The following is a 56,051-nucleotide window of genomic DNA, read 5'->3' on the forward strand; positions in this document are numbered from 1 at the left end:
CCGGCCAGCAGCGCGGCGTCCAGCTCGGGCACCTCCCCGGGGACGACCGGCCGCAGCTCGTCCCACTCGAACAGCACGTGGAAGGTCAGCAGCTGCCAGCGCCCGTCGCGGCGCACGGCACGGGAGAAGAAGCGGCAGTAGGCGTGGACGTCGGCCTGGACGCCGCCGACCTCCTCGCGCAGGAAGATCGTCGCCGGGCTCTCCACGGTGGCGCGGTCGCCGCCCACCTGAGCGAAGGCGGGGAACACCCAGTGCTTGCCGGAGAACGGCCCCGCCGGGGCGTCGCCCAGCAACGAGCGCGTCGCCTCGACGTACGCCTGACCGCCGACGCCGTCGTACCAGGTGGTGCGCACCCACGCACCGGGATGGAAGCACTCCGCCATCACGTCGAACCGCCGCTGATCTCGCGCGAACCGCTCCCGCCGGACCAGGTCGAACAGCTCGTCCTGGTCAGCCGACGGCACGGGGCACGCCTCCCCCGAGCTCGGCGCTGAGCGCATCGGCTGCGGCCAGCAACTGCTCCAGCGTCGACTCCAGGTCCAGCTCCCCCGCGCCCAGCAGCGCGACCGTGGCGGCCAGGCCCTTGGCGTCGAACACCGGGGCGGCCACCGCCACGGTGCTGTCGTTCCAGACGACGCTGTAGCCCTGCCGGCGCGCGGAGTAGACGTCGGTCTCCAGCCGGGCCCGCTGCGCCGCCGGCATCCCGGCGGTCGCGGCCTCCATCTCCCCGGCGTCCCCGTAGGCCAGCATCAGCTGGGACTGCGCCGCCGTCGGGTCGAGCTTCGTGCCCGGGTGCACCGTCATCACGACCACCCGGCTGGTGTCCTCCTCGGCCAGCGCCACCACCGGGCCGCTGGCCCCCTTGACGCTGAGGACCGCCGTCATGCGGACGGCGGTCCTCAGCCGCTTCAGGTGCGGGCCGGCGATCTCCACGATCCGCCGGCGACCCAGTGCCTGGATCCCCAGCTCGAGCATCAGGCCGCCGAGGGCGAACGTGCCCCGCCGCTCGCCGCGCTCGAGGATGCCGGCCGCCGCCATCGACGCGCAGTACCGGTAGGCCGTCGTCCGGTTGAGGCCGGTGGCGTCCGCGATGTCCGCCGCCGACAGCTCGACGACCTGCGGGCCGAACAGCGCGCAGATCTGCCCGACGCGGGCGACCGCCCGGATGTCGGCGGTGGACGTCGCATCCTCGGAGTTCGCCATGCGCGAAGAATAGTTCACCAGGGACACTTTCCGCCGCCCGCACACCCGGAGTGACGACCCGGTCAGCCGGCCAGCCAGTTGGTCAGCTGGGCGGTGACGTCGTTGAAGTTCTCCGCGTACCAGTCGACGTCCTGCATGACGGTCTCGCCCTCGTTGACCGGCCCGTAGACCTCCAGCTTCTGCTGGTTCTCCGACAGCTGGGGCTCGGCCGTGGTGTTCACCGGCGCGGTGCCGAGGTCCTCGGAGATCGCGGCGGACGCCGTGGGAGAGGTCAGCGAGGAGGCGAACGCCCCGGCGGCCGCCGCGTTCGGCGCACCCTTCGGGACGGCGAAGGCGCTCAGCGTGGTGACCGTGGTGTCCCAGACGACGGTGATGTCGACGCCCTGGTCCAGCAGCGGCACCAGCCGGGAGTCCGACAGGAAGAACATGTCGACCTGCCCGGAGCCGACCGCCTGCTGCAGTGCGCCGACGTTGGGGGCGAAGGTCGTGTCGTCGCGGATCGTGTCCAGCTTCTCCAGCGCCCGGTCGACGTCCAGCGGGTACAGCTCGTCGGGGGCGACCCCGTCGGCCAGCAGCGGGTACTCGAGGATGCCGTTCTGCAGGTTGGTCAGGATGCCGCGCTGACCGGGGAACTCCTCGGTGTCGAAGAAGTCCTCAACGGTCGTCGGCGCCGTGCTGGGGTCGGGGAACGCGTCGGTCCGGTACGCCAGCGGGGTGGAGTTGACGAAGCCGCCGACGTAGCAGTCACCGACCGCGTCGTCGACCAGCTCGGCCTCATCGGTACCGCTGTACTCGATCTCCTCGAACAGCGTGCCGCAGTTCTGCGTCGCGGCGGCAGGCGCCACGGCCACGACGTCCCAGGAGACGGCGCCGGCCTCGACCTGCGCCTTGACCTGGGCGACGTCCGGCGGGGAGGTGTTGACGAAGGTGACCCCGGGGTTCTCCGCCGTGTAGGGCTCCTGCCAGTCCGCGATCATCGCGTCCTGCCCGTCGCCGCCGTAGCCGACGAAGGTCAGCTGCGCGTCGTCCGTCGCGGAGCCGCCGGCGGGGCCCGCCGCGGCGTCGTCCTCACCGCCGCCGCAGGCGGCCAGCGAGGTGGTCAGGAGGATCGCGCCGAGCGTCCCCAGAGCACGCGTGGATCGTGGCACCGTTGTCACTTCCCTTGGACTGACGGGCTCGTGAGGCCCGGTGGTTTTGTTCAGCATGTGATGTACGACATCGCCATGTGAACGCTAGGACGGTCAACCGGTCGGGGCAAGCATGTCGGCCCCTGCATCTGGAAAAGATCGCGAACGTGAGACGGGCCGGTCCGCATGGTGAACGCCCAGGTGAGAGCGCCGTCCGACGGGCCGGCTGCGGACATGCCGGAGCGCCGCGCGACAGGTGGCCGCGCGGCGCCGGGCATGGTCAGCGAGAGCTCAGCGGGACACCACCCGCTGGCGCTCGACCCGCCACCAGGCCTGCACCGACTGGCCGACGGCCAGCTGGGTCTCCGCGGCGTCCAGCCGGGCCTGGCCGAGCACGGCGCCGTCCCCCGTCCCGAGGGCGAGGGCGACGGAGCGGTAGGAGCCCAGGTAGTGGACGTCGGTGACCGTGGCCGGCACGACGTTCACACCCGGCGGCACGGCGTCGTCCCGCTGGGCGATGTGCACGTCCTCCGGCCGCACCACCAGCGCCGTGGCCTCGGCCGCGCGGGCCCGCTCGGACACCGTGTGCGGCGCCACCGCCCAGCGCCGGTCGCCCCAGGTGATCTCGCTGCCCGGCGCCTGGGCCAGCTCGAAGACGGTCGAGTCACCCAGGAAGCCGGCGGTGAAGAGCGTCTCCGGCGCCTTGTACAGCGTCTCCGGGGTGCCGACCTGCTCGATCCGCCCGTTGTTGAACAGCGCGATCCGGTCGGAGAGGCTCATCGCCTCCTCCTGATCGTGGGTGACGAAGACGAACGTGGAGCCGACCTCGCGGTGGATCCGCTGGATCTCCGCCTGCAGCGCGCCGCGCAGGTTGCGGTCCAGGGCACCCAGCGGCTCGTCGAGCAGCAGCGCCTTGGGGCCGAAGACGATCGCCCGGGCCAGCGCCACCCGCTGCTGCTGACCACCGGACAGCTGGGAGGGCACGTCGTCGTCGCGGCCGGGGAGCTGCACCAGCTCGAGCACCTCGGCCACCCGGCGCCTGATCTCCGCCTTGGGCACCTTCCGCTCCCGCAGCGGGTAGGCGACGTTCTGCGCCACCGTCATGTGCGGGAACAGCGCGTAGTTCTGGAACAGCATCCCGAGGTCCCGCTTGTGCGGCGGCAGGGTGCTGACGTCGTCCCCGTCGAGGGAGATGCGCCCGGAGGTGAGCGTCTCGAAGCCGGCGATCAGGTTGAGCGTCGTCGTCTTGCCCGAGCCCGAGGGCCCGAGCAGGGTCATGAACTCCCCCGGCTCGATGGTGAGGGAGACCCCGTCGACGGCCGGCACGGCCAGGCCGTAGTCCTTGACGACGTCGGACAGCCGGATCTGCGTGCCGGCGCGCGAGGCGACGGGTGCCACCGGCGGCACGGCGGTGGAGGTGGAGGTGGCGGACATCAGGGCTCCTGTCGTTTCTTGCCCCGGCTGCCCAGCAGCAGGGGGAGGAGGCAGACCACGGTCACGACGGTGACCACCAGGCTGGACGTGGCGGCGATGGTGGGGTCGACCTCGAAGGTGACGCTGTTGAACATCTGCACGGGCAGCGTCTGGAAGGTCGGGGAGCGCAGGAACAGCGCGATGACCACCTCGTCGAAGGAGGTCACGAACGCGAAGACGGCGCCGGTGACGATGCCCCGGCTGATCAGCGGCATGGTCACCCGGGCGAAGGTGCGCAGCGGGGACGCGCCCAGGGACGCCGAGGCCCGCAGCAGCTTCGGGTCGAAGCCGCTGAGCGCGCTGGTCACCGACACCAGCACGAACGGCGTGCCGAGCGCGGCGTGCGCGAGCACGTAACCGGCGAAGCTGCCGACCAGGTGCCACTTCAGGAAGGAGATGTAGACGACGACCGCCACCACGATGCCCGGCGTGACGAGCGAGATCATCAGCACCGTGCGGGCCAGCCCGGCCAGCCGGCCCGTGAGGTGGTGCAGCCCGACCGCCGCCGCCGTGCCGACCACGGTGGCCAGCGTCGCGGCCACCGCGGCCACGAAGACCGAGTTGCGCAACGAGGTCAGCCAGACCGGGTCGGTGAAGAAGTTGCGGTACAGGTCGAGGGAGAAGCCCTCCGGCGGGAAGCTGAACGTCGTCGAGGAGCTGAAGCTCATCGGGATGACGAACAGGGTCGGCAGCACGAAGTAGAGCGCCACCACCGCCACCACCAGGCGCAGCCACCACGGGACGGCGTCCACCCCGCGGTCGCGGCGCCGGCGCCGTGGTGCGGCGGGCCGCGCCTCCGGGTCGAGCCGGTCGAGCTCGGCCGCGCGGGTCGTGGTGGTCATCGCTGCTCCTTGGTGCCGGTGGTGGCGACGACGCCGATCGCGGAGACGGTGCCGCCGATGCGGTTCGCCCAGACCACCAGCGCCAGGGTGACCGCCAGCACGAGCACCCCGAGCGCGCCGGCGCCCTGGAAGTCCAGGAGCTGGGTGGTGCGCTGGGCCAGCAGCTGCGCGATCAGCGACTCCTGCGGCGTGCCGAGCAGGGCCGGGGTGACGTAGAAGCCCAGGCTGAGGGTGAAGACGAGGATCAACCCCGCGGTGACGCCGGCCCGGGACAGCGGCCAGTAGATCTTCCAGAACGCCACCACCGGGGACGAGCCGAGGCCGCGGGCGGCCAGCAGCAGCCGGCGGTCGATCCCGGACAGCGCGCTGAACAGCGGCAGCACCATGAACGGCAGGAGCACCTGGCTCATCGCGATCGCGACGCCGGTGACGGTGCCGTAGAGGACGACGTCCAGGCCGAACAGGCCGAAGAACTGGTCGACCGGCCCACCGCGCTGCAGGATCAGGATCCAGGCGAAGTTGCGGGCCATCACCGAGGTCCAGAACGGCACCAGCACGATCACCAGCAGGACGGCGCGCATCCGCGGCCCGACCCGGGTCATCACGTAGGCGTAGGGGTAGCCGAGCGCGAAGGCGATCACCGTCACCAGGAGTGCGGTCTTCGCGGTGCGCAGCAGCACCCGCATCGTCACGCCGTCGGTGAACAGCGACCGGTAGTGCTCGTCGGTCAGGTCGGGGGCGCCGACGCTGCGCAGGAAGCTCTGCGCCAGCGGGAGCAGCAGCACCACGCCGATGAGCGCGAGGGCCGGGAGGAGCAGCAGCCAGTGCGGGCGCGGCGGCCGGCGACCGGCCGCACCGGTCCGCCCGGAGGCCGCTCCGCCCGGGTCGGTCCGGGCGGGCCCGGACCGTGCGAGGTCTGTCATGAGGAGCCTTCCTGCCGGTTCACCCGGCGACCAGGGAGCCGAGCGTGTGCGCCGCCTCCTGGAGTGCGTGGACCCGCTCCGTGGCGCCGGCGGGGTGGAGCATCGTGCTGGTGCCGATCAGCGCCATGGCGGCCTGCACGTCGTAGGTGGCGAGCACCGGCACGGCAACCGAGGCCAGGCCCACGCGGTCGAGGTCGGCCCAGGCCAGCCGCTGCCGGCGGACGTCGTGCAGCGCGGTGCGCTCGACCGCGGCCTGGGCGTCGGTGAGCGTGGCGTGCGCCCGGGCCACCGCCCTCGGGTCGGACTGGAAGGCCAGCAGCACCCGGGTCTGCGCGGCCTTGACCTCGAGCACCGTGCCCACCCGGACGGTGAGCAGGATCGTGGTCTGCTGCGGCTCCTCGACCAGCGTGACGACGGCGCCGGTGCGGCCCAGGAAGCTGAGCACCGCGGTCAGCCCGGTGCTGTCGGCCAGCTGGCGCATCAGTGCCGGGGCCAGCGTGATGACCTGCTGGCGCACCGAGACCAGCGCGGAGAGCTGGTCGAGCAGCGGGCCGGGGCCGGAGGTGGCGCTGAGGAAACCGGCCCGCTGGAGCGACTGCAGGTAGCGGTGCGCGGTGGTGCGGTTCAGGCCCAGCCGCTCGGCGACCAGTGGCGCGGTCAGCCGGGGGGTGTCCTGGTCGAGCAGCGCCAGCACGTTCGCGGCCCGGTCGATCGCCTGGATCAGGGTCCGTTCGGACTCGGCCGGCACGGGCGCCCGGTTGCCGGGCCGGCCCGCCGGGGCTCGCTCGTCGCGGACGGCGACCGCCATCTCCCACCCCCTCGTCGGAGCGTGGCGCAGCCCACGGCTGCGCTCTGCGTCACAGAGTGAAGCAGCCGCTCGTTCAGGATGCAATCACCGATTTCACATGATGAACATGGCACCGCCCCGGTGCTGGACACTCGCGGAAGCTTGTGCGTAGCTTGAACACAAGCAACGCATTCTGAACACAAGGAGGTCTTTCGGATGGTCACGGTGGAAGCGGGCGTCGACCCGTCGCCGGCATTGCTCACGGTCCTCGACGGCGTCGTCGACCTGCACTGCCACTCCGGCCCGAGCCCGTTCCCGCGGCGCCTGGACCACGTCGAGGCCTCCTACGAGGGCGCGCGGATCGGCATGCGGGCGGCGCTGGTGAAGTCCCATCACCACAACACCGTGATGGACCTGCTGGCCATGGGCCCGCGGCTGGCGGAGGCCCCGACGCCGATGTTCGGCGGGGTGGCGCTGAACTCCGAGGTCGGTGGGATGAACCCCTCGGCCGTCGCAGTGGCGATCAACATGGGTGGCAAGTGCGTCTGGGGGCCGACCGTGTCGGCCGCCCAGCACATCGAGGCGCACCGGCACGACGACGGGTTCCCGCACAACACCGGCAACCTCTACGAGCAGGAGGTGTCGGTCTTCGACGCCTCCGGTGAGGTCTCCGAGGCCACCGACCTGGTCACCCGGCTGGTCGGTGACGCCGACGTCCTGCTCACCGGCGGCCACCTGGACGGCGACTCGATGGTCGCCTTCTTCGAGACGGCGCACCGCAACGGCGTCCGGCGGATGCTCATCCACCACCCGGACTACATCATCAACGCCTCCGAGACCGCGATCGAGAAGATGATCGGCCTCGGCGCCTTCGTGGAGCACGAGCTGTCGATGTACGACCCGCGGGTGAAGGCCCCGGACTGGCCGATCGAGCAGCTCGTCGAGTGGATCCGCCGGATCGGCCCCGAGCACACGGTCATCGACTCCGACCTCGGCCAGGTGGGCAACCCGCTCCCGGTCGACGCCTACCTGCTGGTCACCCAGCAGCTGCTCGACCACGGCATCCCGGCCGACGACATCCGGCAGATGATGTGCCGCAACACCGCCTTCCTGCTGGGCCTCGAGGAGACGAACCGGTGAGGAAGGCCGAGAAGGTCGTCATCACGACCGCGGTCACCGGGTCGGTCAACGTCCCCTCGCAGAGCCCGTACCTGCCGCTGACCGCCGACCAGGTGGTCGAGGCCGCGCTCGGCGCGATCGGCGCCGGGTCCGCCGTCGTCCACCTGCACGCCCGGCACCCGGACGGCCGGCCGGCGTGGGAGCCGGAGGTGTTCGCCCAGATCGTCCCGCGGATCACCGAGGCCACCGACGCGGTCATCAACATCACCACCGGCGGCTCGTCGGCGATGACGATGGAGCAGCGGCTGGCCGGCGCGACGGCGTTCGAGCCCGAGCTCGCCTCGATGAACATGGGCTCGATGAACTTCGTGTACTCGGGGATCGCCGACCGGGTCACGCACTGGGAGCACGACTGGGAGCGCCCGTACGTGCTCAACACCTGGTCGCAGCCCTTCGTCAACACCTTCGACCGGATCGAGCACACTCTGCGCACGCTGGGCGCGACCGGCACGAGGTTCGAGTTCGAGTGCTACGACATCGGCCACCTGTACTCCCTGGCCCACTTCGTGGACAAGGGCCTGGTGCAGGCACCGCTGCTCATCCAGGGGGTGTTCGGCATCCTCGGCGGCATCGGGGCCGACCACGAGAACCTCGAGCACATGGTCCGGATCGCCGACAAGCTCTTCGGCGACGACTACTCCTTCTCCGCCTTCGCCGCCGGCCGCGACCAGATGCAGTTCGCCACCCACAGCGCCTGGCTCGGCGGGCACGTCCGGGTCGGCCTGGAGGACAGCCTCTGGCTCGGCAAGGGCCGGCTCGCGGAGAGCAACGCCCAGCAGGTCACCAAGATCCGCGCCGTCGTCGAGGACCTCGGCAAGCAGATCGCCACCCCGGACGACGCCCGTGCCCTCCTCGGGCTGCGCGGCCGCACCACCTCATCGAAGGGCAGTGCTCTCGCATGACCACCTACGCCGCCGACGACATCCGGTCGAACCTGGCCACCGCCGCACCGACCCGGACGGTCGACCCCAGCACGCCGATCCGGCCCTCGCAGTGGATCGAGTTCCTGTCCCTCCCGCCGGCCGAGACCACACCGAACGGCAGCCGCACCTGGATCGCCCGGGCGGCGAACCTGGTGATCGCCTACACCGAGGCCAGGGCCGGCGACGTCTTCCCCCGCACCGGCCAGCCCGACGAGTACGCCGTCCTGCTGTACTCCGACAGCGCACCGGTGACGGTGACCGCCGACGGCGCCACCGAGTCGGTCGCCGAGGAGGCGCTCGTCGTCGTCCCGCCCGGGGACAGCGAGGTCCGGGTCGACGCCGACGGTGTGCTGATCCGGCTGTTCTCCACGGTCGCCGACGACCTGACCGCGAGCTCGGTGAACGCTGCGGTGTACACCGAGCCCGACCCGCGGGCCGCGCCGATGGTGCCCGGGCCCGACCCGGTCGGCGGCTTCCGGCTCCGGGTCTACCGGCTCGCCGAGACGCCGATCGCCGAGGGGCGGTTCGGGCGGATCTTCCGCACCACCAACCTGATGGTGAACTTCCTCGCCGAGGAGCCCGCCCCGCGGAACGCGCAGAAGCTGTCGCCGCACACCCACGAGGACTTCGAGCAGATCTCGCTGGCCGTCAAGGGCCGGTTCGTGCACCACATCCGCTACCCGTGGGGCCCGGACTCGGCCCAGTGGCGCCCGGACGAGAACCGCGAGATCGCCACGCCGTCGATCTGCGTCATCCCGCCGCCCACGGTGCACACCACCCAGGGCGTCGGGCCGCACCAGCAGCTGATCGACCTCTTCTCCCCGCCGCGTGCGGACTTCGCGGCCTCCGGGTGGGTGCTGAACGCCGACGACTACCCGGCCCGGTGAGGACCAGCCTCTTCCGCGCCGCCCTCGCCGACGAGCGGGGACCCGCGCTCGGCACCTGGGTGAAGATCCCGGCGACGGAGACCATGGAGCTGATCGCCCTCGCCGGCCTGGACTTCGTCGTCATCGACCTGGAGCACTCCCCGCTCGACCTGGAGTCCGCCTTCCGGCTGATCGGGACGGCGCTGCACACCGGCGTCTCCCCCGTCGTCCGGGTGCCCGACCTGCACCCCGGACTCGTGCAGCGGGTGCTCGACGCCGGGGCCGAGGGCGTGATGGTGCCGCACGTCGACACCGTCGAACAGGCCCGGGCGGCGGCCGCCGCGGTCCGCTTCCCGCCGCTGGGCACCCGGGGCGTGGGGTCCACCAGCCGGGCCGGCGCCTGGGGCGCGACCCCGCTCGCGGAGTACCTGCGCTACGGCCAGCAGGAGGTGGTGCTCATCGCGCAGATCGAGAGCGCGCTGGGCGTCCGGAACGCCGGGGCCATCGCGGCCGTCGAGGGCGTGGACGCGCTGCTGGTCGGTGCGGTCGACCTCGCGGTGAGCGAGGGGAAGACGCCGGCGGACCCGGACGTCGTCGCGCTGATCGCCTCCGTGGTCGAGCAGGGCCGGACGGCGGGGGTGCCGGTCGGCAACGCCGGCGGCGCCACTGCTGCGTCGGTGCGCGCCTCTGTCGACGCCGGCTTCACCTTCACGCTGCTCAGCAACGACGCCACCCTCTTCGGCACCGCGGTGCAGGCGGCCGTCGACGCGGGCCGCACCGTGACCTTCGAACGACCTCGACAGGAGACACCATGAGTGAGCCCCGACCACCGCTGGCGGGCACGGTCGTGCTCGTCGTCGGCGCGAGCGCCGGGATCGGCGCGGACACCGCACGGGTGCTGGCCGCCGACGGCGCCAGCCTGATGCTCGTCGCCCGCAACGCGGGCCCGCTGGAGCTGCTGACCAAGGAGCTCGTGGCCGACGGGCACGACGTCGCCTGCACCACCGGTGACGTCTCCTCGGCCGGGGACGTCGCCCGGTTCGTCGACGCGACGGTCGAGCGGTTCGGCCGGCTCGACGGGGCCTTCAACAACGCCGCGATGACCCAGGCCGGCCGGCTGGACCAGGTCGCCGAGGCCGACTTCGACCAGCTCATGGCGGTGAACGTGAAAGGCACCTGGCTGTGCCTCCGCGAGGAGATCCGGGTGATGGAGCCGCAGGGATCGGGCTCGATCGTCAACGTGAGCAGCATCGGCGGTCTGCGCGGCAGCTCCGGGATGGGCGCCTACCAGGCCAGCAAGCACGCCGTCATCGGCCTCACCCGCACCGCGGCGCACGACGTCGGGCCACTCGGCATCCGGGTGAACGTGATCGCGCCCGGCCCCACCGAGACGCCGATGCTGGCCCAGACCCGGGAGGCGATCCCGGGCGGTGTCGAGGCCCGGATCGCCGCCACCCCGCTGCGCAAGGTCGGCACCGGCCCCGAGGTCGGCAACGTGGTGTCCTTCCTGGTCAGCGACCGGGCCAGCCACCTCTCCGGGGTCGTCCTGCCGGTGGACGGTGGGTTCATTGCCTGACCGCAGCGCAGGGCAGAAGGACCCCGTCCTCCTCGACCCTCGCGAGCTCGGGGCGAGCCTCGGGACGGGGCCGGAACAGATCGGGACGCTGCGGCTGCCTGCGCGGGTGCACGTCGGCTGGGGGGCGCGTGCCCAGCTGCCGGAGGTCGTCGGTCTGCACGGCCGGCGGGTGCTCGCCGTCGTCGACCCGTTCCTGGTCGGCACCGAGGTGCTCACCGGGATCGTCGACCAGCTGGCCCGTACCGGGATGGAGGTGCAGGTCTACGCCGACATCACCCCCGAGCTGCCGGTCGACACCCTGACCGCGGCCGCCGAGGTGGCCCGGGACTTCGGCGCGGACGTCGTCCTCGCGATCGGTGGCGGCAGCGCGCTGGACGCGGCCAAGGTGGTGGCGCTGCTGTCCCGCTACGGCGGGCCGCTGTCCCGCTACTACGGCGAGAACCTGGTGCCCGGCCCGGTGGTGCCGATCGTGGCGGTGCCGACGACGGCCGGCACCGGCTCCGAGGTCACCCCGGTCGCGGTCGTCTCCGACCCGGACCGGGAGCTCAAGGTGGGCATCTCCAGCCCGTTCCTGGTGCCGGCCGCCGCCGTCGTCGACCCCGAGCTGACCCTCGGCGCCCCCGCGTCGGTGACCGCCTTCTCCGGGATCGACGCCCTGGTGCACGCGGTGGAGTCCTACACCGCCCGGGAGTTGGACGTCGACTGGAGCGCTCCACAGCCGGTGTTCACCGGGCGCAACGCCCTGATCGAGCCGATCGCGCTGCAGGCCGCCGGGCACCTGGGGCCGTGGCTGCCGGTCGCCGTCCGGGAGCCCGGCAACCGGCGCGCCCGCTCCGAGGTCGCCCGCGGGGCGCTGCTCGGCGGGATCGCGTTCGGGTCGACCGGCACCCACCTGTGCCACGCGCTGCAGTACCCGATCGGCGCGCTGACCAAGACCCCGCACGGCCTGGGCACCGGGCTGATGCTGCCGTACGTCCTCGACGTGCTGCGGCGGGACGCCGACGTCGCCGCGCGGATCGCCACCCTCGGTGCGGCGCTGGAGGGCATCCCCGCCGCCGACGCCTCGGCCGAGCGCACCGTCGCCCGGGTCGTGGCGCTGAACGCGGAGATCGGGGTCCCCGCCGACCTGGCCGCCATCGGCCTGGACCGCGACCAGCTGCCGCACATCGCCGACCTCGCGCTGCGGTCCGCGCGGCTGCTGGCGATCGCGCCGATCGACCCCACCCGGGATCTGCTGCTGGAGGTCCTGGAGCACGCCCTCACCGGAACCCGCACCGATCGGAGCGACGCATGAACCTGCAGACCGACCTCTTCATCGACGGGCAGTGGCGGCCCGGTTCCGACGGCCGCCGGTTCGACGTCGTCGACCCCGCCGACTCCACGGTCATCGCGGGCTTCGCGGTCGCCACCGAGGCCGACTGCATGGCCGCCGTGGACGCCGCGGCCGCCGCGCAGGAGGGGTGGGCGGCGACCGCCCCGCGCCGGCGCAGCGAGCTGCTGCGGGCGGCCTACGACGTGCTGACCGAGGAGGTCGAGCACTTCGCCGAGCTGATGGTGCGGGAGAACGGCAAGAGCTGGTCCGACGCCATGGGCGAGGCCGGCTACGCCAAGGAGTTCTTCCGCTGGTTCGCCGAGGAGGCCGTGCGGGTGCCGGGTGACTACCGGCTCTCCCCCGCCGGTGACAAGCGGATCGTGGTCGACCGTCAGCCGATCGGCGTCTCGCTGATGATCACCCCGTGGAACTTCCCGGCCGCGATGGCGACCCGCAAGCTCGCCCCGGCACTCGCGGCCGGCTGTACGACCATCCTCAAGCCCGCCCGCGAGACCCCGCTGACCGCCGCCTACGTCGTCGACGTGCTGCACCGCGTCGGGGTCCCGCGCGGCGTGGTCAACCTGGTGACGCCGATGCCCACCGGCCCGCTGGTGAAGGCGATGCTCGACCGCCCGGAGGTGCGGAAGCTGTCGTTCACCGGGTCGACCGAGGTCGGCCGCGAGCTGCTGCACGCCTGCGCCGACCGGGTGGTCAGCGCCTCGATGGAGCTGGGCGGCAACGCGCCGCTGATCGTGCTGCCCGGCGCCGACCTCGACGTGACCGTGGAGGGCGCGCTGTTGGCGAAGATGCGCAACGGCGGCTCGGCCTGCACCGCGGCCAACCGCTTCTACGTGCACAGCTCGCTGCACGACGAGTTCGTCGCCCGGATGGACACCGCGCTGGGGAAGGTCGCCGTCGGGCCGGGGCTGGACCGGGCCAACGACCTCGGCGCCCTGGTCTCGGTGCACGAGCGGGACAAGGTGGCGAGCCTGGTCGACGGCGCCGTGGCCGACGGGGCGACCGTCGTCCGCGGGGGCACGTCCTCCGCCGAGGGCGCGTTCTACGACGCGACGCTGCTCACCGACGTGGTGCACGGCTCGGCGATCACGACGACGGAGATCTTCGGCCCGGTGACCGCGGTGGTCCGCTTCGACGACGTGGACGACGCCGTCCGGATGGCCAACGACACGATCTACGGACTGATGGCCTACGTGTTCGGCGAGGAGCGGGAGGCGATGGCCGTGGCCCGTCGGCTGGAGGCCGGGATGGTCGCGGTGAACCGCGGCGTGGTCAGCGACCCGGCGGCCCCGTTCGGCGGCGTCAAGCAGAGCGGACTGGGCCGCGAGGGAAGCTCCGAGGGCATCCTGGAGTTCCTCGAGGAGAAGTACATCGCCCTGACGGCCTGAGCTCCCCGCCGTGGTGCGGTGATGTGCACGGAGGGCGGGTTCCCGACCGGGAACCCGCCCTCTCCGCACATCACCACCCGGACACCCCTCGCCTGGGTGGGCTCCCCGACAGGTGCCGAGCCACGGGGACGGCGTCGGTTATCGTCGGTGCAGACTTTGAAATCCGTGTGTAACAACCTGCGGCCGGCGTTCCCGGTGTGAGCAAGGCGGCACGCCCTACCCGCAGCAGAGGTCATGTTCCACACGCGCTCTCCCCGCACCGAGCTCATCCGGCACGCCGGGTTCTCCTACTTCCCGCTCGCCTTCATCGCACGGCTCCCGTTCGCGATGATGGTGGTCGGCGTCCTGACCCTCGTCGTCGCCGAGCGCGGCTCGGTGACCCTCGGTGGGCTCAACTCCGCCGCCGCCGGCATCGGCACCGCCCTCGCCGGCCCGCTGCTCGGCGCGGCCGCCGACCGGCTCGGCCAGCGTCGGGTGCTCGTCCCGGTCGGGCTGGTCAACGCCACCCTGCTCGGCGCCTTCCCGTTCGTCGTCGCCAGCAGCACCCCGGCCCTCGCCCTGCTCGCGATGTCGGTGCTGATCGGCGCCTCGGCGCCGCAGATCGCCCCGATGTCGCGGACCCGGCTGGTCGCCATCATCAAGCGGTCGGTCCAGCGCAACCAGCGTGCGCGGGTGCTGAACGGGACGATGGCCTACGAGTCCGCCGCCGACGAGACCGTCTTCATCGTCGGCCCCTTCCTCGTCGGTCTGCTCGCCACCGCCGTCGCCCCCTGGCTGGCGATCGCCGGGGCGTCGGCGCTGACGTTCGTCTTCGTCACCTGGTTCGCGCTGCACCCCACCGGGCGGCTGCACCCCGGGGCGCAGGACGCCCGCCACGAGCAGGCGCCGGCCCGGGAGCTCGCCCGCTTCCCGCTGGTCACCGTGGTGACCGGCACGCTCGGCATCGGCCTCTTCTTCGGCGCCACGCTCACCTCGCTCACCGGCTACCTCGCCGCCGACGGCAGCGGCGACCGGGCCGGACTGCTCTACGGCGTCATGGGCATCGGGTCGGCTGCGCTGGCGCTGGGGTCGGCGGCCTTCCCGGAGCGGTTCAGCCTGCGGGCGCGGTGGCTGGTGTTCGGGTCGCTGATGCTCGCCGCCGCGATCCTCTACGCCACCGCCCGGTCGGAGCTCACGCTGGTCGTGGCCCTCGCCGTCCTCGGCTGTGGCATCGGGCCGACGCTGGTCAGCCAGTACAGCCTCGCCGCGAAGTTCAGCCCGCTCGGCCGTTCGGCGACCACGATGACGCTGCTCGGGTCCGCCGTCGTCGTCGGCCAGGCGGTCTCCTCGGCCGTCACCGGCGTCGTCGTCGACCAGCTCGGCGCCGACACCGCGCTCGTGCTCCCCGCCGTCGCCGCCGCGATCGTGGTCGCCGCCGGCCTCGCCCACACCACCTCGACCCCGGACGTCGTCCACCAGCCGGAGCGTGAGCTCGTCCCCGCCTGATCCCCGCTCGTTCCACCAAAATGGCCATTTTGGTGGTTGGGGAACGGAGCGCCGATGCCCGCCTGAGGGGCCAAGACCGCGATCTTGGCCCCTGGGAGACTGCCGGGCGTGGACCTCGAGGCCTTCTACCTGCCGCTCGGTGACAACCGCTTCTCCCCCACCCGGGCCACCGAGAGCCCCTGGGAGACCAGCGCCCAGCACGGCGGGCCGCCGTCTGCGCTGCTGGCGCACCTGGCGACCGCCGCCGCGGGTGAGCACCTGCGCGCCGCGCGGGTCAGCGTCGACTTCTTCGGCGCCATCCCCCGCCGGGAGCTGACCGTCGAGGTCTCCCCCGTCCGCCCGGGCCGGCGGATCGACCTCACGGAGGCCGCGATGACCGTCGAGGGTCGCACCGTCGCCGTCGCCCGGGTCTGGTCGATCGCCACCGGGCCGACGCCGCCGGTGGTCACCGAGCTGACCCCGCCGCCCGCCGTCCCCGAGGTCTCCAGCCACTTCCTGCCGCACCTGCCCGACTGGGGCTTCGGACAGGCCCTCGACTGGCGCTACACCGCCGGCTCACCGGACGAGGCAGGCCCGGCCGACGTCTGGACCCGGGTCCTGGTCCCGCTCATCGCCGGCCAGCAGCTCACCGGGCTGGACCGCATGCTGGTCGCCGCCGATGCCGCCAACGGCATCTCCGCCGAGCTGCCGATCAGCAGCTGGCTGTCCATCCCGCCGGGCATGACCACCCACCTGACCCGCGAGCCGGACGGCGAGTGGGTACACCTCTCCGCCCGCAGCTCGATCGCGGCCGACGGCATCGGGCTGTGCCTCGGCACGCTGTCCGACGCCGCCGGCGAGATCGGCCAGGTCGCCCAGCCACTGCTCGTACGCGAACGCTGACCTGAGGAGTGCGCGCCGCCTTATTCTCACTTCGCCCCAGAAGTGAGAACAAGGAACTAGACGCCGAGGTGCGCCAGGGCCTGCAGCAGCAGGTGGCTCTGCCCGTTCGCCAGCTCGGCCAGCAGCGTGGGCTCCCGGACCTCGGCAGGGGTGAACCAGGTCAGCTCCAGCGCGTCTTGCTGCGGCGCGCAGTCACCCTCGACCGGGACGACGTAGGCCAGCGACACCGCGTGCTGCCGCGGGTCGTGGAACGGCGTCACCCCCGGCGTCGGGAAGTACTCGGCGATGGTGAACGGCTGCGGCGCGGGCGGCACCCGGGGCAGCGCCAGCGGGCCGAGGTCCTTCTCCAGGTGCCGGAGCAGCGCCGACCGCACCCGCTCGTGGTAGAGCACCCGACCCGACACCAACGCCCGCTTGACCAGCCCGTCGCTGCCGGCCCGCAGCAGCAGACCGACCGAGGTCACCACTCCCTGGTCGTCGACCCGCACCGGCACCGCATCGACGTAGAGGATGGGCAGCCGCTCGCGCGCGGCGTCCATCTCCTCCCCGGAGAGCCAGCCAGCGTCGTTCCTCGTCGTCGCCTCCGTCATGGGTCACTGTCTAACCGATGCGGGTCCGGCAGCGTCGCGGCGGGTTCCCGTGGCGCGTCGCACGGTCACGGCCGGAGCCCGGACTGCCGAGTACCGATTGCATGAGCACCCGGACCGACGCGCTCGACAGCTGGCTCGCCGACCTGACCGGCGGCGAGACGTCGATGCGCCGGCTGCGCAAGCGGCTGACCGAGGAGGGCACCCTGACCACCGAGCCGTGCCCCACCTGCCAGCACCCGGCCACCGCAGACGTCCCGCACACCGGCCATGAGGTCGCCGAGCCCGTCAGCTGAGCCAGCTCAGCGCCCCCGGCTGACGACCTCCTCGAACTGGGCCGGCGTCAGCGGCGGCCCGGGCAGCTCGCCGTCGGTCGGGCGCAGGCCGTCCAGCGCCATCGTCACCACCCGCCGCCAGATCCCCGGGGCGACGTCCCGCGACCGCGCGGTGACCTCGCCGACCATCACCGGGATCAGCGCGACGTCCAGCGCGGTCACCTCCGGCCGCACCTGCCCGCGCTCCTTCGCCCGGTCGAGCAGCGCCCCGACCACCGGTGCGATCCGGGACGTCGCCGCCCCGGCCCGGGCCCGCGCCTGCGGCCCCAGCATGAACTCCTGCAGCCCCCGGTCGGCGGCCTGCATCTCGACCACCTGCACCAGGAACCGCCGCAGCCCCTGCTCCGGGTCCTCGGCCGCGAGCGCCTCGTCGGCGAGCCGGCCGACGAGGGCGAGCTGGTCCTCGAACAGGGCCAGCATCAGGTCCTCGCGGGTCGGGAAGCGCCGGTAGACCGTGCCCACCCCGACGTCGGCAGCGCGGGCCACCTCGTTGTGCGTGACGGCCCGGCCGGTCTCGGCGAACAGCCGCCGCGCCGCGGCGAGGACGCGCTCGCGGTTGCGCGCGGCGTCCCGGCGCAGCGGCGTCGACCCGGTCATCGCGCGGCGAGCACCTCCCGTGCCGTCGTCCAGTCCCGCGGACCGTAGCGGTCGTTGTCCAGCGGGCCCAGCTCGGCGTCCCCGCTGAACATGCTGTGCAGGTACTGCATCCCCTGCCACACCGGGAACGGCGCCTCGTCGTCCCGGGAGACCGCGCGACCCACCTTGGCCATCCCGGCCACCAGGGCGGGCGGGCCGGCCCAGGTCGGCCGGAACCGCCGGCCGGTCAGCTCGGTCATCGTCGTGGCCAGCTGCCGGGCGGTGACGGTGTCGCCGGCGATCTCCAGGTACCGCGGGGAGGCGTCGTCCAGGGCGGCGTCGGCGGTGAACGCGGCGGTGTCGTCCTTGGTGGTGAAGTCCAGCGGCTGGTCGGCGTCGCCCCAGTACAGGACCCGATCCCGGCCGGACAGCACGATCGGCGCCTGGCCGGTGAGCAGGTCGGCGAAGGCGCCGTTGAGCACCGACGTCGCCCGGATCGGTGCGCGGTCGAGCACCCGGGCGAAGTCGCGGCGGAGCTCGAAGTTCCGGTTGGACCCGGGCGCCACCCGCCGGTAGTCGGCGGAGAAGTCCGAGGGGACGAACCGGGGGACGCCGGCGGCCACCGCGGCCTCCAGCAGCCGGGTCTGCAGCCCGACCATCACGTCCCGCAGCCCGTTGAGGGTGGAGACGACGACGTCGGCCCCCTCGCTGGCCCGCTGCAGGTCGGCCGGGTCGTCGTGGTCGGCCTCGACGACGGTGGCGCCGAGCCCGGCCAGCCGGGCGGTCTTCTCCGGACCGGCGCCGGCCCGGACGAGTGCCCGGACGTCGGCTCCTCTCGCGACCAGGGCCCGGATCGTGCGGGCACCGAGGTCACCACTGGCGCCGGCGAGCAGGACTGTGGTCATGCGGGTCTCCTCGAACCAAGGAAACGGATCAGGTTGTCCGTTTCGTGGTCGACAGTAGACTCCGCCTCTCCCAGCCCGTCAGGCCGCGACCGGGCGCAGCGCCGCGATCAGCTCCGCCACCGGCTGCGGCCGGCCGAACAGCCAGCCCTGGGCCAGCGGGCAGCCCAGCTCGGTGAGGGTCTGGGCCTGCTCGGCCGTCTCGACGCCCTCGGCGATCAGCAGCAGCTCCAACGCGTCGGCCAGCGCCATCACGCTGCGCAGCAGCCGGCCCCGCCGGCTGGACGTGGTGATCGTGGAGACGAAGGAGTTGTCCAGCTTGAGGTAGTCGGTGGGCAGCGTGTCCAGCCGGGACAGCGCCGACCAGCCGGTGCCGAAGTCGTCGATCGCCACCTGCAGCCCGTGCTCCCGGAGCACGTGCAGCGCGCGCACCGAGCGGGTCGACTCCGCCTCGACCAGGCTCTCGGTCACCTCCACCACGGTCTGCTCGGCCGGCCAACCCGTCTCGGCAAGCGTGGCGAGCACCCGTGCCGGGAACGCCTCGTCGTCCAGCTCCAGACCGGACACGTTGACCGTCAGGAACAGCCGGCGGCCGGTCGCCGCGCACAGTGCCTGCGCGTCGCGGCACGCCGCCGCCCAGACGACCGCACCCAGCTCCCCGATCAGCCCCTCCCGCTCGGCGACCGGGACGAACTCCGCCGGCGTCACCGGCCCCCGCTCGGCGTGGTCCCAGCGCACCAGCGCCTCGACTCCCGCCATCTCCCCGTCGGCCAGGGACACGATCGGCTGGAAGTGCACGTGCAGCGCACCGGAGGCGCGGTCGGCCAGCGCGGCCGCCAGGTCGCGGCCCAGCGGGCTCCGGCCGCCGGCGTCCAACTCGCTGCGCCCGCGGCCCAGCGACTTGACCCGGTACAGCGCCGAGTCCGCCCGCCGCATCAGCGCGGCCGGCGAGTCCTCCGGCTCCATCCCCGCCACCCCGACGGACGTGCCGATCCGGGGCAGCGCGGCACGCAGCCGCTCCGCGACCCCCAGCGCCGCCTCGCCGTCCAGCCCGGGCAGCAGCAGCGAGAACTCATCGCCGCCGTGCCGGGCGAGGACGGCGCCCGACGGCAGCATCGGCGTCCAGGTGGCCGCCACCGTGCGGAGCAGCTCGTCGCCGGCCGCGTGCCCGCGCGAGTCGTTGACCGCCTTGAAGTGGTCCAGGTCGAACAGCGCCGCCGACAGCGGCTCGCCGCTGCGCAGCGCCCCGCGCACGGCGACCTCAAGGGCCTCGTCGAAGCCCCGCCGGTTCACCAGCCCGGTCAGTGCGTCCTCGTGCGCGCTGGCGGCCCGGCGCGCCAGGACGGCGATCGCCCCGGCCGAGCCGAGCACGAGCAGGCCGAGGACGGCGGCCGCACCGGCCGGCACGTCACCCCGCAGCACGACGACGACCGTGCCGATGACCAGCAGCTCGCCCAGGAAACCGACGGCCCAGGCCAGCGCGAAGAAGAGGAAGGCGTTCATCGACGCGAACGCCATCAGCGCAAGCACGGCCACCGCACCGGTCGCCGAAGGCGAGGCCAGCGCGAACACCCCGATGCCGACGGAGCCCACGGCGAGCAGCCACCGGTAGGCGGCCATCGGCACCCGGCTGCCCCAGCGCATGACCACCAGGCCCAGCACCGCGGTGGCCGGCCCAAGGGTGATGGCCGCGGGATGGAAACCGGTCAACCCACCCGGCGTGCCCAGCACCAGGGCGACCGCCGCCAGTCCGCCGACCGCGGTCAGCAGCCCGGCGATCCGGGCAACCACGCGTGGCGTGGCCAGCTCCGGCGCCATTCCGCTGATCTGCATGACGCACCATCGAACACCTGGTTCCGGAACTGGACGGTCAGCCGGTCGAGAACGGCCCGGATTCCCTCCCGGGGGTGACCGGCGACCAGCCCAGCGCCGGGCCGAGGTGCTGGGCCATGTCGGTGAGGATCTGCACGTAGTCGTCGTGCTCGAAGCTGAACGGCAGCGCGATGACCACCTCGGTCACCTCGCGGAACCCGGCGTGGGCGTAGAGCTGCTCGGCGATCTGCTCCGACGTCCCGACCAGGTCCGGGGCGAACATCAGCCGGGCCGGGCCCTGCGGGGTCGCCGTCCGCGGCAGCCGGGCCTCGACGTAGGCGGCGTACCTCTCCCGCTGCTCCGCCGACGCCGAGTCGGTCGGGATGACCACCAGCCCCTGCGACGCCCGCCCGGCCGGGTTGGCGGCCCGGAACGCCTGCAGCTGGGCGGCCTGCTCGGTGGCGAAGTCCTCGGACGACTCCGCCTTCACCACCGACGAGCTCAGGAAGTGCAGCCCGTTCTCCCCGGCCCAGACCGCCGACCGCAGCGACGCGCCGCCGTACCAGAGCCGCGACCGCAGCCCCGGCGAGTGCGGCTGCACCCGGTCCGACCACTCCTCCACCACGCCCTCCCGACCGGCGAACGTCGACGCCGGCGCACCCTCGACGAAGCGCAGCAGCCGGGCCACCCGCTCGTAGGAGAAGTCCTCGACGTCGGCGGTGTCCGGGTAGAGCGCGGCACGGACGTCGTCCCAGTGCATCGGCGGGCCGACGGAGAACCCGGGGTTCAGCCGGCCACCGCTGAGCACGTCGACCGTGGCGAGGTCCTCGGCCAGCCGGAGCGGGTTCTCCCACGCCAGCGGGATCACCGCCGTCCCCAGCTCGATCCGGGACGTGCGCTGGGTGGCCGCCGCCAGCACCGCGACCGGGGAGGAGATGCCGTACTGCAGGTGCCGGTTGCGCAACCAGGCGCTGTCGAACCCCAGCTGCTCCCCCAGCTCGATCACCCGCAGCGTCGACTCGTGCCCGCCGCGCGGATCGGCCTCGTCGAACAGGCCGATGGTCAGGAAACCCAGCTTCTCCAACGGCACCCCGGGCGATGGCATGCACCGATCAGATCAGACCCGGGAACGCAGACCGCCGACCCGGGCGGACCCGGATCGGCGGTCAGGTGGAGCAGCGGGTCAGCGGTCCTCGGCCAGTGGCTGGAGCAGCTCGGCGGCCGGCCGGGGCGCCGGCACCGACGACGTCCCGTAGAGGCTGACGCCGGACGGCGCAGCCATCATCGCCTCGAGCTCGCCGGTGTCCAGCGTCGGCTCGATCGTCTCCAGCGTCGGCTCGATGAGCTCCGGCTCCGCCACGGCGGGACGGCGACCGGCGATCCGCCGGGCCAGGCCGCGCAGCGAGCGGGCCTCCTTGCGCCGGGCCTTGCGCTCGGCCGCCCGGGCGGCCTCCTCGCGGGCGGCGAGCTCGCGGTCCAGGATCTCCCGCGCCATCCGGTCGGTCTCCGCGGCCACGATCAGGTCGGCCCGCGCCTGCTGGGCCCGCTGCCGGCCGTCGCGGCGGATCTCCTCGGCCCCGACCTCCTCGTCGTCGCGCACCTTCACCAGCCGGTCGTAGGCGGTCGGCGGGGCGAAGTTGAGCAGCGCCTTCATCAGCACCGGCAGGATCTCCACGCTCAGGAAGAGCAGGAACAGCATCACGTGGGCGATGTGGGCCATCGGCCGCTCCTCCGACAGCCGGTCGATCGCCTCCAGCCGGGCCAGGATGCCGTCGCTCTGGCTGTTCTCCGCGTCGAACGCCGCCTGCTCGGCCAGCCGCGCGTCGCTCAGCCGGTTCAGTTCGGCCTGGTCGGTCACCAGCGCGGCCTTGGCCAGCGCCACGCCGCGGGCGGCGGCACCGACGGCGTCCTTCTCGGCGGTGGTGCGGGTCTGCTGCAGCGCCGCCTCGGCGGCGTCGAGCTCGGCCTTCGCCGTCTCCCGCACCGCCGCCTGCTGACCGGCCGCCGCCGCGGCGGCGAAGTACGCCGCGCCCTGGCCCTCGTCGCCGGAGCCACAGGTGCCGTCGAGCTCGCACTGCGCCTTGGCCTGGAGTTCGTCGAACCGGCCCGACGCCGCGTCGTACACGGTCTTCTTGCTGTCCCGCTCCGCCTCCGCCGCCGCCACCCGCGGGTCGGCGTTCGGATCGGTCGCGCCGCCACTGGCGACGACGGCCTGGTCCTCGGCGATCGACTGGGTGAGCACCGGGATCTGCGCGTAGCGGGCGTCGGCGTCCAGCTCGTCGGTGAACTCCTCGGCCGCCTCCGCCTGCAATGTCACGATCGTGGCGTCGACCTCCTTGCTGAACACCTGCAGCGTCAGCGGCGTGGAGATCACCGTGCCGAGGACGACGGCCAGCGCCAGCCGCGGCAGGGCCAGCCCGAGGTTGCGGCGCCAGGAGGAGTCGTGCGCCATCCCGACCAGCAGCATCCGGTCCAGGTTGAGGATCACCAGCCCCCAGCCGAGGCCGATCAGGACGGCGATCCCCCACCAGGCGCCCAGCGCCATGTGCACGGCGAACGCCATCGACAGCGCGGCCAGTGCACCGGTGCTGACCAGCACGCCACCGAGGGCGACGTACTTGCTGCGCGCGCCGGGGGCGACCCGGAGCAGATCGAGCCGGGCGCCGGCCAGCACGGCCAACCGATCGCCGGCAGAACGGGGGCGGGACCTCATCCGTGGATTCCTCTCGCAGAACGACCAAGAGAGGTATCGGTCGCCCACGACCGAGCCGGTACCGGTCAGCGACTGTGAGTCATCTCCGGCAGCCGGGACACCACGTAACGGCACCGTCACGTCTCGGACACCGCTGCCGCACACGCAGAGGGTGAGGTCTCCCTCGAGGACGCACAGCGCGCTCTCCGTCCGCCCGCCGCCCCGCGGCCGGCCACGTCGGCCTCGAAGGAGATCCATGAGCCCCCAGCTCGTCCGGCGCGCGATCGCCGGCACCGTCGCAGCCACCACCCTGATGGGCCTGGCTGCCTGTTCGTCCGACTCCGCCGGGGCCGGCGGCAGCGACGACGGGGGCACCGAGACCGTCACGATCGGGACGCTGCGCGGCCAGCCGCACTTCTACGCCCCGTTCCTCTACGAGGAGTACGCGCCCGAGGGGGTGGAGTTCGAGGTCGTCGTCCTGGACACCGCCCCGTCACTGACCGACGCCGTCATCTCCGGCGCCGTGGACTTCGCGATCACCGGTGTCGTCGCGACGGTCGCCTCGGTCGCGCAGGACCGCGACATCACCGTGGTCGCCTCCGCGGCCGACGGCGGTTTCGGCTTCATCGGCGGCGAGGGCATCGATACCGTGGCCGACCTGACCGGCACGACGGTCGGCTACATCCAGGGCAGCGCCCCGGAGATCGCGATGCGGCTGATCCTGGAGGAGAACGGCATCGACCCGAGCAGCCTGGAGCTGATCGCCGTCCCGCCGCCGGAGATGGCCTCGGCCCTGGGCAGCGGCTCGATCGACGCCTTCTTCGGCACCGAGATCGCCGTCTCGCTCGCCACCGCCGCCGGCGCCAACGAGCTCACCGACCCCTACGCCACCCCGATCGGCCGGGTGAACCTCGGCCTCACCACCACCGGTGCGCTGATCGAGGAGAACCCGGAACTGGTGCAGCAGGTCGTCGACACCCACGCGGAGACCACCGAGTACATGGCCGACAACGTCGACGAGTGGCTGCCGGAGATGGTCGCCGAGTTCGGTGGCGACCAGGGCGTCTTCGAGTCGGCGCTGGACAACTTCTGGCTGCGCGCCGACCTGAGCGAGGAGTACCAGACCCAGGTCGAGGCGCTGGCCGAGGCGATGGTCGGGCTCGGGGTCATCGACACCGCCCCGACCGCCGCCGACCTCGTCGACACCTCCTTCGCCCCGTCCGCCTGAGCACCCGGGGCGCCGGCGCACCCGCGCCGGCGCCCCTCCCGCCCTGCGGGAGGAGAGGACACCCATGACCACCACCGACGCCGGCACCGTCCCCGTCGCGGCCGCCGCCCCCACGGTGCCCGACGCCCCGCCCCGGCGCGGGCGGTTGCGCACCGTGCTGCTCGGCCTGCCCGTGCCGCTGCTGTTCCTGGTGCTCTGGCACCTCGGCCGGGCGCAGGAGTGGGAGCTGCCGCTGGGCATCCGGATGGGCTTCCTGCCCTACCCCGCCGACGTCGCCGCCGGGCTGGTGAACTACGTCGCCGGCACCCGGGACGACGCGTTCAGCAGCCTGCTGTGGGAGGACCTGCCGGCCAGCGCGCTGCGCGTCGTCTCCGGCTTCGTCCTGGCCACGCTGATCGCCGTGCCGCTCGGCGTGCTGATGGGCCGGTTCTCGACGGCCAACTCGCTGTTCGACCCGATGATCAACCTGTTCCGGCCGATCCCGGCGACCGCCTGGGTGCCGCTGGTCGCGCTGCTCATCGGCTACGGCGACCAGGCCTCGATCTTCCTGATCACGCTGTCCGCCTTCTTCCCGATCGTGCTGGGCACCATCAGCGGCGCCCGGCAGGTGCCCGAACGGCTGCTGGAGGCCGCCCGGATGCTGGGCACCTCCGGCGTCGGCACGTTGCTGCGGGTGGTGCTGCCGGCCGCCGCGCCCGCGATCGTCAACGGCATGCGGGTCGGTCTCGGGCTGGCCTGGGTGATCCTCGTGCTCAGCGAGACCACCGGCGTCCCGACCGGTCTGGGTTCGACGATCTTCCTGGCCCGCGACGTGGTGCAGACCGACCAGATCGTCGTCGGGATGATCTGCATCGCCGTCGCCGGCTTCCTCTCCGACCGGTTGCTGACGCTCTTCTTCCGCGTCCTGTTCCGCGACCGCCCGCTGATCAAGTAGGAGCCGACCATGGACCTCGAAGACGTGGAGCACCTGACCGCCGGCCGCACCGCCGACGTCCGGATCGCGGGGCTGAGCAAGGTCTACGCCGGCGGGGTCGCCGCGATGGCGGACGTCGACCTGACCATCGCCTCCGGTGAGTTCGTCGCCGTCGTCGGCGCCAGCGGCTGCGGCAAGAGCACGCTGCTGCGCATCCTGGCCGGCTTCGAGCGGCCCAGCGCCGGCGTCGTCGAGGTCGGCGGGACGGCGGTCACCGGCCCCGGCCCCGACCGCGGCGTCGTCTTCCAGGACTACGGCCTGTTCCCGTGGCTGTCGGTGCGGGAGAACGTCGCCTACGGCCCGTCCCGCAAGAAGCTGCCCAAGGCCGAGGTCGCCGCCGTCACCGACCGGTTCATCGCCGCCGTCGGGCTCACCCGGTTCGCCGGGAGGTACCCGGCGCAGCTGTCCGGCGGCATGCAGCAGCGGGTGGCGATCGCCCGGGTGCTCGCCAACGACCCGTCGCTGCTGCTGATGGACGAGCCGTTCGGCGCGCTGGACGCGCTCACCCGCGCCGACCTGCAGGCCGAGCTCAAGCGCATCCACGTCGACACGAGGACGACGGTGGTCTTCGTGACCCACTCGATCGAGGAGGCTGTCTACCTCGCCGACCGGGTCGTGGTGATGACCGGCGGCGCCTCGCACGGCGTGCCCGGCTCCATCCGGCGGATCGTCCCGGTCGACCTCGCCGACCGCGACGTCACCAGCCCGGCCTTCAACGCGGTGAAGCGCGAGATCGCCGAACTGGTGCACACCGCCCCCGCCCCCGTCTGAGGCGCCGGTGGGGCCGAAGTCGCGACTTCGGCCCCACCGGCGGCGACCGACCCGTTGGGGTGAGGTCTGCTGGGACGGCTGCGGCTCCTGCCTCGGGAAGCCGATCTCACCCGCACGAGCAGTGCACCTGCGCTGCCGGATCGGCGAACAGAGGGAAGACACACGTGGCCAAGGTGCTGGTGGTGGAGGACGAGGACGTCACTCGTCTGATGCTGGAATCACGTCTGCACCTGGCCGGCCACCGCGTCCGCGGCGCCGGCTCGATGGACGAGGCCCGGGCCCTGCTCGAGCACGTCTTCACCCCCGACGTCGTCATCACCGACATGTTCATGCCCGGCGGCAGCGGGCTGTCCCTGGCCTCGGCCCTGCGCCAGGACCCCATGTGGGCCGACCTCCCGCTGATCTTCCTCAGCGGCCGGGCGCTGCCCGGGGACGTCGCAGCCGGGGCCGCACTGAACGCCGCCTACCTCGCCAAGCCGGTGTCGATGACCGCCCTCACCACGGCCATCGACACCGCCCTGGTGGACACCGCCGCCGCGCGCGACGAGGCCGTGCGCGACCAGGTCGAGGGCCTCTGGGACCTGGACGACGAGGCCGAGCGCCAGCTGCACGCGAGGCTGCTCGGCACCTTCGTCGACACCGCGCCCGAGGGGCTGTCCGCCGTCGAGGACGCCCTCCACGCCGGAGATGCCGTCGCCGTCGAGGAGACCGCCCACAAGCTGCGCGGCAGTGCCTCGACCCTCGGCGCCGGCCCGCTGGCCGAGCTCTGCGCCACCCTGGAGGAGGCCGCCCGCGCCGGCCGGCTCCCCACCCCCGGCCCGGTGATCGGCGCGCTGCGCCGCGAGCTGGAGGTCACCTGCCGGGTCTTCACCGAACTCGCCGCCGAGCTGGCGGAACCGCTCAGCCCCGCCGCCTGAGAGGCCGAGTCCTGAGGGCCAGAGTCGCGATCTCGGCCCTCAGCAGGGACGAAGGCGCGACGGCGGCCCCTCAGGCGAGGCGCTGCCGGACCCAGTCGTGGAAGGTGCCCAGGTGGTGCTCGGCCGGCACCAGCACCCCTCCGGCCGCGTACGCCCGGGACGCCATCCCCGGCTGCGTCCGCTCGCAGGCGTCGAAGTCCTGCAGGTTCACCCGGTGGAACAGCTCCACCGACCGGGACACGTCCTCCCCCGACTCGACCACCTCGGGCGCGTAGAGCCAGTCGCACTCCACCGTGGTGCGGTCGACGGCCAGCGGGGTCATCCGCAGCACGATCACGTGGTCGGGCACCAGGTTCAGGAAGACGGTCGGCTTGATCGTGGCGGCGTAGTAGCGCCGGTCCTGCTCGGCGTCGATGCCCGGCAGCGCGGCGAACCCGGCGCTGCCGTCGACGGTGAAGCCCTCGGCCCCGGCGGCGAACTCCGCCCCGTGCCCGACGAAGCTCTGCGCGGCGTAGCCGCGGGCGAACTCCGGCAGCACGTCGGTGAGCTCGGGGTGGATCGTCGCGCAGTGGTAGCACTCCATGAAGTTCTCGACGATGAGCTTCCAGTTGGCCGCGACGTCGTAGCGGATCCGCCGGCCCAGCCGCAGCCCGCCGACGTCGTAGCCCTCGATCGCGGCCGGGTCGCCGAGCCGCTCGGTGACGGCGCCGCGCACGTCCTCGGCGAAGGACGGCGGGTCGTCGGCCAGGCACACCCACGCGTAGCCCAGCCACTCCTGCAGGTGCACCGGGACCAGCCCGTTGGCGACCCGGTCGACGTCGGGCATCCGGGCCAGGTTCGGGGCGGCGACCAGCGCACCGTCCAGCCCGAAGGACCAGGCGTGGTACGGGCAGCGCAGCGTCGTCCGCACCTGCCCCGACTCCTCGGTGCACAGCTGCGCACCCCGGTGGCGGCAGACGTTGAGGAACGCCCGCAGCGCGCCGTCCCGGCCGCGCACCACCAGCACGCTCTCCCTCCCCACCTGCACCCGGCGGAAGCTCCCGGGCGTGGGCAGCTCGTCACTGCGGACGGCGCAGGTCCACATCGCCTCGAACACCCGTTCCTGCTCCCGGGCGAACACCGCCGGGTCGGTGTACCAGTGCCCGCCCAGCGTCGAGATCAGGCTGCTGCCGGTGGACTGCTCGAGGATCGTCATCGGGTGCCCTCCAGGGCGGGCCGGCGGGGGTCGAACAGGGCGATCGGGTGCTCCGTCGCGCCCGTGGTGGCGAGGTCGGCGAGGATCTCGCCGACCACCGGGACGAACTTGAAGCCGTGCCCGGAGAAGCCGCAGGCGACGGTCACCTGCGGGTGCTGCGGATGGGGTGCGATCACGAAGTGCTCGTCGGGCGTCGTGGTGTACATGCAGGTCGCCGCGGTGAGCAGCCGGCCGGGCAGCGTGGGCAACGGGCCGGCCAGGTGCTCGGCGATCGTCGCGACCTCGGCCGGGTGCACCTCGCGGTCGATGGTCTCCGGGGTGCAGAGCGAGCCGCGCCGGAAGAACGCCACCTTCGCCCCGCCGTCGGGGCCGTCGATCGCCGGGAAGCCGTAGACCTGGGTGCCGTCGGTGGCCTCGTGGATGTAGATGGGGTGCCGGTCCGGCGTCCAGCCGGCCACCCCGCCCTCGGGCTGGAACCAGTACATGACCTGCCGCTCCACCCGGAACGGGATCTCCAGCTCGGCGAGCAGCTGCGGCGCCCAGGCCCCGGGGCAGATCACCAGCGCCCCGGCGGTGTGCTCGCCCGCCGCCGTCCGCACCCGGACGCCGCCGTCCGCGGTGGCCGACCACTCCAGCGCCGGCTCGTCGAAGTGCAGTTCGGCGCCGCGCTTCTCCGCCAGCGCCAGCTGCGCGGCGACGGTGGCCTCGGGCCGGGCGAAGCCGGCGGCGGCCTCGAACAGCCCCACCTCGTCCTCGGCCGGGCTCAGCATCGGGAACCGACTCCGGACCTCCGCCGCGTCCAGCAGCTCGTGCGCCAGCCCCCACTCCTGCGCCGCGCGCAGGCTGCCGGCCACCGTCCGGCTGTCCGGCCGGCCGAGGAACACCCCGCCGGTGCGCACCAGCACGTCGGAGCCGGAGTCGGCGCAGAGCTCGTCCCACAGCTCGTAGGCGCGCAGCAGCAGCGGCACGTAGGCGGGGTCCTCGAAGTAGGCCTGCCGGGTGATCCGGGAACCACCGTGGCTGGAGCCCTGGTCGTGCGCGGGGCCGAACCGCTCCAGCCCGAGCACCCGCTGCCCGCGGGCGGCCAGCTGTGCGGCCGCGGCGCTGCCCATGCCGCCCAGGCCGAGGACGATCACGTCGTGGGTCATGTCAGCACCGCACCGTCGCGCCGGCCGGGTCGACCAGCGGCTCCACGCTGACCGTCGCCGCCACCGGCCGCCCGAACCAGTCGATGGTCACCGCGGTGCCCGGCTCGGCGTGCTCCGCGGGCAGCCAGGCGTAGGCGATCGACCGGCCGATCGTGTACCCGAACGCGGCGCTGGTGACGTACCCGACCGGCACCCCGTCGACCCGGACCGGCTCCTTGCCGAGCACCGTCGTCGCCGGGTCGTCCAGGGTGAGGCAGGCGAGCCGCCGGGGGTGCGGACGGCGGTCGAGCGCCTCCCGGCCGATGAAGTCGGCCTTGCCCGGCCGGACGGCGAACTCCAGGCCGGCCTCGACCGGGTCGTGCTCGGTGGTCATGTCCACGCCCCACGCGCGGTACCCCTTCTCCAGTCGCAGGCTGGTGAAGGCGCTGCGCCCGGCGGCCAGCACGCCGTGCTCCTGCCCGGCGGCCCAGAGCACGTCCCACAGCCGCAGTCCGGTGGCGGCGTCGGTGTAGAGCTCCCAGCCCAGCTCCCCGACGTAGGAGACCCGCAGCGCGGTGACCGGCACTCCCCCGACGAACAGCTCCCGGGCGGTGAAGTAGCGGAAGGCGGCGTTGGAGACGTCGGTGCGGGTGAGGGGCTGCAGGACGTCGCGGGCCCGCGGGCCCCACAGCCCGATGCCACACGTGCCGGTCGTGGTGTCGCGCAGCTGCACCGATCCGTCCTCCGGCGCGTGCTGGCGGAACCAGTCGAGGTCCAGCGGCCCGTTGGCGCCGACCTGGAAGCGCTGCTCCCCCAGCCGGGCCACGGTGAGGTCGCTGCGGATCCCGCCGTCGGCGGCGAGCAGCAGCGTGTAGACCACCCGGCCCACCGGCCGGTCGACGTCGTTGCTGGTCAGCCGCTGAAGGAACGCGCACGCACCCGGCCCGGTGACCTCGATCCGGGTCAGCGGGGTCATGTCGTACATCGCCACCCGCTCCCGGGTGGCGGCCGCCTCCGCCGCTGCGGTCGGCGACCACCACTGCGACGACCAGGCGTCCCGTTCGGGCAGGTCGATGCCCGCGGCGAGGGCGGCGTTGGCCTCGAACCACAGCGGCCGCTCCCAGCCGCCGGCCTCGCCGGACACGGCGCCGAGCTCGGTGTGCCGGGGGTGGAACGGGCTCACCTGCAGCGGCCGGAGCACCTGCGGCGGGGCGAGCGGGTGGACGACGTCGTAGACCTCGACGAACTGCTGGGCCCCCCGCTCGGCGACGTACTCCGGCGAGAGCTGCACCGCGGTGAACCGGTGCAGGTCGCACTCGTGGACGTCGGTGCGCGGCTGCCCCTCGACCAGCCATTCCGCCAGCGCCTTCGCCACCCCCGCCGAGTGGGTCACCCAGACCGCCTCGGCGACCCAGAAGCCGGGCAGGTCACGGTGCTCGCCCAGCAGCGGCATGCCGTCGGGGGTGAAGGAGAAGACGCCGTTGATCCCCACCTCGACCTCGGTCTCGGCCAGCCCGGGCAGCAGCGCCAGGCTCTGCTTCCAGGCGTCGCTGAAGTCGTCGGGGGTGAAGGGCAGGCAGCTGTTCTCGTGCCGCTCGGTCTCCGCGGCGGTGACCGGCATCGGGCGGTGGCCGTAGGAGCCGATCCCGATCCGGTCGCCGTGCTCGCGGTAGTAGAGGTCGGCGTCCTGGTGGCGCAGGATCGGCGCGCTGATCTCCGCGACCGCGCCGGCCAGCGCCGGCACCGGGGCGGTGGTGGCGTACTGGTGGGCCAGCGGCTGCAGCGGCACGGTCAGGCCGGCCAGCGCGCCGACGTCCGGGCCCCAGAAGCCGGCCGCGCAGACGACGACGTCGGCCGGCACGAACCCCTGGTCGGTGTGCACGCCGGAGACGCGCCCGGCGGCCGAGGCCACCCCGGTGACCCGGTGCCGGGCGAGGAACCGGGCACCCCGGTCGATCGCCCGCCGGGCCTGCGCCTCGCCGGCCGGCACCGCGTGCACCAGGCCGTCGGTGGGCACGTGCAGCCCACCCAGGACGGCGCCGGGGTCCAGCAGCGGGTGCAGCCGCGCGCACTCGGCCGGGTCGACCAGCCGGGCCTCGATGCCCCAGGAGGTGGCCAGCCCGTGCCGGCGGGCGAGCTCGGCCAGGCGTGCCGGCGTGGTGGCGACCTCCAGGCCGCCGACCGGCCGGAAGCACGGCCGCCCGTCGACGGTCAGGTCCCGGAGCTTGTCGACGGTGTAGCTCGCGAACTCGGCCAGCGTCTTGGACGGGTTGGTCTGGAAGACCAGCCCGGGAGCGTGCGAACTCGACCCGCCGGCGGCGAACAGCGGCCCCTGGTCCAGCACGGTGACGTCGGTCCAGCCCCGCGCGGTGAGCTCCTCGGCCAGCGAGCAGCCGACGATGCCGGCCCCGATGACGACGACCCGGGGAGCGCCCCGGTGGACACGCTGAGATCCGACGCCCATGGGCGGTCCTCTCGACTTGTTGCGTAGGCCGCAACTGCTCGCGGTATGCGCAACAGCCTCAGCTCCCGGGAGAGGTGTCGTCAATGCCCTTCGGGCGTGTCGTCGGCGCGTCCGCCGAGATGTTCACAGCGCTGGAACAAGCGACCGCGGAGCGTGCACGCGAATGGAACGTGCGCCCCTCAGCCGAGCCGGGAGGCGATCTCCGCCGCCGCACCGCACACCTGCTCGGCGACCGCGGCGAACCGTGCGGGCGGCAGCCGGTAGGCCGGGCCGGAGACGCTGAGCGCGGCCACGAGCTGCCCGTCGGCACCGCAGACCGGCGCGGCGACCGCGTTGAGCCCGGCCTCCAGCTCCCCCTCGGTGGCCGCCCAGCCCCGCTCGTGCACCTCGGCCAGCGCGGCGGCGAGCGCCTCGGCGTCGGTGATCGTCGCCTCGGTGAACCGGTCCATCGGCCCGGTGAGGACCGTGCGGGACAGCCCCGAGGGCCCGAAGGCGAGCAGCACCTTGCCGCTGGAGGTGGCGTGCAGCGGCGTCCGCCGGCCCACCCAGTTCAGCACCCCGACCGAGGCACTGCCGCGCACCTGGCTGACGTTCACCACGCTCTCCCCGTCGCGCACCGCGAGGTTGACCGCCTCGCCGAGCTCGGCGGACAGCCGCTCGCAGATCTCCCGCCCGAGCTGGGTCAGCTCCAGCTGCGCCGCGCTCGCCCCCGCCAGCCGGACGAGCGCGAAGCCCAGCCGGTAGACGCCGCGCTCACCGTCCTGCGCCACGAAGCCACGGCTCTCCAGGGTGCCGAGCAGGCGGGACGCCGTGGACTTGTGCACCCCGAGCTCCCCGGCCACCTCGGTCACGCCGGCCGTCCCCCGGCGGGCGAGCACGTCCAGGATCTCCAGCGCCCGGTCGACCGACTGGACCGGTCCGGCGGCGGTCGACTCGTTGCGCATGAGGCGACCCTAGGGGCGGGGTCACCCCCGCCCCGGACCGCGTGAGCGGTGCCCGGGATCGCCACCACGGGCCTGGCCTGGTGGGATGGGGCGTCCCGGACCCGCCGGGCAGGGCACCAGGAGGAGACGCATGCACCCGGACGGTCAGCTCCTGGGCGGGCGCTACGAGCTCACCTCGCTGATCGCCACCGGCGGCATGGGCCAGGTCTGGCAGGCCCGCGACACGGTCCTCGAGCGGGACGTCGCGGTGAAGGTGCTGCGCAGCGAGTACACCGGCGACCCGACGTTCCTGGCCCGCTTCCGGGCCGAGGCCCAGCTCGCCGCCCGCCTGGTGCACCCGAACATCGCCACCCTGTTCGACTACGGCGAGATCCCACCCGCCGGCCCGCGCGACGAGCACCTCGCCTACCTGGTGATGGAGCTGGTGCGCGGCGAGTCGCTGCCGACCCTGCTGCGCCGCGACGGCCGACTCAGCCCCGAACGGACCCTGGACGTGCTGCGGCAGAGCGCCGCCGGCCTGGCCGCCGCGCACGCCACCGGCGTCGTGCACCGCGACGTCAAGCCCGGCAACGTGCTCATCGGCGCCGACGGCACCGTCAAGATCACCGACTTCGGGGTCGCCGTCTCCGGCTCCACCGTGCCGCTCACCCAGACCGGCCAGGTCATCGGCACCCCGCACTACCTCTCTCCCGAGCAGGCCCAGGGCGAGCGGGCCACCGCGGCCAGCGACGTCTACGCCCTCGGCATCGTCGGCTACGAGTGCCTGGCCGGCCATCACGCGTTCGACGCCGAGAGCTCGCTGCAGGTCGCGCTCATGCAGATCCGGGACGACGCAGCTCCCCTGCCGGACGACGTCCCGGCGCCGGTGCGCCAGCTCGTTGCCGCGGCGATGGTCAAGGACCCGGCCCAGCGCTTCCCCGACGCCGCCGCCTTCGGCGCCGCGATCGACGACGTGCGCGCCGGCCGACCGCTGCAGCCGACCGACCGCACGACCGTGCTCCCCGCAGCCGGTGGCGGAGCACCGTCGCCGAGCACGCGGGTCATGCCCGCGGTCGGCGGGGCCGCGACGGCCGTCGGGGTGGGTGCTGCCGGCGTCGGTGCCGGCGCAGCCGGACCGGGTCCCGAACGGGCGCGGGAGGGCAGGCGCCGACGACTGCTGTTGCCACTGCTCGGTGCGCTCATCGCGGCCGCCCTCGTCGTCGCCGGGTTCCAGCTGCTCGGCGACGACGCGACGGACACCTCCACCACGACACCGACGACGAGCGCCGAGCAGACCGCCCCGACCACGTCCACCGCCGAGGAGACCACCGCCCCCAGTGCGGTGCTGGTCGAGGTGGACCCCGACGACTACCTGGGCCGGCGGATCGGCGACGTCGAGGCCGACCTGATCGGGCTCGGCCTGTCCGTCCGCGCCGTCCCGCAGCAGACGGCCGACGCCGACGAGGGCGCGGTGCTCGCCGTCTCCCCGGCCGGCGAGCTGGCCGAGGGGGCCGTCGTCACCGTCACCTACGCCACCGCGCCGCCCACCCCGACCCCCACCTCCAGCCCCACCGACGACGGCGACGAGGACGAGCCCGACGAGGGCGGTGGGAACGGCACCGGAGGTGGCGGGAGCGGAACCGAGGGCGGCGGGAACGGCGACCAGGGGAACCAGGGCAACGGCGACCAGGGCAACGGTGACCAGGGCAACGGGAACGACGACGGGCAGGGCGACGGCGACGGCTGAGCCGCAGACCACTGCACCAGCACCCAGTTCTGCCAGCACCCGGTTCTGCAGAGCGCGCACTCCCGCCCCAGGAGTCCCACACCGCAGCGGGCGAACGGGCAGGATGTGCCGGTGCACCCGAACGGTCAGCTCCTCGGCGGGCGCTACGAGTTGCAGACGCTGATCGCCTCCGGCGGCATGGGCCAGGTGTGGCAGGCCCGCGACACGGTGCTCGGCCGGGACGTCGCGGTGAAGGTGCTGCGCAGCGAGTACACCGCCAACGCCACCTTCCTCGCCCGGTTCCGCGCCGAGGCCCAGCACTCCGCCGGGCTGGTGCACCCGCACATCGCCACGCTGTTCGACTACGGCGAGGTGCTGCCCGACGCCTCCCCCCGCGGCGAGCACCTCGCCTACCTGGTGATGGAGCTGGTCCGTGGCGAGTCGCTGGCGACGCTGCTGCGCCGTGAGCGGCGACTGTCCCCGGACCGCACGCTGCGGGTGCTCCGGCAGTGCGCCGCCGGGCTGGCCGCCGCGCACGCCGCCGCCGTCGTCCACCGGGACGTGAAGCCGGGCAACGTCCTGCTCGCCGACGACGGCGGGGTCAAGCTCACCGACTTCGGGGTGGCCGTCTCCGCCACCAGTGTGCCGCTGACCGTCACCGGCGAGGTCGTCGGCACGGCCCACTACCTCTCCCCCGAGCAGGCCAGCGGCACCCGCGCCACCCCGGCCAGCGACGTCTACGCCCTCGGGCTGGTGGGCTACGAGTGCTTGGCCGGGTACCGAGGCTTCGACGGTGGGGACGCGGTGGAGGTCGCGCTCCGACGGATCCGCGAGGTTCCGCCGCCGCTGCCCGACGACGTCCCGGCGCCGGTGCGCGCGCTGATCGACCGGGCCATCGCCAAGGACCCCGCCGACCGGTTCGCCGACGGCGCCGCCCTCCGCGCCGCCATCGACGACGTCCTGGCCGGCCGGCCGGTCGGCGGGCCGGACCCCGAGCCGCGCACGGCGGTGATGCCCGCGATCCGGACGGCGGAGTTCCCGGCGGTGCGGACGCCGGCCCCGCTGCCGCCCTTCCCGGCGACCCAGGGCTACGCGCTCCCCCCGGCCGAGGACGAGGACGACCTCGACGCCGAGCCCGGACGCCGCCGTCGCTGGCCGTTCCTGGTCGCCACCCTGCTCGCCTTCCTGGTCGCGATGGGGAGCACCTTCGGCCTGCTCCAGCTCGCCACCGACCGCGCGGACCCGCAGCCCGTCGCCCAGCCGGCCCCCACCGCCGCACCGGCGCCCCCGAGCGAGCCGGTGGTGCAGCTGGTCTCGCTGTCGACGGTGGACTACGTGGGCCGACCCGTGGCCGAGGTGCAGGCCGAGCTGGTCGAGCGGGGGCTCGTCCCGACGCTGCGACCCCTGCAGACCGGCGACGTCGCCGACGGGTCGGTGATCGCGCTGGACCCGGTCGGCCAGGTGCTGCCGGGGGCCGCGGTGACCCTCACCCACGCGGTCGCCCCGCCACCGCCACCGCCACCACCACCACCACCCGCCCCCGAGCCGGCACCCGCCCCGGCACCCGCGCCGACGCCGGCGGCCGAGCCCGCGCCGACCGAGGACGCCGAGCTGGACCGGGAGGCCATCGAGGAGGCCGTCGAGCGCTGGCGGGAGCGGCGCCGGGACCGGGACGACTGACCACCCGACCCGACGTGTGTGGTGCGCGGTCGGATCGGGCACGCCGGATGCCATGGCCGACCAGTTCACGTTCACCGACCCGACCACCCGGTACCGCACCGACGGGTTCCCCGAGCAGTCCCAGGACGCCCCGGGCCTGACCACGGACCTGCAGCCCGGTGCCGACCACGGCGAGCAGAGCTACCGCGGCACCGGCCGGCTGACCGGCCGCAAGGCACTGGTCACCGGCGCCGACTCCGGGATCGGCCGCGCCGCCGCGATCGCCTTCGCGCGGGAGGGCGCCGACGTCGTCCTCAACTACCTGCCCAGCGAGCAGACCGACGCCGAGCAGGTCGCCGAGCTGATCGAGGAGGCCGGCCAGAAGGCCGTGCTCGCCCCTGCCGACGTCTCCGACGAGGACGCCGCGCGAGCGCTGGTGCACACCGCGCTCGACCAGCTCGGCGGGCTGGACCTCATCGCCAACATCGCCGGCAAGCAGACCTACGTCGACGACCTCGCCGACGTCACCACCGAGCAGTTCGACCGGACGTTCAAGACCAACGTCTACGCGCTGTTCTGGATCGTGCAGGAGGCGCTGCCGCACCTCCCCGCAGGTTCGACGATCATCAACACCAGCTCCATCCAGGCGTACCAGCCCTCCCCCGGCCTGGTGGACTACGCCACCACCAAGGCCGCGATCAACACGATGAGCAAGGCGCTGGCCCAGCAGCTGGCGCCGAAGGGGATCCGGGTCAACGTGGTGGCCCCGGGCCCGTTCTGGACGCCGCTGCAGGCCTCCGGCGGCCAGCCGCCGTCGGCGTTGCCGGAGTTCGGTCAGGAGACTCCGATCGGGCGCGCCGGGCAGCCGGCCGAGCTCGGCCCGGTCTACGTCTTCCTCGCCTCCCCCGAGTCCAGCTACGTCTCCGGCGAGACCCTCAACGTCAACGGCGGGATGCCGACGCCCTGATCCGGCACCCGACGTCTCCGACCCCGACCTCAGCAGCGCGGCGTGCCGGGCGGGGTGCGGAGGGTGCGCACGCGCCGGGCCCGCCCGCCGAGGGGTCGCCCCACCAGCGGTCGGGCCGGCGCGGGGGGACCCTGGTCCTCGCGGCGGTGCCGCCCGGGCGTCGCCAGGGAGGAGCACGGAGATGCACGCCAGGACCACCACGGTGCGCGGTGACCCGCAGGCCGTCGACGACGGGATCGACTACGTCCGCGAGGCGGTCTGGCCGATGCTGCGCGGGATGAGCGGCTGCGTGGGCATGTCGATGCTGGCCGACCGGGACGCCGGCCGCTGCATCGTCACCGCCGCCTGGGCCACGGACGAGGCCATGCGCGCCAGCGCGGTCGCCGTCGGCGAGCTCCGCGACCACGCCGCCGGGGTCATGCGGGCGGAGTCCATGCAGGTCGCCGAGTGGGAGATCGCCGTCCTGCACCGGGAACACCCCACCGGCGACGGCGCCTGCACCCGGGTCGTCTGGGCGGAGGGAGACCCGGCAGACCTCGACAGCATGGTCGATGCCTTCCGGATGAGCCTGATCCCGTGGATGACGGAGCTCCCCGGCTTCTGCAGCACGAGCCTGCTGGTCGACCGGGGCACCGGTCACGCCGCAGCGGCCGTCACCTACGCCGACCGGGACGCGCTGGAGCGGTCCCGGAAGACGGGGTCGGCGATGCGCCGTGAGTTCGTCGCGGCCACGCGCGTGCAGGTCACCGAGGTCGCCGAGTTCGACCTGGCGGTGGCGCACCTGCGGGTGCCGGAGATGGCCTGACCGGCGGAGCCGCCCCTCACCGACGGCGAGGTCTCCTCGGCGCTCCTTGACAAAGACCCTTGCCACACCAGCAAACTGGGCGGCATGAGCGACGACGTCGATGCGGTGGTCCAGGCCGTGGGGCCGCGGCTGCGCGCCCTGCGCCAGCAGCGCGACACCACACTGACCCAGCTGTCGGAGACCACCGGCATCTCGGTCAGCACCCTCTCCCGTCTGGAGTCCGGGCAGCGGCGGGCGACGCTGGAACTGCTGCTCCCGCTCACCCGCGCCCTGCAGGTCCCGCTGGACCAGCTGCTCGACGAACCGCCCTCGCGGGACCCCCGGGTCCAGCTGCGCCCGGTCGAGCGCCACGGCATGACCATGCTGCCGCTCACCCGCCGGCCCGGCGGGCTGCAGGCCTACAAGATGATCATGCCGCCGGGCCACCCCGCCGGCGAGGTGGAGCTCAAGACGCACGAGGGCTACGAGTGGCTGTACGTGCTCAACGGCCGGTTCGTGCTCTTCCTCGGTGACCAGCGGCTGGAGCTCACCCCGGGCGAGGTCGTGGAGTTCGACACCCACGTGCCGCACGCACTGACCAACCCCGGCCCGGCCCCGGTCGAGCTGCTGGCCCTGTTCGGTCCACAGGGCGAACGGATGCACGTGCGGGCCCGACCGCGCGGGAGCAGCGCGTAGCCGGTCGCTGCCGGGATCACCGCTCACCGAGCGAGACGCCGCGGTGTCCGAGAGGCTGGTGCCCCCGGGCCTGAGACAACGGGCCGCCCCGTTCACCCTGGAGGTACGCCTTGCCCGCACGCGCACCCAAGGAGATCGCCCAGGTCGCCGCCGCGACCGGGGCGAAGAAGACCCGCCGCACCTGGGACAAGGTCCTGGTCAGCGCCTTCCTGGCCGGTGCCTACATCGCCTTCGGTGGGCTCGTCGCCATCGTCGTCTCCTCCGGCCTGGACCCGGAGACCTGGGGGACGCTGCCGACGCTGTTCACCGGCGCGACCTTCACCCTCGGCCTGGTGCTCGTGCTCGTCGCCGGCTCCGACCTGGCCACCGGCAACATGTCCCTGGTCCCGCTGGGCGCGATGCGCGGCAAGATCGACTTCGGGGACGTCGCCAAGAACCTGACCCTGGTGCTGATCGGCAACCTGGTCGGGGCGATGTTCGTCGCCTTCTTCCTGGCCGTGGAGACCGGGGTGATCGGCGACTCGGGCGCCACCGGCACCGGCGCGCTCACCTACGAGCGGCTGGCCTCCATCGCGGAGGGCAAGGCGCTGGACGAGACGGCCTGGCAGACGTTCCTCCGCGCGGTGGGGTGCAACTGGCTGGTCTGCCTGGCGGTGTGGATGTCGCTGGCGGCCACGACCGTCTCGGGCAAGATCCTGGCGATCTTCTTCCCGATCATGGCCTTCGTGGCGATGGGCTTCGACCACGTCATCGCCAACATGTTCTTCCTGCCGGCGGCGATCTTCGCGGGCGTCGACATCGGCTGGGACGACGCGGGGCTCAACTGGCTGCTGGCCGGGGCGGGCAACCTCGTCGGCGCAGTCGTCTTCGTGTCGACGTCCTACTGGTACCTGTTCCTGAAGGACCAGCCGGAGGACGACGAGGAGCAGACCGAGCAGCCGGTCGAGCCCGCGGAACGGGGCTGACCCCTCCACCGAACGCCGACGGCGGCGCCCCACCTCGGTGGGACGCCGCCGTCGTTCCGTTCCGGAGCCGATCAGCCTGGGATCAGGACTCGGCGCCCTCCTGCTCCGCTCGCCCCTTGCCCTTGCCCTGGTCGAGGACGTCGGTGCCCGGGCCGCCGATCAGCGTGTCGCTGCCGTTGTCCCCGCGCAGCTCGTCGTCCCCGGCGCCGCCGAGCAGGACGTCGTCCCCGTTGCCACCGCGGAGCACGTCGTCCCCGTCGCCGCCGCAGATGACGTCGGCGCCGTTGCCACCGGTGATGGTGTCGTCGCCGCCCAGCCCCATGATCACGTCGACGCCGTTGCCGCCGCGGAGCACGTCGTCGCCCTCGGTGCCGACGAGGGTCGGCTCGAGGCCCTGGCAGAGCAGCGGCTCCGGCTCCGGCTCCGGCTCGACAGTGGCCTCCTGGAGGTCGATGCCGAGCAGCAGCGGGTCGTGGTCGCTGGAGCGGTAGGGGTCCGCCGCGTACAGCTCCGGGTCGCCGGCGTACTGGTAGGCGAAGGACTCCACCGAGTTGATGTTCCAGTGCACGACGTCGGTGACCTTCGCCGCGAGCTCGGCCGTGGCCAGCGCGTGGTCCAGCGAACCGGACAGTGCGTTGAACACGTAGCTGTACCGGCCCGGGTCGAACTCCTCACCCAGGTTGACGAAGCCCTCGTCGCGGAGAGCCTCGATCGGGTCCTCCTGGGTGTAGGCGTTGAAGTCGCCCATCAGCACGACGTCCGGGTCGCCGGTCTGCGCCTCCAGCCGGTCGCCGAAGGCCGCCAGCGACTCCGCCTGCCGCATCCGGTCGCCGTTGAAGTTGCCCTGCCCGTCGGTCTCGGCGTTGTCCCCGGTGCCGGTGCCGCCCTTGGACTTGAAGTGGTTGGCCACCACGGTGAAGGCGTCGCCGTCCGCGGTGAACGTCTGGGCGATCGGCTCGCGGGCATTGGACCAGACCGACTCGTCGACCAGGCCGACCGAGTCACCGACCGGCGTGACGGCGGCGGGCTGGTAGATGATCGCGTTGCGGATGACGTCCCGGTCGACCGCGTACAGCTCCTCCGGGAAGGCGACGTAGGCCCACTTCTGGCTGCCGGCGTCGGTGTTGAGCCGGGTCACCAGGTCGGCCAGCGCGGTGTCCGCGTTGCCCGGGGTCAGCCCGGTGGAGTCGGTGTCCTCGATCTCCATCAGCGTGACCACGTCGGCGTCCAGCGCGTTGATCGCCGGCACGATCTTGCCGGCCTGCTCCTCGAACTCGGCCTGGTTCGGCGCACCCCGGCCGACCCCACCGAAGGTGAGGAAGTAGTTGAGCACGTTGAACGCGCCCAGCTGGACGTCGCCGCCGACCTCGCCCGGCGCGGCCGGACGGGTGTTCTGCGGCGCGAAGACGCCGTCCGCGGTGCCGTCGGCCGGCTGCAGCCGCCAGGCGTCGAAGCCGTAGCCGAGCACCAGCGGCTCGGTGGAGGTCAGCTGGTCGCCCACCCGCACCGGGGTCTCCGGCGACAGGTACGGGGCGGTGGTGACGCTGACCCGGCTGCTCTGCGCGTCGTCGAGGACGATGCGGCGCAGCGCGTTCTCCGCCGCGATCGCGTCCGCGCCGGCGCCGGGGCGGGCCAGCTCGGTGGGCTGCACCAGCAGGCCCCCCTCCGACAGGGTCAGCTCGCCGTAGCTGGTGAGGGCGTAGACCTCGCTGACGGTCAGGATGTCGACCGGGGCGACCAGCATGCCCTCGACCCGCTCACGGGCGGCGTCGTCGGCCGGCAGGTCCAGCAGGGTCGCCGCCGGCAGGTCCGCGACGGTGCCGTCGGCGCAGATGCCGACGTTCGCCTCACCCCGGACCTGGGTCTGCTCGAAGTACTCCTCGGCGGCACCGGTCACCGCGACCGTGTCGCCCAGGTCGACCTCGACCGAGGAGAAGACGAAGACGCCGTCGGAGGTGGCCGGGTCGCCGTCGCCGTCGGCGTCCTGGAGGTAGAAGCCGGAGAGCCCGGGCACGTCGCCGACGACGACGCCCTCCACGGTGACCGTGGCGCCGTCCAGCGGCGTGGTCGCAGCCGCGCCCTGGACCTCGCCGATCTCGTGGGTCACCGGGGCGTCACACACCTCGCCGGCGGCCGGCGGCGGGTCCACCGGGCCGGGGGCCGTGGAGTTCACCGCGCCCTTGGTGGCCGCGGCCGGGCCGGACCAGACGAGCGCGTCGGCGGCGGCGTCGTAGCTGCGCGACAGCGACTGCCCGACCGGCGTGCTGCCGGCTTCGGCGACCCCGATGTCGGTGCTGGTGAGCCCGTCAGCCGGGCCGCCGACGGCGGTCATCGTGCCCTCGTAGGAGAGGAACTCCAGCACCTCCGTGCCGCGGACCAGTGCGATCGCGTCCGGGGCGCCGTTCTGGATCCCGTTGGCGGGGTAGTCGACGACGGCCACGGCCGGGGCGTCCTCCGGTGCGGTCACCACCGGGAGCGCGTCGGTGTCGTACACCGTGCCGTTGCCCCCGTTGTAGAGCACCACGGACAACCCGTCCGAACCGGTGCCGGCGGGGAGCTGGACCTCGACGAACTCACCGGTGTCGGTGCCGTCGTTGTCGTAGTGCACCTCGGAGACGAACGGCGCGGTGGGCGGTGCCGCGGCCGCGACGGCCGGGACGGCGACGACGCCGAGGACCGCCGCGGAGGCTGCGGCGGCGCCCAGGGCGGCGCGCCGCGCCGACGTGCGGGCAGTGCCTGGAGGGAGGGGCACAGAGGTTCCTCTCGGAGGGGGACGAGCGGTCAGCGGGCACAGCGTGGGCTCGCGCCGTGAACGACACGCTGACGGTATGTGACAACGCAGTGACACGCCGCGCTCTGCTGTCCCACCCCGGCGCGGCGCGCGGGGTGTCGCGCGACCGGCCTGCGCCGCTGCCCTCGCCGGTCACCTCCGGGCCCCGGTACCCGCGACGTCCACCGGACGCCGGGACCCGATTCAGTCGGTGGGGTCCACCGGAGCGTCGTCCCGGGTGGCGTCGTCCCGGGTGGCGTCCTGCTGCCTGCGGAAGCGCAGCGACTCCACCAGCACGTAACCGAACACGACGGTCCACGCGAAGCTCAGGAAGGCCTCGCCCCACTCGCCGTCGACCAGCCCCAGCACCAGCGCGACCAGGTTGTAGGCCACCGCCACGCCCGCCAGCAGCTGCACTCCCCGGTTGCCGAACCAGGGCGGGCGGAAGGGGGCGGCCATGCCCAGAGGCTAGCCCGGCCCGGGCGCCGCGCGGCCGCCGATCGGCCCCGACGGCGCGCCACACCCTGCGGCGGGACCTGCAGTCGGCGAGGCTGGTGGGGTGAGCACCAAGAAGCAGAGCGGCAGCGGATACGTCGAACCCGGCCAGGACTACCAGCGGGACCAGAACTACATCACCGACCGGATCACCGCCGACGGCGACAGCCGCTGGCCGGTGGAGGCCGGTCGGTACCGGCTGGTCATCGCCCGGGCGTGCCCGTGGGCCAACCGCGCGGCGATCGTCCGGCGGTTGCTCGGCCTCGAGCAGGCCATCTCCATGGGGATCTGCGGGCCCACGCACGACGAGCGCAGCTGGACCTTCGACCTCGACCCCGGCGGCCGCGACCCGGTGTTGGGGTACGAGCGTTTGCAGGAGGCGTTCTTCGCCCGCGACCCGGAGTACCCGCGCGGCATCACCGTGCCGGCGATGGTCGACATCCCGACCGGGTCGGTGGTGACCAACGACTTCAAGCAGATGACGCTGGACTTCTCCTCCGAGTGGACCGCGTTCCACCGCGAGGGCGCCCCGGACCTCTACCCCGAGCACCTGCGGGCGGAGATGGACGAGGTGATCGAGCGGATCTTCACCGAGGTGAACAACGGGGTGTACCGCTGTGGCTTCGCCGGGTCGCAGAGCGCCTACGACAAGGCCTACGAGCGGCTGTGGACGGCGATGGACTGGCTGGAGGAGCGGCTGACGACCCGCCGGTTCCTGATGGGCGAGACCATCACCGAGGCCGACGTGCGGCTGTTCACCACGCTGGCCCGGTTCGACGCCGTCTACCACGGCCACTTCAAGGCCAACCGCAACAAGCTGACCGAGCTGCCGGCGGTGTGGGGCTACGCCCGCGACCTCTTCCAGACCCCGGGCTTCGGTGACACCACCGACTTCCCGCAGATCAAGGAGCACTACTACGTGGTGCACGCCGACATCAACCCGACCCAGATCATCCCGATGGGCCCGGACACGTCGGTCTGGCTGACCCCGCACGGTCGCGAGGAGATGGGTGGCAGCCCGTTCGGCGACGGCACCCCGCCCGGCCCGCCGGTGGAGGGTGAGGTCATCCCGCCCGAGCACGGCCCCGGCGGCATCGGCCACCGCTGAGCGCGCCGCGGCCCGGGACCCCTGGTTGGCTGACCACGGCGTCCCGGGCAGCGGAGCCCGCGGACCGAGGAGAGGTGGCGCAGTGGTGCACAGACTGATCGTCCAGTACGGCCAGCCGACCGACCCAGCGGAGTTCGACCAGCACTACCGGGACGTCCACGTCGGGCTGGCGCAGGCGATCCCCGGCCTGCTCCGCTTCACCGTCGGGCACCCCCGGTCGATGGACCCCACGGCCGCCGGCCCCTACCTGATCGCCGAGCTGGACTTCGAGTCCGCCGACGCGATGGGGGCCGGCATGGGCTCCGAGGCCGGCCGCGCCGCCGGTGCCGACGTGGCCACCTTCGCCACCGGCGGGGCGTCCATGTCGAGCCTCGACCTCGATGACCTCAGCCCGGCGGGCTGAACCCACGGACGTGCTGACCGGCCGGCCGGACCTGGCGCTCCCCAGCGCCGGGCCCGACCCGGTGCCGTGGAGCACCGCGCTGGCCGCCGTCCTCGGGTACGCGCGGGGACGGCGGCCGCTGCGGTACCGCTCCCCCAACGAGCGCGAGGGCCGGTGGGTGCAGGTGCCGGCCTTCGGCTACGACCGGTACGACGCCCGGCCGGTCCGGACGGGGCCACTGGGCGACGAGGACGTGCTGGTGGCCGAGGGGCTGCACGGCCGGCTCGACCCCGGCGGGTGGTCGGTGGTCCGCGCGGCCCTCGACACGGCCCAGCCCGTGGCCGACGCGCTCGCCGCACGCGCGGCCGGGCGCACCTTCTGGGAGCTGCCGGACGACGAGTTCTCGGTGCTCGGGGAACCGGGCACCGTCGGCGCTGCCCTGCGCGGTCTGGGTGAGCTGGCCGAGCCGCAGCGGCGGCACGTGTCGGCCGCGCTGCACCACCGCCGTCCCGATCTCGTACCGCTGCTGCACCGCGCCACCTGGCTGCAGACGGTGCCGCACCTGCGCGAGGGCGACAGCGGGACGGCGGCGGTCGTGCACCGCGAGCTCCGGGCGAACGAGGCCGCCTTCACGGCGCTCGAGGAGGCGGCTGCCGTGCTGCTCGACGTCCCGCTGACCCGGCTGCGGCTGCACGACGTGCTGGTGTGGCTCAGCGGCACGTTGCGGCTCACCACCGCGGTGGCGCTGGGCGAGGCGACGGAGGAGTGGCGGCGGTCGCCGTGCGCGACCGGCTGACCGGCCCGGTCAGCGGCCCGCAGCCGCCCGCGCCCGGGACCGCAACCGGGCACCCACCTTCTCCAGGGTCGGCGCCGGATCGCGCAGCTGCCAGACGCTGGTCGTCGCGCCGGGCAGCCAGCGCAGGGTCGACGCGACGTCGGTGACCAGCCCGCCGCGCCGCTCCACGCGGGCCCGGCGCAGGTCCCCCGCGGTCCAGAGGAACCGGGCTCCCGGTGCGGCATCGGGCAGCGGTGGCAGCGGCAGCCCCAGGACCTGCCGCCCCCACGCATCGGGGAGGTTCGCCCCGGCCGCGTTCGCCAGCGCCATGGAGCCGAAGAACCGGCCGTTCAGGTCGATCAGGTGCGAGACGCCGTCCGGCCCCCGCAGGAACTGCAGCTCCACCAGACCGGACCAGCCGAGGTCGGCCAGCAGGGCCTCGGCCCGCCCGGCCAGGCCCTCGTCGACCGGCAGCGTCACGGCGCGACAGGAGACGCCGCTGGGCGTCGGCCACAGGTGCGGGGACCGCTGGTGCACCCGGCCGACCAGCCGACCCTCCTGGACCAGACCGATCAACGCGGTCAGCTCCCCCTCGACCGGCTGCTGGAGCAGCGGCTCGAGCCCGGCCGCCCGGAGTCGCTCGATGCGCCCCGCGGCCGCGGTGACGTCCGGGTAACGACGGGCCTCGATCCGGTGCGGGTGGGCGTGCTGGGGCCGCCAGTGCGCCCGGCACTTGACGACGACCGGGCCCTCCCAGCCGGCCACGGCCGACTCGGTCGCCACGTCCGTGCGCGGCGCGGCCAGCCCCACCGAGCGGGCACGCCGGGTGAGCCCGACCTTGTCCAGTGCCTCGTGCACCACCTCGGCCGACGGGTGCGGCACCACGGCGGGCACCTCGTCGCGGTGCACGGCGAGCGCGGCCATCCAGTCGTCGCCACCACCGAAGACGACGTCGTAGCCGCCGTCCCGGACGGCACGCCGGACCCCGTCGAGGAAGGGGCCGATGTCGCCACGCGGTCGCGGCACCACGTGGCTGCGGTCGCAGCACCGGGACGCAGTCACCATCCCGGCGCCGTCCGGGGTGCCGACCCCGACCACCCAGCCCGCCCGGTGGAGGGCACGGGCGGCGGCCAGCGAGCCACGCGCCCGACCGTTGGTCAGGATGAGCGCGCGTCCACCGGCTGTCACGCCGCGACGCTAGCAACGCCGGTCCGCTCAGCTCAGGCCACACCTGTTGCACACCACCCTGCGGTGGGCCACGGGCCGGCCACGACGCCACCGCCTCTTCGAGGAGCGGAGGGTGCGCACGGGTCACCGGGCCGTGACGCAACGCCGAGCGCAGCGACCACGATCCGTTCCCCGACTGCCCCCACCCCGGGGACACGAGCACAGTTCCCTGCACGGCGGTGCCGCCGGGGGTGGCGCCGGAGGCGAGGAGACACCCATGTACGCACGGACGACCACCCTCCGCGGCAACCCGCGCGCCCTCGACGACGCGATCGAGTTCGTCCGGGAGGAGTGGCTGCCGGCGACGACCGACCTCCCGGGCTGCACCGGGCTGTCGATGCTCGTCGGCCGCCGCACCGGTCGCTGCATCGTCGCCAGCGGCTGGGCGGACGAGCAGGCGATGCTGGGCAGCGCCGAGGGCATGCGCCGCGACCGCGCCCGCCTCGGCCAGGTGCTCGGAGCCGTGCCGGTGGTGGCGCAGTGGGAGGTCGCCGTCATGCACCGGGTGCAGCACGCCGGTGACGACGCCGTCTGCCGACTCATCTGGAGCTCCCGCCCGAACCCGGCCGCGCTCGACGACGACGTCGCCACCTTCCGGATGGCCATGCTGCCCCGGATCGAGGAGCTCACCGGCTTCTGCAGCGCCAACCTGATGATCGACCGGGTGTCCGGCAACACCGTGCTGGCCGTCGCCTACGCCGACCGGGAGGCGATGCTGGTCGCCGGCCAGCGCGCCGACGCGCTGCGCACGGAGTACGCCCGGGCGATGGGCGGCCGGATCACCGAGGTCGCCGAGCTCGACCTGGCCGTCGCCCACCTGCGCATCCCCGAGACCGTCTGACGCAGCGGCCACCTCGCCCCTGCGAGGTGGCCGCTCCCACACGTCACCGGGTCGCGGAGCCCGTCGTCACAGCACCCGGGTCAGTGCCGGCCAGAGGGCGTCGGGGCCGTCGGCGAGCAGCCCGGCCCCGAGCACCCGGGCCCACGCCGTCTCGGTGCCGGCCTCGTCCCGCCACGACCAGCAGCGCCGGGTGAGGTGGTGCAGCCGGTGCTCCTGGGTGAAGCCGATCGCGCCGTGCACCTGGTGGGCCAGCCGGGCCACCACCTCCACGGCCGCGCCGGCGCGCACCTTCGCCGCCGCCGCGGCCAGCACCAGCGACTCCCCGCGCTCGACCGCCTGCACCGCCGCGTCGACCAGCGCCGCCACCGCCGTCACCTCGCCGGCCATCTCGGCCAGCTCCATCTGGATCGCCTGGAACCTGCCCAGCGGCCGGCCGAACTGCTGCCGCTCTCCCGCGTACTGCACCGTCCAGGTCAGCACCTGCTGCAGCGCCGCCGACAGCTGCACCGCCCGGGCCAGCGCGTACCGCGCCCGCAGCTGCTCGGCCTGCGCATCGCTCAGCAGCGCCCCGGCCGCGGTCACCCCCTGCAGCACCAGCGAGCCGCGCGGCTCCCCGGCCAGGTTGGCCGCGTGCGTGGTCTCCCGGCCGGTCACGTCGACCAGCGCGAGCACCGGCCCGACCGGGCTGGTGGCCAGCACGGCGAGGTGCTGGGCGACCCCGGCCCACGCGACGTCGGTCGCCGTGCCGGTCAGCGTCCAGCTCCCCGGGCCGTCGCCGTCGTCCCGCGGCTCGGCGGTGACCGCGCCGTCCACCGCGATCGACAACGGCTCGTCCGGGGAGGGCAGGTCGAGGCCGGCGGCCAGGACGGCGGGGGCGGCGACCAGCAGCTGCTCGGCCACCGGCACCGCCGCAGCCCCCGCGGCCAGCGCCCCCACGACCGCCACGGCGTCGGCGAGCTCCCCGCCGGAGCCACCGGCCTGCTCGGGCAGTCCCACCCCGGTCAGCCCGGCCTCGGCCAGCGTCGACCACAACCCGGCGTCCCACGGCCGCTCGGCGGTGAGCACGAACGGCTCGAACTTCGTCAGGACGTCCCGGACGGTCTCGACGACCAGGTCCACGTCGGAGGAGCTCATCGCAGTCCCAGCCCTCGTGCCACGATCCCGCGCAGGATCTCGTTGGTGCCGCCGCGCAGCGTGTAGCCGGGCGCGTGCAGCTGCGCCTCGGCCAGTGCCCGGCCCAGCGGGTCGGGTGAGTCCAGGGACGCCGGGACGTCGACCACCCGGCGCACCTCGTCGATCACGTCGGCCTCGAACGTCGTCCCCACGTCCTTGACCAGGGCGGCCGGGATGTCCGGGAGCTCGCCACGGTCCAGTGCGCCGGCGATCCGCAGCGACAGCTGGCGCAGCGCGAGCAGCCGGGCCGACAGCCGGCCCAGGGTGGCCAGCTGTGCCGGGTCCCGGTCCTCGGCCGCGCGCCGGGCGAACTCGGCGATCAGCGGGTAGGTCGACAGGAACCGCTCCGGCCCGGACCGCTCGAACGCCAGCTCCGCGGTCACCTGGTGCCAGCCCGCGCCCTCCTCCCCCAGCAGCATGTCGCCGGGGATGACCACGTCGGTGAACACGACCTCGTTGAAGTGGTGACCGCCGTCCAGGATCCGGATCGGGTTCACGGTGATCCCGGGCAGCGACAGGTCGACGAGCAGCTGGGAGAGCCCCGCGTGCCGGTTGGCCGGGTCGGCCGGCGCGGTGCGCACCAGGGTGATCGCGTAGTGCGAGTGGTGCGCGTTCGACGTCCACACCTTCGCGCCGTTGACCACCCAGTCGCCGTCGCCGTTGCGGGTGGCCCGGGTGCGGATCGAGGCGAGGTCGGAGCCGCTGTCCGGCTCGCTCATCCCGATCACGAAGTAGCACTCCCCCGCCGCGATCAGCGGCAGGATCTCCTGCCGCTGGGCCTCGGTGCCGTAGCGCAGCAGGTTGGGCCCGGACTGCCGGTCGGCGATCCAGTGCGCTGCGACCGGGGCACCGGCGGCGAGCAGCTCCTCGGTGACCGCGTAGCGCTCCATCGCCGTCCGCTCGTGCCCGCCGTACTGCTTCGGCCACGTCATGCCCAGCCAGCCGCGCTCGCCGAGCTTGCGCGAGAACGCCGGGTCGACGCCGGACAGCCAGGTGTCCACGTGCGTGCTGAAGCTCCCGGCGGCCAGTTCCGCGGCGAGGAACGCGCGCACCTCGGCCCGCACCTCCTCGGCCGCGGCCGATCGCGGCGCAGGCGCCAGCGTCAACGAGTTGCTGCCCATGCAGTGCTCCCCACGTCGGTGTGGTGCCCGGTCTCGCGCTGGGTCCGGTGTCGGTTCTACCGGCTGCGCTGTGTCCCGGCCCGCTGGGGGGCAGGCTGACCGGGTGACCGATCCCTTCCCCCTCTCCCGGTTCGTCGACGCGCAGGACTCCGGCGGCACCTACGACCAGGCACTCGCCGAGCTGCGCGCCGGGCGCAAGACCAGCCACTGGATGTGGTTCGTCCTCCCGCAGCTCGCCGGCCTCGGCAGCAGCGCGATGGCCCAGCGGTACGCGATCAGCGGGCTGGACGAGGCACACGCGTACCTGGCCCACCCGGTGCTCGGGCCCCGGCTGCGCGAGTGCGCCCGGACGCTGATCGGGCTGGACACCGGTGACCCGGTCGCCGTCCTCGGGTCGATCGACGCCCAGAAGTTGCGCTCGTCGATGACGCTGTTCGCCCGGGCCGCCCCCGAGGAGCCGGTCTTCGGCCAGGTCCTGGACCAGTACTTCGCCGGCGCCGAGGACGCCGCGACGACGTCCCGGCTGTAGCACGCCCGCCGGCCCTACGGTGCCGCCATGAGCGAGGACACCCCTTGGGAACCGCCCACCGCCGGCACCGAGGCCGAGCACCTGCTCGGGGCGCTGGACCGGCTGCGCACCACCTTCCGCTGGAAGGCCGCGGACCTGGACGCCGCCGGGCTGCAGACCCGGATCGGCGCCTCCACCCTCACCCTCGGCGGCCTGCTCAAGCACCTGGCGCTGGTGGAGGACGACGTCTCCACCAGCCGGCTGAGCGGCGCGCCGATCTGTGAGCCGTGGGGGGCCGACGCGGCCGAGGGCGACTGGGCCTTCACCTCCGCCGCCGGCGACTCCCCCGAGCAGCTCTACGCGCTCTGGGACGGCGCGGTCGCCCGGTCCCGAGCCCGGTTCACCGCCGCCCTGGCCGAGGGTGGGATCGACCAGCGGGTCCACCTGACCGGCCCGGACGGCGAGCACGCCGGTCTGCGCCGGCTGCTGTGCGACCTGGTCGAGGAGTACGGCCGGCACACCGGGCACGCCGACCTGCTCCGCGAGGCCGTCGACGGGCTGGTCGGTGAGGACCCGCCGCCCGGCTGGCGTCCGCGGCTGGGCCGGCTGCCGGTCGGTGACCGACTCCCAGGGGGGGCAGCGGACAGCCGCCCACTGTCCTCCGGCACGAGGGTTGACAGGCGATGGCTAATGCTATTAGCTTGGAGCTAACAGCATTAGCCACCTGGAGGACGACATGACCGACCACCTGACCATCGACGGCGGCACCCTCGCCTACGAGGTGACCGGCGACGCCGGCCCCCTCGTCGTCCTCGCCCACGGCATGGGCGACAGCCGGGAGGCCTACCGGTTCCTCACCCCGTCGCTCGTCGCGGCCGGGTACCGGGTCGCCGCGATGGACCTGCGTGGCTCCGGCGAGTCCAGCGTGGGCTGGGCGTCCTACAGCCGGACGGACATCGCCGGCGACCTCGTCGCCCTGGTGGAACACCTGGGCGGCCCGGCGGTGCTGGTCGGTCACTCGATCTCCGGTGGTGCCGTCACGATCGCCGCCGCGCAGGCCCCGTCATCGGTCACCGCGGTGGTCGAGCTGGCACCGTTCACCCGCAAGCAGTCGGTCGCGCTCGGCGACCTGCGGGTGGCCCGTTTCCGGCGCGGCATGCGCCACCTGCTCGGCACCGCGCTGCTCGGCAGCACCGGGCAGTGGCGGAAGTACCTGACGGTCGCCTACCCCGGGCGGAAGCCGGCGGACTGGGACGCCCGCCTCGACCAGATCGAGGCGATGCTGCGTGAGCCGGGCCGGATGAAGGCCCTGCAGGACATGGGCAAGACGACTCCCGCGGACGCCGGTGCACAGCTGGGCAACGTCCGCTGCCCCGTGCTGGTCGTGGAGGGCACGCTGGACCCCGACTGGGCGTCCCCGCAGGCCGAGGGCGAGGCGATCGTGGCTGCACTGCCGACCGAGCTGGGGCGGCTCGAGATGATCGAGGGTGCGGGTCACTACCCGCACGTCCAGTTCCCCGACCAGGTCAGTGCTCTGGTGCTGTCGTTCCTGGACTCCATCCGTGCCTAGGGCCGGCCTCGACCAGGTCGCGGTCGTCGCGGCCGGTGCCGCGCTCGCCGACGAGATCGGCTTCGCGGGCCTGACCATGGGCCGGCTGGCCGAGCGGGTGGGCGTCCGGACGCCGTCGCTGTACAAGCACGTCGCCAGTCAGGACGACCTGAACCGCCAGATCGCCGCGCTGGCCCTGGCCGAGGCGGCCGAGGCGGTGGGCGTGGCCACGCAGGGTCGCGCAGGCCGGGACGCGCTCGCCGCGGCCGCCCACGCGTTCCGCGACTTCGTGCTCACCCACCCGGGCCGGTACGCGGCCACCATCGGCGTCGAGCCGACCGGCCCGGACGACCCGATCACGGTCGCGGGGCGGCGGTCGCTCGACTCGTTCGCCGCGGTGCTCCGCTCGTACGCGGTCGAGCCCGCGGAGATGGACCACGCGCTGCGCGCGCTGCGCAGCGCCTTCCACGGGTTCGCCACCCTGCAGTCCGCGAACGGCTTCCAATGGTCCGCCGACGTCGACGAGAGCTTCGAGTGGCTCATCGACCTCCTCGACCGCGGCCTGCGGAGCGCCTCCCCGCAGTAGCCCGGACGCCGTCCACCGACATGGCCATTGTGGTGGTCAGACGATCCGGACGCGGAGGCGGCGGAAGCCGCGGCCCTTGTTCTCCACCTTCACCACCTCGACCCGGCCGACCATCGCCGTCGACGCCACGTGGGTGCCCCCGTCGGCCTGGGTGTCCAGCCCGACGATGTCCACGATCCGCACCACCTCGATGTCCGGCGGCAACAGGTTCGTGGCGGTCCGGATGATGTCCGGGATGGCGAACGCCTCCTCCCGCGGCAGCTCCCGGACCTCGATCCGCCGGTCGGCGGCCAGCTCCGCGTTGACCGACTCGGCGACCCGGTCCTTGAAGTCGGCCGGCACCTCGGCGAGGTCGAAGTCCATCCGGGCGGTCAGCGGCTCCATGGTGCCGCCGGTCACGAGCGCGCCGAAGTCGCGGAAGACGACGCCGGTGAGCACGTGCAGCCCGGAGTGGGTGCGCATCAGTGCGGTCCGGCGCTCGTCGTCCAGCGCGCCGCGCACCGCCGTCCCGGCCGGGGGCAGCGGGTCGCCCTCGACCGGGAGCAGGTAGAGCTCGTCGCCGCGGCGGGTGCCGGCGATCCGGGTGCGCACCCCGCCCCACAGCAACACCCCCTGGTCCGGCGGCTGCCCGCCGCCGCCGGGGTAGAACGCGGAGCGGTCCAGCACGATCCCCTGCTCGGGGTCGGCGGCGACCACGGTGGCGTCCCACTCCCGCACGGTGGCGTCGGCGAGGTCGAGGCGGTGGGTGTGTCCGGCGTGCGCAGCGGCCATGCCGGCATCCTGCCCGCGCCGACCCCCGGGCAGAAATGGCCATTTCTGCCCGGGAGGTCGGCGGGCCGGGAAGACCAGCGCGGCACGTACGGTTGCCAGTCGCCGCAGCGCCCCGTCCGCGTGCCACCCCGTCCGAGGAGCAGCCTGAGTTGTCGAGCCCGTCCCAGGACGCCGCCCCCGAGCCGGCCGTCTCCGCCGAGCAGGCTGCCGTCACCGACCTCTACCGGCGGCTGGACGCCGCCCGCGAGCTGGCCGTGACCCGGTTCCGGCAGGCGCTGGCCAGCCCGGTGATCAACCCGCAGTCCCTCGGTGAGCGGGAGGCCGCCGCGCGGTTCCACTCGCAGCGGATCACCGCGCTGGACGCCGCCGACCACGGGCTGGTGATCGGCCGGCTGGACCGCCAGGAGCAGCCGGCCCCGCTCTACATCGGCCGGGTCGGGCTGCCCGCCGACGATCCCGCGGGCGACCCGGCGCTGGTCGACTGGCGGGCCCCGGCGTCCCGGCCGTTCTACACCGCGACGCCGTTCCGGCCCGAGGGCGTCGTGCGCCGCCGGCACATCCGCACCCGCAGCCGGGCGGTCACCGCGGTCAACGACGAGGTGCTCACCGTGCGCCCCGAGGAGACCGACGGGCCGGCGCTGACCGGCGAGGCGGCGTTGATGGCCGCGCTCACCGCCCAGCGCACCGGCCGGATGGCCGACATCGTGGCCACCATCCAGGCCGAGCAGGACGCGATCATCCGCAGCGACGCCCGCGGGGTGCTGGTCGTGCAGGGCGGCCCGGGCACCGGCAAGACGGCGGTCGCCCTCCACCGCGCGGCGTACCTGCTCTACACCCACCGCGACCGGCTGGCCCGCAGCGGGCTGCTCGTCGTCGGGCCCACGCCCACCTTCCTCCGCTACATCGCCGACGTGCTGCCCGCGCTCGGGGAGACCGGGGTGCTGCTCGCCGGGCTCGGCCAGCTGCGCCCCGGGCTGGACGCCCGCGGCCAGGAGAGCCAGCAGGTGGCGGAGGTCAAGGGCCGGCTGGCGATGGTCGACGTGCTCAAGGCCGCCGTCCGCGACCGGGAGACGGTGCCCCGCGGCGTCCGGGAGCTGCGCATCGACGGTGTGTCGATCAAGCTGCGGTCGGTCGACCTCACCCGCTGCCGCACCGCCGGCCGCCGGGCGTCCCGGCTGCACAACCTGGGCCGGCCGGCGTTCCGCCGGGCGGTGGTCGACCTGGTGGCCCAGCGCTACGCCGACCGGATCGGCGCCGACGTGCGCGGTGGCGGCAGCCTGCTGGACTCCCGCGACCTGGACGCGCTGCGGCAGGAGATCGCCGGCGAGACCGCCGTCCGGACGCTGGTGGACGAGATGTGGCCGGTGCTCACCGCCGAGCAGCTGCTCGGTGACCTGCTCTCCTCCCCCGAGCGCATCCAGCGGGCGACCAAGGGGTGGACCGACGAGGACCGCGCGCTGCTCGCCCGCCCGGCGGGGACACCGTGGACCCCGGCCGACGTGCCGCTGCTGGAGGAGGCCGACGAGCTCCTCGGCCACGACGACAGCGCCGAGCGGGCCCAGGAGGCGCGCCGCCGCCGGCAGGCCCGGGACGAGGCGCAGGAGACCCTCGACCTGCTGTACGGCTCCCGGTCCACCGACCTCGACGACGACGAGGACGGCGAGGAGCTGACCGCCGGCGACCTGCTGGACGCCGAGATGCTCGCCGACCGCGAGGCCGAGGTCGACGTCCGGTCCGCGGCCGAGCGGGCCGCGACCGACCGCACCTGGACCTTCGGTCACGTGGTCGTCGACGAGGCACAGGAGCTGTCGGCGATGACCTGGCGGCTGCTGGCCCGCAAGTGCCCCACCCGGTCGATGACCGTCGTCGGCGACCTGGCCCAGACCGGCAGCCTGGCCGGCGCCACCGACTGGGGGGCGGTGCTCACCCCGCACGTCGGCGTGCAGTGGCGACTGGCCCAGCTGACGGTGAACTACCGGACCCCGGCAGAGGTCATGGCCGTCGCCGCCGACGTGCTGGCCGCCGGCGGGGCCGGCACCACCGCACCGGAGTCGGTGCGCAGCACCGGGGTGCCACCGGTCGCCGAGCGGGTCACCGAGGCGACGTTGCTGCCCCGCCTCGCCGACGTGACCGCCGAGCTGGCCGCCGCCGGGGGCACGGTCGCCGTGATCGTGCCGCCGAGCCGCGTCGACGGCGCCGTCGACTGCCTGCGGACCCGCTGGCCGGCCGTCTCCAGTGGCCCGGCCGCGGACTCCTCCGCCGGGCCGGTCGTGCTGGTGCCCGCCGACGCCAAGGGCCTGGAGTTCGACTCCGTGCTGCTCGTCGACCCAGCGGCGGTGCTGAGCGAGGGCGTGCGCGGGCACAGCGACCTGTACGTGGCGCTGACCCGGCCGACCCAGCGGCTGACCGTGCTGCACCCCGGCGAGCTCCCCCGCGAACTCGACCGCCTCACCGAGCCCTCGCCGGTCGAGGCATAGGAAGCTCTCCACCCGGTGTCGAGCCCAGAACCGGGTGGAAAGCCTCCTATGCCTGGGGCGGGCCGGGGTCAGCCGACGTGGAGGACCTCGGCGACCGGTCGCCGGCCGGTGGTCACCTGCTCGCCCGACGGGCGGCCCAGCCGCAGCATCATCTGCGGGTGACCCACCAGGTCGAGCCGAGCGGTCAGCCGGTTGCGCACCCACCCCTGGTCCAGCGCCTGGGTCAGGGGTGAGGCGGCCAGCCCGGCGTCGGTGATCGACAGCAGCAGCCGGCCCAGCGCCATCCCGGCGCGCACCCAGGCCGCGCGGTCGTCGGCCGCGGTGCCGAGGAGCACCACGGCGGGGTGCTCCACCGGCGGTGGCGGGTCGTCGTCGGCCGGCGTCGCCGGGGTGCCGTGCGGTCCGCCGCCACCGGCGAAGTCGCGGACCGGGGAGTTCGTCGCGCGGCCCTCGGTGGGCAGCGCCGCGACCGGCACGCCGTCCGGGGCCTCCGGGTCGGTGCGGGTCCACGCCTGCAGCTCGGCCAGGTAGGCCGGGTCCCGCAGCTCCTGCTGCTCGCCCTGGTCGAGCAGGACGGCGACCGCCGTCTCCTCCTCCACCCGGCTGATCGGCTTGAGCCAGACGCCGTCCCGGCCGGCCTCGGCCTCCAGCTGGTCGACCAGCCCGGCCGGCAGCGGCTCGGCGAGGAACGGTGCGCGGTCGGTGTGCCGGGAGTCGATCGCCGCGGCCAGCCGGACGTCGGAGGCGCTGGGCTCGGCCCGCCCCACCACCCGCACGGTGGCCAGGTGCTCCGGATCGGCCGGATCCGGCAGCAGGTCCAGCTCGGTGACGAAGCCGGACGCCCGCAGGGCCGCCACCGCGAAGTGCACGGCCACGCCGCAGCTGAGCACCTGCTGGCGGCCGGTGGGGTCGATCGCCGGCAGGGCCCGGGAGGTGTCACGCCGCACCTCCAGCCGGTCGCCGGCGGCGGTGAACGTCCAGGGCT

The 56,051-nt window shown here is 73.9% G+C and carries 53 protein-coding genes (2 of these 53 only partly in view); 29 read left to right on the top strand and 24 right to left on the bottom strand.

Annotation, left to right across the window (positions count from 1 at the left end; translation table 11 throughout):
- From O2V61_RS21135 to O2V61_RS21165, 7 genes are all read right to left on the bottom strand, one after another.
- Window positions 1–464, bottom strand: the 5' portion of a protein-coding gene (locus O2V61_RS21135) for a nuclear transport factor 2 family protein (protein ID WP_269185235.1). Its footprint begins 163 nt before the window's first position; 464 of the gene's 627 nt are visible here — the first part of the coding sequence; the start codon lies at window positions 462–464; its stop codon lies beyond the left edge, outside the window.
- A complete protein-coding gene (locus O2V61_RS21140) occupies window positions 451–1,203 on the bottom strand; it encodes an IclR family transcriptional regulator (protein WP_269185236.1) in 753 nt (250 codons plus the stop codon). Before O2V61_RS21140 ends, O2V61_RS21135 begins: the two co-directional genes overlap by 14 nt.
- Before the next feature lie 62 nt (window positions 1,204–1,265).
- The gene (locus tag O2V61_RS21145) at window positions 1,266–2,351 is read right to left on the bottom strand and encodes an extracellular solute-binding protein (protein WP_269185237.1); all 1,086 of its coding nucleotides are present in this window, start codon (window positions 2,349–2,351) and stop codon (window positions 1,266–1,268) included.
- Between the two features lie 270 nt (window positions 2,352–2,621).
- Complete coding sequence (locus tag O2V61_RS21150) at window positions 2,622–3,764, bottom strand: ABC transporter ATP-binding protein (RefSeq protein ID WP_269185238.1); 1,143 nt, start codon at window positions 3,762–3,764, stop codon at window positions 2,622–2,624.
- The gene (locus O2V61_RS21155; RefSeq protein WP_269185239.1) at window positions 3,764–4,645 is read right to left on the bottom strand and encodes an ABC transporter permease; all 882 of its coding nucleotides are present in this window, start codon (window positions 4,643–4,645) and stop codon (window positions 3,764–3,766) included. The genes O2V61_RS21150 and O2V61_RS21155 overlap by 1 nt, the downstream gene beginning before the upstream one ends.
- Complete coding sequence (locus tag O2V61_RS21160) at window positions 4,642–5,568, bottom strand: ABC transporter permease (protein ID WP_269185240.1); 927 nt, start codon at window positions 5,566–5,568, stop codon at window positions 4,642–4,644. The genes O2V61_RS21155 and O2V61_RS21160 overlap by 4 nt, the downstream gene beginning before the upstream one ends.
- A gap of 19 nt (window positions 5,569–5,587) precedes the next feature.
- On the bottom strand, window positions 5,588–6,376 hold the full coding sequence (locus tag O2V61_RS21165; RefSeq protein ID WP_269185241.1) for an IclR family transcriptional regulator: 789 nt from the start codon (window positions 6,374–6,376) through the stop codon (window positions 5,588–5,590).
- Between the two features lie 195 nt (window positions 6,377–6,571).
- On the opposite strand from O2V61_RS21165, the gene O2V61_RS21170 reads away from it, so the two are divergent.
- The 9 genes from O2V61_RS21170 to O2V61_RS21210 all read left to right on the top strand — a co-directional run bounded on the left by O2V61_RS21170 (window position 6,572) and on the right by O2V61_RS21210 (window position 15,984).
- Complete coding sequence (locus tag O2V61_RS21170; protein WP_269185242.1) at window positions 6,572–7,495, top strand: DUF6282 family protein; 924 nt, start codon at window positions 6,572–6,574, stop codon at window positions 7,493–7,495.
- Entirely contained in the window at window positions 7,492–8,436 is a 945-nt protein-coding gene (locus O2V61_RS21175; protein ID WP_269185243.1) for a 3-keto-5-aminohexanoate cleavage protein, read from the top strand. The genes O2V61_RS21170 and O2V61_RS21175 overlap by 4 nt, the downstream gene beginning before the upstream one ends.
- Complete coding sequence (locus O2V61_RS21180) at window positions 8,433–9,344, top strand: hypothetical protein (RefSeq protein ID WP_269185244.1); 912 nt, start codon at window positions 8,433–8,435, stop codon at window positions 9,342–9,344. The genes O2V61_RS21175 and O2V61_RS21180 overlap by 4 nt, the downstream gene beginning before the upstream one ends.
- Window positions 9,341–10,138 (top strand): HpcH/HpaI aldolase family protein, encoded by a 798-nt coding sequence (locus tag O2V61_RS21185; protein WP_269185245.1) that lies wholly within the window; start codon window positions 9,341–9,343, stop codon window positions 10,136–10,138. The genes O2V61_RS21180 and O2V61_RS21185 overlap by 4 nt, the downstream gene beginning before the upstream one ends.
- On the top strand, window positions 10,135–10,899 hold the full coding sequence (locus O2V61_RS21190; RefSeq protein ID WP_269185246.1) for an SDR family NAD(P)-dependent oxidoreductase: 765 nt from the start codon (window positions 10,135–10,137) through the stop codon (window positions 10,897–10,899). Before O2V61_RS21185 ends, O2V61_RS21190 begins: the two co-directional genes overlap by 4 nt.
- Window positions 10,892–12,193 carry an iron-containing alcohol dehydrogenase gene (locus tag O2V61_RS21195; RefSeq protein ID WP_269185247.1) on the top strand — a complete coding sequence of 434 codons (1,302 nt, stop codon included), beginning with the start codon at window positions 10,892–10,894 and terminating at the stop codon, window positions 12,191–12,193. Before O2V61_RS21190 ends, O2V61_RS21195 begins: the two co-directional genes overlap by 8 nt.
- Window positions 12,190–13,617: an NAD-dependent succinate-semialdehyde dehydrogenase gene (locus O2V61_RS21200; protein WP_269185248.1), complete on the top strand. Its 1,428-nt coding sequence runs from the start codon at window positions 12,190–12,192 to the stop codon at window positions 13,615–13,617. Before O2V61_RS21195 ends, O2V61_RS21200 begins: the two co-directional genes overlap by 4 nt.
- Window positions 13,618–13,851: 234 nt before the next feature.
- Window positions 13,852–15,102 carry an MFS transporter gene (locus tag O2V61_RS21205; protein ID WP_269185249.1) on the top strand — a complete coding sequence of 417 codons (1,251 nt, stop codon included), beginning with the start codon at window positions 13,852–13,854 and terminating at the stop codon, window positions 15,100–15,102.
- A 108-nt stretch (window positions 15,103–15,210) separates the two neighbouring features.
- Complete coding sequence (locus O2V61_RS21210; RefSeq protein WP_269185250.1) at window positions 15,211–15,984, top strand: thioesterase family protein; 774 nt, start codon at window positions 15,211–15,213, stop codon at window positions 15,982–15,984.
- 56 nt (window positions 15,985–16,040) lie between these two features.
- On the opposite strand, the gene O2V61_RS21215 is transcribed toward O2V61_RS21210, so the two are convergent.
- On the bottom strand, window positions 16,041–16,574 hold the full coding sequence (locus O2V61_RS21215; protein ID WP_269185251.1) for an NUDIX hydrolase family protein: 534 nt from the start codon (window positions 16,572–16,574) through the stop codon (window positions 16,041–16,043).
- A gap of 101 nt (window positions 16,575–16,675) precedes the next feature.
- On the opposite strand from O2V61_RS21215, the gene O2V61_RS21220 reads away from it, so the two are divergent.
- Entirely contained in the window at window positions 16,676–16,867 is a 192-nt protein-coding gene (locus O2V61_RS21220; RefSeq protein ID WP_269185252.1) for a hypothetical protein, read from the top strand.
- A 6-nt stretch (window positions 16,868–16,873) separates the two neighbouring features.
- Here the strand turns inward: O2V61_RS21220 and O2V61_RS21225 are convergent, their stop codons facing one another.
- From O2V61_RS21225 to O2V61_RS21245, 5 genes are all read right to left on the bottom strand, one after another.
- Entirely contained in the window at window positions 16,874–17,503 is a 630-nt protein-coding gene (locus tag O2V61_RS21225) for a TetR/AcrR family transcriptional regulator (protein WP_269185253.1), read from the bottom strand.
- The gene (locus O2V61_RS21230; protein ID WP_269185254.1) at window positions 17,500–18,387 is read right to left on the bottom strand and encodes an NmrA family NAD(P)-binding protein; all 888 of its coding nucleotides are present in this window, start codon (window positions 18,385–18,387) and stop codon (window positions 17,500–17,502) included. The genes O2V61_RS21225 and O2V61_RS21230 overlap by 4 nt, the downstream gene beginning before the upstream one ends.
- Before the next feature lie 78 nt (window positions 18,388–18,465).
- Window positions 18,466–20,217 (bottom strand): putative bifunctional diguanylate cyclase/phosphodiesterase, encoded by a 1,752-nt coding sequence (locus O2V61_RS21235; protein WP_269185255.1) that lies wholly within the window; start codon window positions 20,215–20,217, stop codon window positions 18,466–18,468.
- Between the two features lie 37 nt (window positions 20,218–20,254).
- Window positions 20,255–21,301: an LLM class flavin-dependent oxidoreductase gene (locus O2V61_RS21240; protein WP_269185256.1), complete on the bottom strand. Its 1,047-nt coding sequence runs from the start codon at window positions 21,299–21,301 to the stop codon at window positions 20,255–20,257.
- Window positions 21,302–21,379: 78 nt separating this feature from the next.
- Window positions 21,380–22,909 (bottom strand): DUF4407 domain-containing protein, encoded by a 1,530-nt coding sequence (locus O2V61_RS21245; RefSeq protein WP_269185257.1) that lies wholly within the window; start codon window positions 22,907–22,909, stop codon window positions 21,380–21,382.
- Between the two features lie 235 nt (window positions 22,910–23,144).
- On the opposite strand from O2V61_RS21245, the gene O2V61_RS21250 reads away from it, so the two are divergent.
- The 4 genes from O2V61_RS21250 (at window position 23,145) to O2V61_RS21265 (ending at window position 26,777) form a co-directional block, all read left to right on the top strand.
- Window positions 23,145–24,116 (top strand): ABC transporter substrate-binding protein, encoded by a 972-nt coding sequence (locus O2V61_RS21250; protein WP_269185258.1) that lies wholly within the window; start codon window positions 23,145–23,147, stop codon window positions 24,114–24,116.
- Window positions 24,117–24,180: 64 nt separating this feature from the next.
- Complete coding sequence (locus O2V61_RS21255; protein ID WP_269185259.1) at window positions 24,181–25,050, top strand: ABC transporter permease; 870 nt, start codon at window positions 24,181–24,183, stop codon at window positions 25,048–25,050.
- 9 nt (window positions 25,051–25,059) lie between these two features.
- Window positions 25,060–25,860 (top strand): ABC transporter ATP-binding protein, encoded by an 801-nt coding sequence (locus tag O2V61_RS21260; protein ID WP_269185260.1) that lies wholly within the window; start codon window positions 25,060–25,062, stop codon window positions 25,858–25,860.
- A gap of 164 nt (window positions 25,861–26,024) precedes the next feature.
- The gene (locus O2V61_RS21265) at window positions 26,025–26,777 is read left to right on the top strand and encodes an Hpt domain-containing response regulator (protein WP_269185261.1); all 753 of its coding nucleotides are present in this window, start codon (window positions 26,025–26,027) and stop codon (window positions 26,775–26,777) included.
- A gap of 70 nt (window positions 26,778–26,847) precedes the next feature.
- On the opposite strand, the gene O2V61_RS21270 is transcribed toward O2V61_RS21265, so the two are convergent.
- From O2V61_RS21270 to O2V61_RS21285, 4 genes are all read right to left on the bottom strand, one after another.
- Window positions 26,848–27,972, bottom strand: a complete 1,125-nt coding sequence (locus O2V61_RS21270) for an aromatic ring-hydroxylating oxygenase subunit alpha (RefSeq protein ID WP_269185262.1) — start codon at window positions 27,970–27,972, stop codon at window positions 26,848–26,850.
- The gene (gene solA / locus O2V61_RS21275; protein WP_269185263.1) at window positions 27,969–29,120 is read right to left on the bottom strand and encodes an N-methyl-L-tryptophan oxidase; all 1,152 of its coding nucleotides are present in this window, start codon (window positions 29,118–29,120) and stop codon (window positions 27,969–27,971) included. Before solA ends, O2V61_RS21270 begins: the two co-directional genes overlap by 4 nt.
- Window position 29,121: 1 nt before the next feature.
- Window positions 29,122–31,563: a GcvT family protein gene (locus tag O2V61_RS21280; RefSeq protein WP_269185264.1), complete on the bottom strand. Its 2,442-nt coding sequence runs from the start codon at window positions 31,561–31,563 to the stop codon at window positions 29,122–29,124.
- A gap of 179 nt (window positions 31,564–31,742) precedes the next feature.
- A complete protein-coding gene (locus O2V61_RS21285; protein WP_269185265.1) occupies window positions 31,743–32,507 on the bottom strand; it encodes an IclR family transcriptional regulator in 765 nt (254 codons plus the stop codon).
- A gap of 130 nt (window positions 32,508–32,637) precedes the next feature.
- Here O2V61_RS21285 and O2V61_RS21290 point away from each other — a divergent pair, with 130 nt between their 5' ends.
- The 6 genes from O2V61_RS21290 (at window position 32,638) to O2V61_RS21315 (ending at window position 39,283) form a co-directional block, all read left to right on the top strand.
- On the top strand, window positions 32,638–34,233 hold the full coding sequence (locus O2V61_RS21290; protein ID WP_269185266.1) for a protein kinase domain-containing protein: 1,596 nt from the start codon (window positions 32,638–32,640) through the stop codon (window positions 34,231–34,233).
- A gap of 111 nt (window positions 34,234–34,344) precedes the next feature.
- Window positions 34,345–35,892, top strand: a complete 1,548-nt coding sequence (locus O2V61_RS21295) for a protein kinase domain-containing protein (RefSeq protein WP_269185267.1) — start codon at window positions 34,345–34,347, stop codon at window positions 35,890–35,892.
- 52 nt (window positions 35,893–35,944) lie between these two features.
- On the top strand, window positions 35,945–36,838 hold the full coding sequence (locus tag O2V61_RS21300; protein WP_269185268.1) for a glucose 1-dehydrogenase: 894 nt from the start codon (window positions 35,945–35,947) through the stop codon (window positions 36,836–36,838).
- Between the two features lie 181 nt (window positions 36,839–37,019).
- Window positions 37,020–37,643 carry an antibiotic biosynthesis monooxygenase gene (locus O2V61_RS21305; RefSeq protein ID WP_269185269.1) on the top strand — a complete coding sequence of 208 codons (624 nt, stop codon included), beginning with the start codon at window positions 37,020–37,022 and terminating at the stop codon, window positions 37,641–37,643.
- Between the two features lie 84 nt (window positions 37,644–37,727).
- Entirely contained in the window at window positions 37,728–38,318 is a 591-nt protein-coding gene (locus O2V61_RS21310) for a helix-turn-helix domain-containing protein (RefSeq protein ID WP_269185270.1), read from the top strand.
- A gap of 110 nt (window positions 38,319–38,428) precedes the next feature.
- Entirely contained in the window at window positions 38,429–39,283 is an 855-nt protein-coding gene (locus tag O2V61_RS21315) for a formate/nitrite transporter family protein (protein ID WP_269185271.1), read from the top strand.
- A gap of 82 nt (window positions 39,284–39,365) precedes the next feature.
- Here O2V61_RS21315 and O2V61_RS21320 read toward each other — a convergent pair whose 3' ends face one another.
- Window positions 39,366–42,035 carry an ExeM/NucH family extracellular endonuclease gene (locus O2V61_RS21320; RefSeq protein ID WP_269185272.1) on the bottom strand — a complete coding sequence of 890 codons (2,670 nt, stop codon included), beginning with the start codon at window positions 42,033–42,035 and terminating at the stop codon, window positions 39,366–39,368.
- Window positions 42,036–42,257: 222 nt separating this feature from the next.
- Window positions 42,258–42,512, bottom strand: coding sequence for a hypothetical protein (locus tag O2V61_RS21325; RefSeq protein ID WP_269185273.1), 255 nt, complete (start codon window positions 42,510–42,512; stop codon window positions 42,258–42,260).
- Between the two features lie 100 nt (window positions 42,513–42,612).
- Here O2V61_RS21325 and O2V61_RS21330 point away from each other — a divergent pair, with 100 nt between their 5' ends.
- The 3 genes from O2V61_RS21330 to O2V61_RS21340 all read left to right on the top strand — a co-directional run bounded on the left by O2V61_RS21330 (window position 42,613) and on the right by O2V61_RS21340 (window position 44,834).
- Window positions 42,613–43,656, top strand: a complete 1,044-nt coding sequence (locus tag O2V61_RS21330; protein WP_269185274.1) for a glutathione S-transferase family protein — start codon at window positions 42,613–42,615, stop codon at window positions 43,654–43,656.
- An 82-nt stretch (window positions 43,657–43,738) separates the two neighbouring features.
- Window positions 43,739–44,059, top strand: coding sequence for an EthD family reductase (locus tag O2V61_RS21335; RefSeq protein ID WP_269185275.1), 321 nt, complete (start codon window positions 43,739–43,741; stop codon window positions 44,057–44,059).
- A complete protein-coding gene (locus O2V61_RS21340) occupies window positions 44,037–44,834 on the top strand; it encodes a DUF6308 family protein (RefSeq protein ID WP_269185276.1) in 798 nt (265 codons plus the stop codon). The genes O2V61_RS21335 and O2V61_RS21340 overlap by 23 nt, the downstream gene beginning before the upstream one ends.
- A gap of 9 nt (window positions 44,835–44,843) precedes the next feature.
- On the opposite strand, the gene O2V61_RS21345 is transcribed toward O2V61_RS21340, so the two are convergent.
- Window positions 44,844–46,001, bottom strand: a complete 1,158-nt coding sequence (locus tag O2V61_RS21345; protein WP_269185277.1) for an ATP-grasp domain-containing protein — start codon at window positions 45,999–46,001, stop codon at window positions 44,844–44,846.
- Between the two features lie 256 nt (window positions 46,002–46,257).
- Between O2V61_RS21345 and O2V61_RS21350 the strand changes: the two genes are divergently transcribed.
- On the top strand, window positions 46,258–46,881 hold the full coding sequence (locus O2V61_RS21350; protein ID WP_269185278.1) for a hypothetical protein: 624 nt from the start codon (window positions 46,258–46,260) through the stop codon (window positions 46,879–46,881).
- Between the two features lie 66 nt (window positions 46,882–46,947).
- Here O2V61_RS21350 and O2V61_RS21355 read toward each other — a convergent pair whose 3' ends face one another.
- Window positions 46,948–48,015 (bottom strand): acyl-CoA dehydrogenase family protein, encoded by a 1,068-nt coding sequence (locus O2V61_RS21355; protein WP_269185279.1) that lies wholly within the window; start codon window positions 48,013–48,015, stop codon window positions 46,948–46,950.
- Window positions 48,012–49,175 (bottom strand): acyl-CoA dehydrogenase family protein, encoded by a 1,164-nt coding sequence (locus O2V61_RS21360; protein WP_269185280.1) that lies wholly within the window; start codon window positions 49,173–49,175, stop codon window positions 48,012–48,014. Before O2V61_RS21360 ends, O2V61_RS21355 begins: the two co-directional genes overlap by 4 nt.
- Window positions 49,176–49,278: 103 nt before the next feature.
- Here O2V61_RS21360 and O2V61_RS21365 point away from each other — a divergent pair, with 103 nt between their 5' ends.
- Genes O2V61_RS21365 through O2V61_RS21380 form a run of 4 tightly spaced genes read left to right on the top strand, consistent with a single transcriptional unit; the run spans window position 49,279 to window position 51,818 of the window.
- A complete protein-coding gene (locus O2V61_RS21365; RefSeq protein WP_269185281.1) occupies window positions 49,279–49,704 on the top strand; it encodes a DUF1810 domain-containing protein in 426 nt (141 codons plus the stop codon).
- A 27-nt stretch (window positions 49,705–49,731) separates the two neighbouring features.
- Complete coding sequence (locus O2V61_RS21370) at window positions 49,732–50,394, top strand: mycothiol transferase (RefSeq protein ID WP_269185282.1); 663 nt, start codon at window positions 49,732–49,734, stop codon at window positions 50,392–50,394.
- A gap of 25 nt (window positions 50,395–50,419) precedes the next feature.
- Window positions 50,420–51,253: an alpha/beta fold hydrolase gene (locus O2V61_RS21375; RefSeq protein WP_269185283.1), complete on the top strand. Its 834-nt coding sequence runs from the start codon at window positions 50,420–50,422 to the stop codon at window positions 51,251–51,253.
- The gene (locus O2V61_RS21380) at window positions 51,246–51,818 is read left to right on the top strand and encodes a TetR/AcrR family transcriptional regulator (RefSeq protein ID WP_269185284.1); all 573 of its coding nucleotides are present in this window, start codon (window positions 51,246–51,248) and stop codon (window positions 51,816–51,818) included. The genes O2V61_RS21375 and O2V61_RS21380 overlap by 8 nt, the downstream gene beginning before the upstream one ends.
- A 36-nt stretch (window positions 51,819–51,854) precedes the next feature.
- Here O2V61_RS21380 and O2V61_RS21385 read toward each other — a convergent pair whose 3' ends face one another.
- Complete coding sequence (locus tag O2V61_RS21385) at window positions 51,855–52,589, bottom strand: alanyl-tRNA editing protein (protein WP_269185285.1); 735 nt, start codon at window positions 52,587–52,589, stop codon at window positions 51,855–51,857.
- Between the two features lie 149 nt (window positions 52,590–52,738).
- Between O2V61_RS21385 and O2V61_RS21390 the strand changes: the two genes are divergently transcribed.
- On the top strand, window positions 52,739–55,066 hold the full coding sequence (locus O2V61_RS21390) for a HelD family protein (protein ID WP_269185286.1): 2,328 nt from the start codon (window positions 52,739–52,741) through the stop codon (window positions 55,064–55,066).
- A 68-nt stretch (window positions 55,067–55,134) separates the two neighbouring features.
- Here O2V61_RS21390 and O2V61_RS21395 read toward each other — a convergent pair whose 3' ends face one another.
- Window positions 55,135–56,051, bottom strand: the 3' portion of a protein-coding gene (locus O2V61_RS21395; RefSeq protein WP_269185287.1) for an Acg family FMN-binding oxidoreductase. 97 nt of this gene lie beyond the right edge of the window; only the last 917 of its 1,014 coding nucleotides appear in the window; its start codon lies off the right edge, out of view; it ends in the stop codon at window positions 55,135–55,137.

Source organism: Modestobacter sp. VKM Ac-2985 (assembly GCF_026967925.1).
Lineage (GTDB): Bacteria > Actinomycetota > Actinomycetes > Mycobacteriales > Geodermatophilaceae > Modestobacter.

Bases quoted from the DNA above. Each gene is read 5' to 3' on its own strand.
- O2V61_RS21140 (WP_269185236.1), bottom strand. From the start codon at position 1,203: ATGGCGAACTCCGAGGATGCGACGTCCACCGCCGACATCCGGGCGGTC.
- O2V61_RS21150 (WP_269185238.1), bottom strand. From the start codon at position 3,764: ATGTCCGCCACCTCCACCTCCACCGCCGTGCCGCCGGTGGCACCCGTC.
- O2V61_RS21155 (WP_269185239.1), bottom strand. From the start codon at position 4,645: ATGACCACCACGACCCGCGCGGCCGAGCTCGACCGGCTCGACCCGGAG.
- O2V61_RS21160 (WP_269185240.1), bottom strand. From the start codon at position 5,568: ATGACAGACCTCGCACGGTCCGGGCCCGCCCGGACCGACCCGGGCGGA.
- O2V61_RS21165 (WP_269185241.1), bottom strand. From the start codon at position 6,376: ATGGCGGTCGCCGTCCGCGACGAGCGAGCCCCGGCGGGCCGGCCCGGC.
- O2V61_RS21170 (WP_269185242.1), top strand. From the start codon at position 6,572: ATGGTCACGGTGGAAGCGGGCGTCGACCCGTCGCCGGCATTGCTCACG.
- O2V61_RS21180 (WP_269185244.1), top strand. From the start codon at position 8,433: ATGACCACCTACGCCGCCGACGACATCCGGTCGAACCTGGCCACCGCC.
- O2V61_RS21190 (WP_269185246.1), top strand. From the start codon at position 10,135: ATGAGTGAGCCCCGACCACCGCTGGCGGGCACGGTCGTGCTCGTCGTC.
- O2V61_RS21200 (WP_269185248.1), top strand. From the start codon at position 12,190: ATGAACCTGCAGACCGACCTCTTCATCGACGGGCAGTGGCGGCCCGGT.
- O2V61_RS21205 (WP_269185249.1), top strand. From the start codon at position 13,852: ATGTTCCACACGCGCTCTCCCCGCACCGAGCTCATCCGGCACGCCGGG.
- O2V61_RS21215 (WP_269185251.1), bottom strand. From the start codon at position 16,574: ATGACGGAGGCGACGACGAGGAACGACGCTGGCTGGCTCTCCGGGGAG.
- O2V61_RS21220 (WP_269185252.1), top strand. From the start codon at position 16,676: ATGAGCACCCGGACCGACGCGCTCGACAGCTGGCTCGCCGACCTGACC.
- O2V61_RS21225 (WP_269185253.1), bottom strand. From the start codon at position 17,503: ATGACCGGGTCGACGCCGCTGCGCCGGGACGCCGCGCGCAACCGCGAG.
- O2V61_RS21230 (WP_269185254.1), bottom strand. From the start codon at position 18,387: ATGACCACAGTCCTGCTCGCCGGCGCCAGTGGTGACCTCGGTGCCCGC.
- O2V61_RS21235 (WP_269185255.1), bottom strand. From the start codon at position 20,217: ATGCAGATCAGCGGAATGGCGCCGGAGCTGGCCACGCCACGCGTGGTT.
- O2V61_RS21240 (WP_269185256.1), bottom strand. From the start codon at position 21,301: ATGCCATCGCCCGGGGTGCCGTTGGAGAAGCTGGGTTTCCTGACCATC.
- O2V61_RS21245 (WP_269185257.1), bottom strand. From the start codon at position 22,909: ATGAGGTCCCGCCCCCGTTCTGCCGGCGATCGGTTGGCCGTGCTGGCC.
- O2V61_RS21250 (WP_269185258.1), top strand. From the start codon at position 23,145: ATGAGCCCCCAGCTCGTCCGGCGCGCGATCGCCGGCACCGTCGCAGCC.
- O2V61_RS21255 (WP_269185259.1), top strand. From the start codon at position 24,181: ATGACCACCACCGACGCCGGCACCGTCCCCGTCGCGGCCGCCGCCCCC.
- O2V61_RS21260 (WP_269185260.1), top strand. From the start codon at position 25,060: ATGGACCTCGAAGACGTGGAGCACCTGACCGCCGGCCGCACCGCCGAC.
- O2V61_RS21270 (WP_269185262.1), bottom strand. From the start codon at position 27,972: ATGACGATCCTCGAGCAGTCCACCGGCAGCAGCCTGATCTCGACGCTG.
- solA (WP_269185263.1), bottom strand. From the start codon at position 29,120: ATGACCCACGACGTGATCGTCCTCGGCCTGGGCGGCATGGGCAGCGCC.
- O2V61_RS21280 (WP_269185264.1), bottom strand. From the start codon at position 31,563: ATGGGCGTCGGATCTCAGCGTGTCCACCGGGGCGCTCCCCGGGTCGTC.
- O2V61_RS21285 (WP_269185265.1), bottom strand. From the start codon at position 32,507: ATGCGCAACGAGTCGACCGCCGCCGGACCGGTCCAGTCGGTCGACCGG.
- O2V61_RS21290 (WP_269185266.1), top strand. From the start codon at position 32,638: ATGCACCCGGACGGTCAGCTCCTGGGCGGGCGCTACGAGCTCACCTCG.
- O2V61_RS21300 (WP_269185268.1), top strand. From the start codon at position 35,945: ATGGCCGACCAGTTCACGTTCACCGACCCGACCACCCGGTACCGCACC.
- O2V61_RS21305 (WP_269185269.1), top strand. From the start codon at position 37,020: ATGCACGCCAGGACCACCACGGTGCGCGGTGACCCGCAGGCCGTCGAC.
- O2V61_RS21310 (WP_269185270.1), top strand. From the start codon at position 37,728: ATGAGCGACGACGTCGATGCGGTGGTCCAGGCCGTGGGGCCGCGGCTG.
- O2V61_RS21325 (WP_269185273.1), bottom strand. From the start codon at position 42,512: ATGGCCGCCCCCTTCCGCCCGCCCTGGTTCGGCAACCGGGGAGTGCAG.
- O2V61_RS21340 (WP_269185276.1), top strand. From the start codon at position 44,037: ATGACCTCAGCCCGGCGGGCTGAACCCACGGACGTGCTGACCGGCCGG.
- O2V61_RS21350 (WP_269185278.1), top strand. From the start codon at position 46,258: ATGTACGCACGGACGACCACCCTCCGCGGCAACCCGCGCGCCCTCGAC.
- O2V61_RS21355 (WP_269185279.1), bottom strand. From the start codon at position 48,015: ATGAGCTCCTCCGACGTGGACCTGGTCGTCGAGACCGTCCGGGACGTC.
- O2V61_RS21360 (WP_269185280.1), bottom strand. From the start codon at position 49,175: ATGGGCAGCAACTCGTTGACGCTGGCGCCTGCGCCGCGATCGGCCGCG.
- O2V61_RS21370 (WP_269185282.1), top strand. From the start codon at position 49,732: ATGAGCGAGGACACCCCTTGGGAACCGCCCACCGCCGGCACCGAGGCC.
- O2V61_RS21375 (WP_269185283.1), top strand. From the start codon at position 50,420: ATGACCGACCACCTGACCATCGACGGCGGCACCCTCGCCTACGAGGTG.
- O2V61_RS21385 (WP_269185285.1), bottom strand. From the start codon at position 52,589: ATGGCCGCTGCGCACGCCGGACACACCCACCGCCTCGACCTCGCCGAC.